A 46,539-nucleotide genomic window follows, 5' to 3' on the forward strand; every position below is an offset into this window, starting at 1 on the left:
TGACCGGGAATTAAAAAGATTGGCTTTGCAAGCGGTGGTTTTTCATGGTTCCGTTTTGTCGCTGTTATGGATTTCTACAAATTTATTGTGGATTCTGATCGGGTTCCCGTTCATCGTGGTTTTCGGACTGGCGGCTTTGTTTGTCCCGTTGACGGGCATTATTCGTGCGTTGCAAAATCGTCCGTTTCAATATCCGATCATTAAGAAGTGGATTTAAATTTTCTTTACCGAATTTGATTTTTAATCGGGAGTGTGGTAATTTAGAAAAGAAGTACAAATGGAAATATATACAGTTGGATCATGAAAAAAGGAGTAGGAATGGTGAGGAGTTTCAAAAAGCTGTCGATTTTGGGTTTGTTGGTTGCGTTGCTCATGGCTGCCGGCTGTGGAAATGATGAGAAAGTGGAAGTGCCGAAAAAATCCGTCACCGTGATTGACGGGGACACGATTAAAATCAAGTTGAAAAATAAAGAGGAGACCGTCCGGTTGCTGTTGGTGGACACGCCGGAAACCAATCATCCTCAGCTGGGAAAACAACCGCTCGGAGAGGAAGCCACAGCATTTACCAAGCAATTGATCGAAAAAGCCAATCAAATTGAATTGGAAAAGGAAGAGAACAAAAGAGACAAGTACGGGCGTTTCCTTGCCTATGTCCATGTGGACGGCAAACTGTTGCAGGAAGAGTTGGTGAAAAACGGTTTTGCCCGGGTGGCCTATGTGGATGATCCAAAAGCCAAGTATCTGGAAGACCTGAACCAGGCCCAAAAAGAGGCGGAACGTAAGAAAGCCGGCATTTGGCAATGGGATTCGTATGTCCAGAAAAACGGATTTAAAGTTGAATCTTTACAAGATGAAACCAATATTTTTGTTGCAAGCAAAAACAGCGATGTTTATCACCCGATCGGATGTGAAGCGGTGAAAGACATCAAACCGGACAATATCATTTATTATTATTCCGAGCAGGATGCAATGAAAGACAAGCGCAAACGCAGTCAGGTGAAAGAATGCTGGGATCGGTATCATGAATTGATGATGGGAAGGTGATAAAAAGTGTTGAAAGATCTGATGGCCCGGTTTGGCAAAGGGGCTGCAAAGGTGGATTTGGTGCTGGATGAGAGCCGGTTCCAATTGGGGGACACAGTGGAAGGAAAATTGCTCATTCATGGTGGCGAGGTTGAACAAAAGATCAACAAGATTGATGTGAAGCTGGAAGTCATCATCCGGCACGGGGATACGGATCATGTTCATACCATCACATCGATTCCTTTTTATGAATCATTTACCATCCGCCCCGGCGAAACCAGGGAATTTCCGTTTGCATATCAATTGCCTTATGACCTTTTGATTTCAGGAAACTACGTCACCTATTATTTTCACACTGATTTGGATATTGCCGGCGGGGTGGATCAAAAGGATCGCGATTACATAGAAATCCTTTGTCCCGCGCCATTGCAAAAAGTGCTCGACGCTTTGGGCCAATTGGGTTTCAGGGAAAAGCATGACTCCCGGGAGTTTAACGGACGGGTGCAGGAATTTGAACTTTTCCCGACCGGTTTCTTGCAGGGGCAAGCGGAAGAATTGGAGTTTGTCGCCGCCGTTCAGCCGGACGGAATCAGGTTGTTGCTGGAACTGGAACTTTACTCTTCTTTTGGAGGCAAACAAGAGATCAAGCGGGAAGTTTTCATTTCCAATGAAGAATTGGAGCCTGAGTCTGAGTTGGTCGGGCGGTTGCAGCAAATTTTGAGCGAAATGGCGGAGGCCCAAGGTGGATATCATGGAAGCTTTTCTCATGAACCGGTTTACCATGAACACAGTCACGGTCACAGCCACAGTCAAGGTTCTTCCGGGTTGGCCGGAGCCATTGGCGGCTTTGCTGCCGGCATGATCGGCGGGATGATCATGAATGAAGTGATTGATGGATTGATGGATGATGACGATGATGACGACGATGATGAAGCATTGGAAGCATTGGAAGATTTCTTTGAAGATGAAGATTAATCCAAAAAGTGGTGAATGACCCGATGGTTATTCATCACTTTTTTTATTTTCGGGCGGTTCACAGTGGAAGAAATCGAAAGAAAGAATATTATAAAATGATAATGGTAGAATTTAAGATTAACAGATTCCAATTGGAGTAGAAGGGTTTATTTTTTGTTATGAAGAATTAATTCTAATGGAGAATGAATTATCTGAATATTGTGGTTGTCAATCTGTTTCAGGGGGAATGTCGATGAGCGTGTATGTTGTGATAGACCCGGGGCACGGCGGGAAAGACCCGGGAGCAAGTGCTCATGGATTGGCGGAAAAAGACGTGGTTCTTCAAATTTCCAAAAAAATGAATGATTATTTTGGGGAGTATAAAGGGGTTACTGTTTCCCTGACCCGTTGGGATGACCGTTATCTGGATTTGAATGAGCGGTCCGATTTTGCCAATGCAAGAAACTGTGATCTCTTTTTATCAATTCATATCAATTCGGCCAGCTCTTCGCAAGCAGAGGGATTCGAAACGTATATTCACCCCAATGCCGCTTCCAAAACCAAGAATTATCAAAATCAACTGCATTCGACCATCACCAATTATTTATCCCAATACCAAATAAAGGACCGGGGAAAAAAGCAAGCAGACTTTGCGGTGCTTCGCAATACAAAGATGGCGGCCATATTGATTGAAAATCTCTTTGTCACCAATGAAAGGGAAAATCAATTATTAAAAGACGGCAAGTTTATTGATGGTTTGGCCCAATCCATTGTGGAAGGGGTTGCCCGTATTTACGGATTGGAAAAGAAAAAAACGGAACCGAAACCAATGTACCGCATTACGGTGAATGGAAAAGTGGTCTATGACACAGCGTATGAGTCTAAAATCACGGAAGCCATTCTCGAGGCGGTAAGAAAAGGAGCCGATGAAATCCAATTGAACAAATTGAATTAAAGAAAGGGAAGGAGGATGTATTCCTCCTTCTTATATTTTATTCACCATATCCAAGCGGTATTCTGAATAAAAATAACTATATTTATTTTGCATATATAAGATCTTTTATAATAAAATATTTTAAAATATTGAAAGAGAAAAGAGATCCATTGGACAAGGCTTCGGATGAAGGATGGAGCAATTGTTCAGACAGGGGGGTAGTGGAGGTGTACCGGATGAAGAAATTGTTGAAAAATATGACTTTTCAAGTTCTGTCAGCCATTTTTATCGGGATCTTGCTGGGAGTCTTTGTTCCGGATGTAGCCAAAATGATGAAACCATTGGGAGAAATGTTTATCAACATGGTAAAAATGGTGATTGCACCGTTAATATTTTTTACCATCGTGCTTGGCATTGCCAAAATGGGAGACATGAAAAAAGTGGGCAGGGTCGGGGGAAAAGCGCTGATCTATTTTGAAATCGTTACCACTTTTGCTTTGGTTATCGGACTGATTGTTGCCAATTTGGTGGAACCCGGTGAAGGAGTGAACCTTCAAGCAACCCAAGCCGAAAGCGACCAAGTGAGTGAATACGCCCAAGAAGGGGAAAAAATGAAGCTGTCCGATTTCATCATTCATATCATTCCGTCCAATGCAGTGGAAGCTTTCGCGAAGGGGGATATTTTGCAAGTTGTTTTCTTTGCGGTTTTGTTCGGGTTTGCCCTGGTTTCGCTGGGAGAGACGGGAAAGCCTGTGATTGATCTGTTTGACCGGATTTCCAATGTATTCTTTAAAATCGTCAACATCGTGATGAAAGCGGCTCCGGCGGGGGCATTCGGGGCGATGGCTTTTACCATCGGAAATTATGGTTTGGCGACGTTGGTTCCGCTTGGTAAATTGATGTTGTCGGTTTATGCAACCATGTTTTTGTTTGTGTTCGTGATCCTGAACCTGATTTGCAAAATGTACGGTTTCAGTCTCCTGAAATATTTAAAATTTATTAAGGAAGAATTGTTGATTGTGCTCGGCACTTCTTCGTCGGAATCGGTCCTGCCGCAAATGATGAAAAAAATGGAGAAGGCAGGGTGTTCCAAATCGGTGGTCGGCTTGGTCATGCCGACCGGCTATTCCTTTAATTTGGACGGAACCAGCATTTATTTGACCATGGCGGTTGTGTTTTTGGCACAGGTCAGCGGAGTGGATTTGACCCTGACCCAAGAGCTGACCATCCTGGCCATTTTGATGTTGACGTCCAAAGGTGCCGCCACCGTAACCGGGGGAGGATTCATTGTTTTGGCTTCCACCCTGAGTGCCATGCAAGTGATTCCCATGGAAGGGTTGGCGCTGTTGTTGGGAGTGGACCGGTTCATGTCTGAAGCACGGGCCATCGTCAATATGATCGGAAACGGGATTGCCACCTTGGTGGTGGCCAAAAGTGAAAAAGAGTATCATCCGGACGGAGAATATAATTTGGAATGACAGAAAAACCACACCTTTAAAAGGTGTGGTTTTTTATTAAAACCCGTCAGAAGAGAGGGAATCAGGGGATGTCGGATCGAATGTGCCGTTTTTGGCCCGGGACAATATCTCGATGCGGACGTTAATTTGTTTTTCGGCAAAGCGCCGGAGTTTTTTCATATCCACTCCCAGCGGGCTGACACCTTCCTGGTATCGGGATACGATTTCCAAACCGTATGGCGCCAGTTCTTCCATTTTTTTGACGAACTGGTCAAACAGGGAAGGTTTTTCGTGAATCAACCGCTGCAAGAGATAGGTTCCATAGCTGATGTGGCGCGATTCGTCCAATTTCAAATAACCGATTCCTTCCATCAATCCCGGCATCAAACCGGATTTGTCCAGCCCTTCATGGAAACTGGTATAACCGGTTTCCGCCAACACGCCTTCCACAAACATGTTGTAAATGGTGGCGGCATCCACAATCGCTTCGGGCGAAGCATCATGCAACAAGCGGTTCAAGGATTCCGGAAGCATTTCGTTGAAAATTTTGCGGTATGCGGGGGAATGGTATCGGGAAAGATCGCCGGTTTCCCCGATAGCATTGAGAAACAGTCGGAAAAATTCGGTATGTTTGGCTTCATCGAATAAAAATGTCGTCAGATACAATTCCTCTTCCAAACGCCCTTCTTTGGCGATGACCATGATCAGAGGCAGCAAATCAATGGTGACCGCTTCTTCTCCGGCCAAAAAACTGGACGACCGTGCCCGGATTTCTTCTTTTTGTTGTTCGGTCATCTGTTCCCAATCTTTTTTGTCTTTTGAAAAATCGATGGATTCCGGGTTCCATGTTCCTGCACGTTTGGCTTTTTGATAAAGCTGATATGGAAATGAATCAAACCGGAGACCTCCCGGACGGGTTGACTGAAATTCTTTGCGCATGTGTTGCATCGCCTCCTCCGCATTTCAAGTGTTGATGGATTGGTCAAAAACTTCACGAACGATCCTTAAGATGGTCTCATCAGGAATCGGATAAATTCCTGCCGGATCCTGTTTCACCAGCGAGACCAATTCCTGCTCGAGTTCAGGGGTGAAATGCCAATCAGCAAATGTATCCGGCAATCCCACGTTTTTTCGGAATTCTCTCAGGAACCCGGTGACTGCATCGATCGCCGGTGGAATTCCGATGATTTTGGAAAATGACTCGATTCGCGGCTGATAGAATGAGGGCAGGCCTTCCATGACAGTGGGCAACAAGACCGCATTGGCCAGCCCGTGCGGAATCCCGAACCGGGCGCCGAGGGCGTGGGACAAATTGTGAACGGGGACGGCCGTCAACGAGAAACAAAAAGCAATAATGGCCATTGAACTGGCAATCAGCATTTGTTCACGGGCTTCGAGATTGTTTCCATCTTCCACCGCCACAGGAAGGTGTTTTAAGATCATTTGCATGGCTTGGATGGCAAAAGCATCCGTATACGGATGAGCGGTCGGTGAAAAAAAGGCTTCCACTGCATGGGTGAGTGCATCCATTCCGGTTGCAGCTGTCATTTCAGGCGGCAGACTGACGGTCAGCTCCGGATCGAGAATCGCAATATCGGCAGCGATATAGGGATGAAACAGATTGGCTTTTTTCTGATATTTCTCATGAAAGATGACAGCCACCGGAGAAACTTCGGATCCCGTGCCGGCCGTGGTCGGGATGGCGATATGCGGAATCGGAATGGGTTTTGCTTCCGGCAGGGTTATTTGTTCAACCGGTTTAAGGGATTCGTGAATATCTTGTTTTCCCAAATGCAAAAGCCATTTGACCCCTTTGACGGTATCCAGGACACTCCCGCCTCCCAAAGCGATGAGTGCATCAGCTTGGCGGTCACGGAAAAATTGGGCCGCACGATTGATTTTTTCTCCCTTGGCGTCTTGCTCGATTTCATCGAATATTCCGACCAATTGCACCGGTTTGACCGTCTGGTCCAGGAGCTTTTTGATTTTTTCCGTGATGCCGGCTTGGGTTAAACCTTTGTCAGTGAAAAGGACCACCCGTTTTCCTCCCAGTCCGTGCACGAATTCAGCCAAACGGGAACAAGTCCCTGAACCGCTGTGGACTTGGGAATGGAGAAAAAATTGGAAGGAAGAAAAAGTCATTTTTTCACCCCTGTATATGTTATATTGATAAAAACAAATGAATATTTACAAGGATCGGTCGGCCTGTGGCTTATAAAAGCAACCTCCCTATTTTATTATACAATGTTTTCTTTTTTGAAAGCGATTAATATTAATAAGATTCTAATTGTCTTACATTAATATTTGTGAGATATTTAGAAATATATTTGTTTAGATTATAATGTTTGTAATGGAGAGGTTAGACTTTTTTTCGCGAAAGGAGTACAGGTATGAAGCATTTTTCGAAAGTTTTAGTAGCCAATCGTGGCGAAATTGCTACCCGGATTTTTCGCGCTTGCACCGAACTGGGGATTCGCACGGTCGCTGTCTACACCGAGCAGGACAGCTTATCCCTCCATCGTTACAAAGCGGATGAAGCTTATCTGATCGGCGAGGGAAAAGGCCCGATTGAAGCGTATTTGGATATTGATGCCATTTTGGAAGTAGCAAAACGCCATGATGTGGATGCTATTCATCCCGGTTACGGCTTTTTGGCGGAAAATACCGAATTTGCCAAACGGTGCGAAGAAGAGGGGATTGTATTTATCGGTCCGTCCCCGGAGCATATCAAAATGTTTGGCGATAAGGTGGAAGCCCGTGACATGGCTGTTAAAGCCGGGATTCCGGTCATTCCTGGTACCCCTGATCCGATTCAGTCACTAAAAGAAGCGCAAGAGTTTACAGAAAAGCACGGATTTCCGGTCATCATCAAAGCAGCTTCCGGTGGAGGCGGCCGCGGGATGCGGATTGTCCGCAAGGCGGAAGAATTGAAAGACGCGGTCGAACGTGCCCGGTCCGAAGCGAAATCCGCTTTTGGAAATGCCGCGGTTTATATCGAGAAATATTTGGAAAATCCGAAACATATCGAAGTGCAAATTTTGGCAGACTCTTACGGGAATGTCATTCATCTTTATGACCGGGATTGTTCCATCCAACGCCGCCATCAAAAAGTGATTGAAGTGGCGCCGAGTGTGTCGTTGGATGAGAATTTGCGCGAACAGATTTGCGAAGCGGCTTTGAACCTGATGAAAAAAGCCGGTTACATCAATGCCGGAACGGTTGAATTTTTGGTCACCGGCGATCAAAAGTTTTACTTTATCGAGGTGAATCCGCGGGTGCAGGTGGAGCACACCATTACGGAATTAATCACCGGTGTGGACATCGTGCAATCCCAAATCCGGATTGCGGAAGGATATGCTTTAACCGATCCGGAAGTGGGCGTGCCGGCGCAGTCGGAAATCACCACCCGCGGGTATGCGATTCAATGCCGTGTGACCACCGAGGATCCGGAGCGCGATTTCCTGCCGGAAACGGGAAAATTGCTTGCGTACCGGTCCGGAGGCGGATTTGGCATTCGTTTGGATTCCGGTAACGCGTATCCCGGGGCTGTCATAACACCGCACTATGATTCCTTGCTGGTGAAAGTTTCTTCTTGGGCGATGACTTATGAACAAGCAGCCCAAAAAATGTTGCGCACGTTGAGGGAATTCCGGGTTCGCGGAGTGAAAACCAATATTCCGTTTATGGAAAATGTGGTGCAACATCCGGTGTTTTTAAGTGGGAAATATGATACTTCGTTCATTGACACAACACCGGAATTGTTTGAGTTTCCAAAGCGGAGAGACCGTGGAACCAAATTATTGAATTATATCGGTCAGACGGTTGTCAACGGGTATCCGGGATTGCCCAAAGACAAAAAGCCCAATTTTCCCGAACCACGTGTGCCCGTTGTTCCTTATGACCGGGAATATCCGTGCGGAACGAAACAAATTTTGGACGAGCAGGGAGCCGAAGGACTGATTGACTGGATTAAAAACAGCGAGCGCCTTTTAGTGACGGATACGACCTTTCGCGATGCCCATCAGTCTTTGTTTGCAACCAGAATGCGCACCTATGATTTGTTAAAAATCGCTGAAGCGACGGGAAAACTGGCTCCGGGATTATTCTCGCTGGAGATGTGGGGAGGAGCCACTTTTGATACGGCAATGCGCTTTTTAAATGAAGATCCTTGGGAAAGGTTGCACTTACTTCGTGAACGGATTCCCAATATTTTATTTCAAATGCTGTTCAGAGGCGCCAATGCGGTGGGTTACACCAACTATCCCGATAATGTGATCCGGAAGTTTGTGCAACTGGCTGCAAAGAGCGGCATTGACGTTTTCCGGATTTTTGACAGCTTAAACTGGATTGAAGGCATGAGGGTGGCAATCGATGCCGTGCGTGAAACCGGGAAAGTTGCCGAAGCGACCATATGTTACACCGGGGATATCACGGATCCGTCCCGCAACAAATACTCGCTGAAATATTATGTGGATCTGGCCAAAGAGTTGGAAAAAGCGGGGGCGCAAATCCTGGCGATCAAAGATATGGCCGGATTGTTGAAACCATTTGCGGCATATCAGCTGGTCAAAGCATTAAAAGAAGAGATCGGCATTCCGATTCATTTGCATACGCATGATACCAGCGGGGTGCAGATGTCGACGCTGATCAAGGCTTATGAAGCCGGGGTGGACATTGTGGATACCGCCATCAGTTCCATGTCCGGATTCACTTCACAGCCCAGCCTGAATGGTTTGGTTGCCGCATTGCGCGGTGATAAGAGAGAAACCGGATTGGATTTGCAGGAGATCCAAAAGCTCTCGGATTACTGGGAAGATGTGCGGGCTTATTATGCCGGTTTTGAAAGTGACATCAAATCGCCGACCGCCGAGGTGTATGTTCATGAAATGCCGGGCGGACAATATTCCAACTTGCGCCAGCAGGCGAATGCGGTCGGTCTGGGCGATCGCTGGGAAGAAGTGAAAAAAGCTTATGCCACGGTAAACAAAATGTTTGGAGACATTGTCAAAGTCACTCCTTCTTCCAAAGTGGTCGGGGACATGGCCCTGTTTATGGTGCAAAACAACCTGTCGGAACAGGATGTTTATGAAAAAGGCCACCGTTATGACTTCCCGGAATCGGTCATTCAGTTTTTCCAAGGATATTTGGGACAACCGCCGGGGGGATTCCCGGAAAAGTTGCGGGATATTATCTTAAAAGGCCGCGAATATTTCACTTGCCGGCCGGGCGAATTGTTGGAGCCGGTTGATTTCGGGGAAGTCCAAAAAGAGCTGGAAGAAAAAACCGGCCGGACGGTCAATGAGTACGATGTGATGAGTTACATCATGTATCCGAAAGTGTTCTTGGACAAAGAAAAGAAAACCAAGGAATTCGGGGATCTCTCCGTGTTGGATACACCCACGTTTTTCTACGGGCTCCGTTACGGGGAAGAGATCAAAGTGGAGATCGAAACGGGTAAAACCTTGATCGTCAAATTGATTACAGTCGGGCCGTTGGCTCCGGACGGGACACGGACGGTGTATTATGAATTAAACGGACAACCGCGTGAAGTGAACATTCGCGATTTGTCAGCCAAAGCAACGGTCGATTCGCGCCGCAAAGCGGATCCGGATGTGGAAGGCCATGTGGGAGCCACGATGCCGGGGCATGTGGTGAAAATCCTGGTTGAGAAAGGGGACAAGGTGAAGAAAGGAGAACACCTTGTCGTCACCGAGGCCATGAAGATGGAAACGACGATCCAGGCGCCGTTTGACGGTGTGGTCAAGGAAATTCATGTGAAAAATGGAGATGCCATCGAGACCGGGGACTTATTGATTGAAATGGAGTAGAGATTGACAAACCGGCCGGATGTCATGTATATAAATGTATAAAACTTGCATATCAAAGTGCGATGACAGAGTGAATCAATCCGGAGCGATGCACAGAGAGCGGGTTTCGCGGCTGGAAAAACCCGTCATTTAACCGGATTGTCCCGCCTCTGGAGCGATCCGTGAAAAGCGGATTCGGTGGCATGGCCGTTATCCAGTAAAGGGGATGCGTCTTACGGTGGATGTGGGACGCATCAATGAAGGTGGTACCGCGAAAAAGCCTTTCGTCCTTCAGGGATGAAAGGCTTTTTTTGTTTAGAGGGAGGAAGAAGCATGGGAAAAAAGCGTGTTGTGGTGAAAGTCGGCTCCAGCAGCCTGACGGAAGCAGGCGGCGTCCTGTCAGAGAAAAAAATCAATCCATTGGTCGGGCAAATCGCCGCCCTGATCCGGCAAGGAATGGAAGTGATCCTTGTGTCGTCCGGTGCGGTTGCCGCCGGGATCGGACGGTTGGGATGGACCCCGGCTTCGATTACCATTCCGGAAAAGCAGGCGGCTGCCGCTGTGGGCCAAAGCGCACTCATGGATACGTACCAGAAATACTTTCAACAACATGGTCTTCCGGTGGCCCAATTGTTGCTCACACGCTTGGATTTGGAAGACCGGAAACGGTTTATTCACATTCGCAATACCATCGAAACGTTGTTGAAAAAGGGGATTGTACCCATTGTTAATGAAAATGACACGGTGGCCGTTGATGAAATTCGCGTGGGGGATAACGATACTTTGAGCAGTCTGGTGGCCATTGTGGCCCAAGCAGACCTTTTGGTGATGCTGACAGACATTGACGGTTTGTATACCAAAGATCCCCGAAAAGATCCCGAGGCCGAAAAAATTGAGGAAGTGCATGTCATCACCAAGGAATTGGAAGAGATTGCCGGGGGTTCCGGAAGCATCGTGGGAACCGGCGGAATGCGGACCAAAATGACCGCGGCCAAAATCGCGGTCCAATCCGGAATGAAGGTGGTGATTGCGTCCGGCAAAGAACCGGATGTATTAAGAAAAATTGTGCAAGGGGAAAAAGTGGGAACCTGTTTCCATCCGCACAGCCGCTTGCCGAGCAAAAAATCATGGTTGGCGTTCAGTACCCGTGTCAAGGGGAAAATCACGGTGGATTCCGGTGCGAAAGAGGCGCTGGTCCGGTTTAACAAAAGCCTTCTGTTGGGCGGAGTGATCCGTGTCAGCGGAACTTTTTTGGAAGGAGCCGTCGTGGAAATTTGCGATCCGTCCGGCCGCTCTATCGGCAAAGGGATCTCCAGCTTTTCCAGTGCCGACCTCAATCTCTTGCTGGAACGGAAAGCTTGGAATCAGGGGAATGAACGGATTCATGAAGTGGTTCACCGGGATATGATGGTGATTTTGAAGGAGGAGGAGCTAGTCTTATGATGACGGTTGATTTGCAAGACATGGTGAAAAAGAAAACATGCAAAGCCAAACAGGCTTCACGGAAGTTGACGATGGTTTCCGCCCGGGAAAAAAACGAAGCATTGATGCGCATGGGCGAGAAATTGTGGCAGATGCGGGAACGGATTTTTGAAGCCAATCAAAAAGATTTGGATGCCGCCATCCAAAACGGATTGTCCAAAGCGAAACAGGACCGGCTGCTGTTGAATGAGAAACGCCTTGCCGACATGATTGAGGGGCTGAACGTATTGGTCCAAAGCAGCGATCCGGTCGGCGAAGTGATGGAAACCCATTGCCGCCCGAACGGATTGAAAGTGGATAAAGTGCGCGTTCCGTTCGGGGTGATTGCCATCATTTACGAATCACGTCCCAATGTCACCGTGGATGCCGCCGGTCTGGCATTGAAAGCCGGCAATGCCATTGTCCTTCGCGGGGGGAAAGAAGCAATCTTCTCCAATCAGGCACTGGTTCGGGTCATGTGTGAAGGGCTGGCGGAAACACAGATTCCGGTTGATTCCATTCAATTGATTGAGCGGACCGAGCGGGACACGATTGATTATTTGATCCGGGACAAAGAATCGGTCGACTTGGTGATTCCGCGCGGGGGAGCCGGATTGATTCAACGGGTCGTGCAAAATGCCCATGTGCCGGTCATTGAAACCGGTGTGGGAAATTGCCACATCTATGTGCATGCTTCCGCGGATTTAAAGATGGCCCGGTCGGTGGTGGTCAATGCCAAAACCCAACGGCCTTCGGTTTGCAATGCCATGGAAACCCTATTGGTCGATCAGGGCATTGCGGAGGAATTTTTGCCTTTTTTGGCCCGGGAGTTGGCGGCCCGGGGGGTGCAGGTGAAAGGATGTGAACAAACCTGCCGCATTTTGCAAAATGAATCTTCGCTGAAAATCGAACCGGCCGCAGAAGAAGATTACGACACCGAGTTTTTGGATTTGATCCTGGCTGTGAAAGTGGTTCGGGGAACCGGGGAAGCGCTCCGGCACATTGAACGGTTTGGGACGGGCCATTCCGAAGCCATCATTGCCGAAGATCAAAAAGCGGCGGATGCCTTTTTGACACAAGTGGATGCGGCGGCCGTGTATCATAATGCTTCCACCCGTTTTACCGACGGGGCTGAGTTTGGATTCGGCGCCGAAATGGGGATTTCCACCCAGAAGTTGCATGCACGGGGCCCCATGGGATTGAAAGAGCTTACCAGTTACAAGTATGTGATCCGGGGAACCGGCCAGGTCCGGGAATAAATAAAGAAAGGGAATGGCAAGCGTTGCCGCTTTGCCATTCCCTTCTTGATTACATACTAGGTAGCATCCAGTGATGGAGAAAACTCAGCTTTTCCCCATACTGTTGTGTCGCCCAAAACAAAAGTCCGGTCAGAATCGAGATGATCGGAATGATTTTAAACGAGAATTTGAGGATGGGCGTTAATTTTAAGTCGTTGAGCACTTTGTATATGATCAACATGACGCCGATGCCCTGTTTTTTCATGTATTTGCGATAGCCGACGGCATAGAACCAAATAATATGTAAGGCAATCAACGCAATGATCCACCACATCACCGGCGCCCCGACTTGATTGTACAGCCAGCTGCCCACCAACGGCCCCCAACTCAATCCGATCTGGGCCAGATTGGCGGCTCCGTAATAGGCACCGCGAAACCGGTCATTGCTCAACTGGTCAATCATTTGGCTGCTTACCGGGAAAATGAAAATCTCCCCGATGGTGAATAAAATGGTTCCGCTGATAAAGATCAATTCCCGGTCTCCCAGCGAAAGCGAGGCATATCCCGCGGAAAACAGCAGGACCCCCAGCAAAATACTGCTCAACGGGTTTCTCTGTTCCGCCCAGTTGGTGATAAAGGGCTGGAACAAGATGACAATGGCTGCATTGATCATTAACAAGAAGGAATAGATTCGTTCCCCGTTCACGATTTCGTTGGTCAGAAACATCGGCAAGCTTGTTTCCAATTGTGCATAAATGCCGTAAAAGATCATACTGCCTATGATGTAGTATCCCAATGTTTGGTCTTTTCTCATGAGATGCAAGCATTCGGACAACTGAACCTTGCCTTCATCCCTGGAATGTCGGATTTTCTCCTTGTACTTGAGCAAAAACCCGATTTGCATTAGGGAGTAAAGAGCATATAACAAACCGGTAAGGACAAAGGTGTAAGGACCGATCGACTGGAACAAAAAAGTCCCCAGCAAAGGACCGATCACCATGCCGATATTGATGGCCATATAACGGTAACTGAATACTTTCAGTCGTTTTCTTTGTACGGTTAAGTCCGCCATTAACGCTTGGGAAGTGGGTTCAAAAAAAGCGCGCCACAAGCCGTGGAAAAAGCTCAACAGGATAAACGTGACATACCCCTGTGCCAATACGAACCCGAAAAAACAAAAGGTCCAGGCAACCAAAGAAATGACGATAATAAACCCGCGACCAAACAAGTCAGACAGATAACCGCCAACAAATCCCCCTAATGCCGCACCCAATCCCATCACTCCGAGGATGATCCCGACCTGCATCGGGGTAAACTGGATGTGATGGGTTAAATAAAACACCAAAAATGGCAGGCTCATAAAAGAGGCAGTTCTGGTAAAACCGGTTCCAAAAAGAAGAAACAGAACCATTGGATGCATTCGTTCTTGTTGATGCCGTTCTCTTCTCGACATCAAAACGGGTTGATGGTTTGTAATGAGACACCACCTCTTTGACGGGGATCAATCGTTCAACAAAATGATGCTCATGCTACACTAGTAAAAACAAAAACAGGAAGAAAACATCCCATCTCCATCTTAACGGTTATTTTGAAAATTACAATATATAAATTTTGAAGTTCCTTTTAAATAGCTCGCCGATTTTTCTATTAACACCCTGTTTTGAAATAATTTAGGTGATTAGACTATAAAATATATAATATTATTATATAAAAACAATTTATTAATAAAATAGAATATTTTCAAACATAATTTCGCGGGAATTTGGCGGTTTCGGATTTGGTTGAGTTTGTATTCATTTTTTATTAGAATTTATTCATACAGTTTTTGAATTGTTGAGTTGATCAAAGAAGAGACAGGTGGTTGAGGAGAGTATGAGCAGAGAACCAGTCGGAGCGAAGGAAGATGTGTTGCAGAGAGAGTTGACGCCCGGGCAGTTGACGATGATCGGCCTGGGAAGCGCCATCGGCACCGGACTGTTTATCGGTTCCAGTTTGGCCATTCATTATGCCGGACCTGGTGTCATTGTGAGTTATGCTCTTATTTCTGTAATCGTGTTTATGATGGTGTTTTGTCTTGCAAAATTGTCCATGGAACATCCGACGACGGGATCATTCGGGATTCATGCCGAGAAATATCTCCATCCGTGGTTGGGTTATCTGGTCCGGTATACGTATTGGGCGGCCAATGCCATTGCCATCGGAGGCGAAGCGACGGCTGTCGGGATTTACATGCAGTATTGGTTTCCCGAAGTGCCCCGGTGGATCTTTGTGGTTGCTTTTTCACTGATGATTATTTTGATCAATGCCTTGTCCGTCAAAAATTTCGGCATGTTTGAATTCGGGTTTTCCACGGTCAAGGTGACCGCATTGTCGGTCTTTATTGTTTTGGGGTTGCTACTCATTTTTGCTGAACCGGCTGAAAGCATGAACCGGCTGGCCGGTGACGGACAATTTGCTCCTCAGGGATGGTTTGGGATTTGGATGGGAATGGTGATGGCCTCCTTCAGTTTCATGGGAACAGAAATTGTTGCCGTCACGGCTGGAGAAGCCAAAGAACCCCGTCGGGCCTTGTCCAAAACCATGAAATGGATGGCACTTCGATTGATTCTTTTTTATTTGCTGTCCATGGCCGTGATGCTGGCTTTGATTCCCTGGCAACAAATTGGCGGGGAACAGTTGGAACAAAGCCCGTTTGTTAAGATGTTGCAGCTTTTGAACATTCCCTATGCCGCCGGCTTGATGAATTTTATTGTGTTGACGGCCGCTTTGTCGACCATGAATGCCAATTTGTATGCTTGTACGCGGATGATGTTTTCGTTGGCCAAAAGTGAGTTTGCGCCCGAAAAGTTGGGGAAGGTCACCCGAAAAGGAGTGCCGGTCCCGGCATTGATCATTTCGTCCTTTGGACTGATGATTGCCATCTTGCTCAATGTGACGGACGCGAAAGCCTATCAAACGTTGTTTGGCATCGCGATTTTCGGCGGGATCTTCACTTGGATGATCATCTTTTTAACCTATTTCCGCTATCAATGGTTAAAAACGGCACGTTTTTCACCGGTTGCCACCATTGGGTTTGTCGTGCTGCTTTTGGTATTCATCACCATGTTTTTGCATCCGGCGTGGAAATACGCGATTTATATCGGGGTGTTTTGGGTGATGATTTTAAGCGTCTTTTACGGGCTTCAGAGATGGCGGAAAGCGAAAAAACAGGAATAAGCGGAATCAGACTTTCATAATTTATAGCGGGTGATGCCGAATTTTGGCATGACCTGCTCTTTTTGTTTGAAGCGGAAAGATAGGATCCGGAAGAACCGGTGGAGAATGGAATAAAAAGGGAAACGAACAAAGATGGAGGTGAACCGATTGCCTGAGCCCCGAGTAATTCAGAAATCATCTGAAAATTGCTATCATTTGGAGGATTTCCCCCGCCTTCCCGATGAAACCGATGATATCGGGAGATTTCGGCGGGCCATTCATGCAATGCCTTCCGGATCCCGGCTCATGGTTCCGCCCGGCCGTTATTTTTTGGAGGAGATTTGCATTCGCAAACCGATTTCCATCTGTTTTGACAAAAAGGCGGTCGTGGAACCTGTGCACGTCAATGCCCCTTATATTTTGAAATGGGAGGGCGGGACGGGTTACCATGATTATTGCCTCGCCCATGACCTGAAAAGAGGGGACCGGAGTTTTTGGATTTTGCAAACCCCGTGGGATATCAAAGCCGGAGACATGATTGCATTGACAGATGATTCCACGAGATGGTCGGACGGTCAAAAAAATGTGAATGTGGAAATCCATGAAATCAAAAGCATTCATCCGTCAGAACAAGAATTGCTCCAGGACGGCCTGAATGAAAAAAGTTGGGCCGGTCCGGTTTGGAATCACCAAAGCACGTTGGGCAGGAATGCTTCTTTTGCCTGGGATCCCGGGGAATCTGCTTTAAAAATGGAATTAAAACCGGTGACGGAACCGGGATATGTTTCCTTCGAACAGAAGGTTTTCGGGATCCAGGAAGGCGAACGGTATAATTTGCAGTTGATTTGCCGGGTGAAGACAAGCCGGTCGGTCACGGGAAGCTGTTATGTTGCTTGGTATGACAGACGGGATCAATTTCTTTCCCGCTCAAAAGTGAAGGAATTTGACCCGTTACATTGGCAGAGAATCGTGAACGGGAATCTGAAGGCGCCTTCCGGTGCGGCAGCGGCGCGGGTGATTGTTTCCGTCCATGCGTTAAAGCCGGGGGATTGCGGTACGCTTTGGGTAAAAGGGGTATCCTTTAAAAGCGCAGTGACCCGGATGGTCTTGAAAGACCGGGTCCGCCTCCCCAAGCGTGCTTCCGGCCAAAAAAATGTTTACAAGATCAACCCGCTCCGGTCCGTCTGCGTGGAAAATTTTTGTTATCGCTTAAAAGAAGGTTCCAGTAAAGGGTTTGGTATTTTGGCCTTCAATATGCATGGGTTTTTCGTCCGGGGATTGAAAGGGGAAAGAGGGGCGGAATCGGCCATTCAAGTGCAGCGCAGCATGGATGTGACCGTGGAGGATTTTGATTTGAGGGATCCGCAGGTGGTGGGATCCGGTCAAGGTTACGGGATCCAATTCTACGGCGGAAACCGGAAGATTGTGGTCCGGAACGGATATACCCGGCGGATGCGCCACAGTGTGGATTTAGAAGGGACTTTTGATGCATGGGTGGAGAATGTGGTGGACGAAAAAGGAAAAGGGGCTTCATTCATGATCTCGCATAACGGCTGGTGTTCGGATATCACGTTTATCCACTGTCGGTCCGTCGACTCCGGTTCGTCGGGATTTGTTGCGGAAGCCCAAGGGGTGAAAGATCCTTTCTCTTTGAAGCATCACAATATCCGGATTCTCCATTGCGAATGGCAACGCACACGCCGTCTCGCCGATCCCGTTTGCTATGGATTCGGCATTTGGCTGAAAGCGCCGGCGACCGGGAAAATCATGCATTTTAAGGCGATGTGCGGAAATGGCGAAAACCCCACGGCTCTTCAGGACAACGGGGCGATTCGGTTACTCCCTGTCGGCAATGACCTTTTGGTCAAGCACGTGACAGGCGAAGGATTGAGGCGGGGGGTGTTGATCGCCTTCCCGTCGGCCGTTCCGGAGCAGGAATACCCGGGGAAAATGGTGTTTCGCGACATCTGTTTGCGAAATTGCCGTACCGGCTTTTTGATCAATGACGGTGAGGGAAAAAGGGTGTTTCTTTATGATTTGAAGTTGGATCAAATCGATTCCTGGTTGTTTGAAGGAAACGGGCGGGGCAGTTACGAACAATTTGTGTTGGACGGATTGAAGGTGGTGCGTTCCGGCAAAGCCGGATTGATGCAGTCCAGGCCGCAGCCGGTCCAAGGTTCGGTGCTGCAGGGAAAGATTGCCCGCATTGTGTCGGATCAAAGGGGGGCGTTTTGTTCGCTGAAAAAAAATTGGGCGCTGTCTTTAACCGACTGTTTGTTAAAAGGAGACGGGGAGACCATTTGGTTTTCAGGAAAAATCAAAAACTCCTGCGCCCGGGGGATTCCGGACGGGATTGTGGAGGGGCAGCGGTTAAAATTGGTTTCGTCCTCTCCGGATACGTTTACGGTGTTTTCGGACAACATTGCGGGGGGCAAGGGGCGCGGCATCACCCTGTCTCCCGACAAGCCGTCCGTTCTGTTGGTCTGGCAGGAGAAAAAGTGGATTCCTGTTCAATAAAATTGAGAAAAAATATGTTAATATTTTATGGTGTCTGTTTGGGGTATGGATCAAAGAATCAGAATTAGAAAGTGTGAGTGAAAATCAAAACAAAGCAAAAAACCGTAGATTTGGACAAATTGGAAGAGACGAGCAAGAATCCCATGGTGAAGGAGTACGGCGTGACTTGGACGTTATACAAATGTGAGACATGTAAATATTTAGAAGCGCATGGTAAAAGTTTTCGTTGCAGTCACCGCAAAGGACGCCACTATCCCAGTTGGGATGCTTGCGGCTTATATCGTCCGCGCTCTTAAAACTCTCGCAAAAAGCGAGAGTTTTTCCTTATAAGTAATCCATGACAATTTGTGCGCCATGGATGGCGGAGCCGGGTTTTCCGACAAGGGTTGCATTGGTCTGCATTTCTTGGAGGGGATCCGGGTGTTCGATCAAATAGGTGAGTTGTTTGGGTAAATGTTGCGGTTGGTCTTCCCGGATAGCCACTTGCTTGTTCAGCAAAAAACGGCTGTTTTTTTCTTCCTGGCCGGGGATCGGTTTGCAGATGACCATGGGGAGTCCGGTGGCCAAGGCTTCTGAACTCGTCATTCCGCCTGGTTTGGTGACGATGAAATCCGATGCGCACATAAAATCAACCATGTTATGCACAAACGGGAAGAGATGGACATGGGAGAGGTTTTTCAGTTCCCGGGATAATTCCTTATATAACGGTTGATTGTTTCCGGTGATGATGAGCAATTGATAATCTTGTCTCAAAGCCATGTTTTTTAATGCGTCCAGACAAGAGTAAAACGGCCCGATTCCGCTTCCGCCGCCCATCAGCAAGATCGTAAAGCGGTCGGGAGAAACGCCGATCTGTTTTCGCGCTTCCTTTTTCTCTTTTTGTTCCGTGAAAAAAGCCGGGTTGATGGGAATGCCTGTGCTGTAGAGATCGGCCTGGCTTCCTTTTTTTCGGATCTTCAGCCCGATTTCTTCATGTGCGGTAATATAAAAATCAACTGCGGGATGAATCCAGAAGCTGTGAACATCAAAGTCGGTCACCACGCCACCCAACCGAAAGCGGCTGCAGGAAGTATGGCTTTTCAAGTAGGCGCAGGCGCTCAAGCAAAAGGCATGCGTACAGATGATCACCTGTGGTTTTAATCCCTCGATGAGAGTCCGGAGTTTATGAGCCACAAATTTTCCCATCGGGTCCCGAAACAGTTTGCTGAACCGGGAATCCCATTGATAGCAAGCGCCCCAGAGGTTCGGGGCATAGCGCAACGTCTGCAAATAGCTTTTTTTGATCAATGATTTCAACTGCTTGCTGATCATTGGCAGGATGGAAACGATTTGAACTTCACTGCTTGGATATTCAAGTTCAATCCCTTTCTTTAATGAGCTGGCGGCGCTGTAGTGACCATAACCGGCAACGGTTTCGGTTAAAATGAGGATTTTGTCCATGGCTCAGTCACTCTCCAAATCCGTTTTAATCCTTCTTTCAACATTAATACCCGCTGAGCAAGCAAAGTCCTTTCCGTCTGAAAAAAATTATCCGGACCGGCAGGCGGCATCCGGGTCCGAATCCGCGTATATAAAACGGTCGGATCCCGGAAGGGGCGGGGCGACGCCCGTTGCAGAGATCTTTCCGACGGGGTGGTCCGGACCCGAAATATGTTATTACCTTTATCTGTATTGATTAAACCCGTGCATCATTGGGTATTGGGCAAAAGCGGCCGGGGATGTGACGATGAACGCAATCATGTGTTCTATTTTCTCTTTAACATAGAAAATTATTCAAATAGAAAGAAAGCCGGGGCATAAAAAAAGAACCCTGCATGGTTCATGGATGCAGGGTTCTTTGCGGGCTTTTAATCCAACAAAAAGTTTTTGACTTTTTTCAAAAATCCTTCTTCCTGTTCACTCACGTTGAGTGTTTTCCATTCGGAAGGGGTGGCATATTTGACCTGCATTTGGAGCATCTTTTTGTTGGAGCCGTCTTTATTCATGATGTAAAAAGAGCTGGAGTCTTTCTCTTTTTCATTTTCTTCGTTGATGGTGAACAAAATTTGTTTCCCGTCTTCCGACCAAACGGCCCCGGAAGCGGCTTTGTCAAGATCCGCCGTGATGTTTCGGGCCTGTTTGGTGGCCAGATTCATGACATAAATGTCGGTTTGTCCGTTTTGGCTTTTTTCAAACAAAACCGATTTTCCATCGGGTGAAAAATGCGGGGAATACTCAGAGGATTCCTGATCATTTTGGCCGGTTAAAGGCGAAATCTGGCTGCCGTCGGCGTTCATGATGAAAAGGCCGGTATTCCCGTCTTTATCCGTGGAATGGAAAACGATTTTTTTCCCATCCGGAGACCAGTCCGGGCTGGAATGAAAGACTCCGTCTTCGGCTTCGGTAAGCTGTGTCACTTTTTTGGCTTCCAACTCGATGGTGTATAAGTTTCCGTCGCTCCTTGCAAAGACAATTTTTTCCCCGTCGGGAGAAAAGCGTGGGGAAGAATCGAAATGGGGAAATTTGCTGCGGGTGAGACGGACTGCGTTTTTCCCGCTGCTGTCGGCAACATAGACGCTGTCATGCTTAATATAAGTAATCATGTCACCGGAAGGAGAGACATCGACGGAATTTCCCGAAGTGATCCGTTTGGTTTGCAAAGTTTCAGGGTTGAATTGATAAATGCTCTGCGTATGTAAACCGCCACTGAACAAAATGGTGCCGGGTTGTGTTTCTTGATTGGCATAAACCGGCAGAGCAAGAGAGGTGGAAAGAATGAGTGCCCCCATCACCCCTGTTACTTTTTTGGAAATTTTTTTCATGGATTCTCTCCTTTCTGGTACCGCATTTAAAAATTATTATAAAGGATTTTTTTATGTTTGCGGATGTTTGTTGCAAAATTTACAAATATTTTTTCTCATATTTTCATTTTGTTTTCATAGAGAAAAATTTTGTTTGATTTCTGTCTATGCATTCGCTAGACTGTGTAAAGAAATTGGAAAGAAAAAGGAGGATATGCATCGGAAACCGGATGCAGGATGAACATGAAAACGTTCGTGATTTCAGGTCTCAAACCGGAATTTTTTCGGGATATTGAACTGATTGCTCAATTGTTTTTTGAAAAAGTCCGTGTCATCGACAGGGACGAAGAACAAAACGGTGATTATTTTCTGGCTTTTTCCATCCATGAAGGAAAGCCGGTGGAAGTAAACATCCGGCTCGAAGATTTAAAGAGCCGCCAATGCCATGAATCTTTTCACCAACGCGAAGTGGAAGCGGAAGTGGAAGGAAAGGAATATGTGAAACGGGTCCGGCAAGCGGTGAAATATGTGTTTTTGGAAGTCATGGAAAAAGCGACCGGAATTGATCAGCCTTGGGGGATCCTGACGGGCATCCGTCCGGTCAAATTGTTCCATTCATTTTTGCAACAAGGCTTTTCCGAAGAAGAAGCGGCGCAAAAATTGCAAAAAGATTATTTGCTGCATCCGGAAAAGACGGAGATTCTGGCGGAAATTGCCCGGCGCCAAAAAAGCGTTTTGCCCGATTTATATGATCTGGACCGGGAAGTCAGCATATATATCGGCATCCCGTTTTGTCCGACCAAATGCGCGTATTGCACATTTCCCGCTTATGCCATTCAAGGGAGAAACGGAACCGTCGAAGATTTTTTGGCAGGTCTTCATGAAGAAATCAAAGCGGTTGGCAAGTGGTTGGAAGAAAAACAGTTGAAGGTAACCACCATTTACTTTGGCGGGGGGACGCCGACGTCCATATCCGTCCCGCAAATGGATGGTCTCTTCCGGCTGTTGAAAAAGCACATCCCGCATTATGAAAACGTGCGTGAGTTGAATGTGGAAGCCGGGCGGCCGGACACGTTGGATGAAGCGATGCTGGATCTTTTGAAATCTTGGAACGTGGACCGGATCAGCATTAACCCGCAAAGTTTCAAAGAGGAAACCTTGAAATGGATCGGCCGGCACCATACAGTGAAAGAAACCTTGGACAAATACCGGCTCGCACGGGAGAAAGGATTTACAAACATCAATATGGATTTGATCATCGGGCTCCCGGGAGAAGATATACAAACGTTCCGGGAAACCCTGAAGACCATGGGGGAATTGAAACCGGAATCGGTGACCGTTCACACCCTTTCCTTCAAAAGAGGTTCGGTGATGACGCAAAACAAAGACAAATATCAAGTGGCCGGGCGCGAAGAAACGAGAACCATGGTGAAGTTGGCGCGGGAGTGGGCCAAAGCCTCCGGATATGTTCCGTACTATTTGTACAGGCAAAAAAATATCCTGGGAAACCAGGAAAATGTCGGGTATGCATTGCCCGGGCAGGAAAATATGTACAACATTATCATTATGGAAGAACGGCAAACGATCATCGGATTGGGATGCGGGGCCGTCAGCAAAATCGTTTCTCCGCATACGGGACGGATCACGCGTTTTTCCAATCCCAAAGAACCCAAGGCCTATATTGATTCCTTTGCCCGCTATCTGGATCAAAAGATCCGTCACTTGGATGAAATCTACGGTCAAACCGGTTCCCTTTAATGGCGGAGGCGAAGAGGGTGTCCCGCCCTCTTTGGCCTTCTGAATCATTCGCAGATCAAACAGGAAAGCCAACGATAAACCCCTTGGCAGTCGGTACCCCGTTTAAATTCCAATTCATAGGTTTTCCCTTTGGTCCTGATTTCCAAGACATGTGCGCGGTTCCAGAACCCTTTGACATACAGCCCGATGCTGTCGATGCGTGAATACGGGATGGAAAGAATCCCTTTTTCCCTTCCGAAGAGGGTCCGGTCGATCAAGACGATCCGCCGGGTGGTCAGGACAACCATATCGAGCAGCAACCCGTAAGTATATATGGTTTCTTCACCCTCATACAGCCATTTTTGTATTTGTTCCCAATGCTTTGCGGAATTTTCAACACGGTTTTTTTCCATCTTTCCAGCATCCTCCCCTTCATTCATCATAGCCGGAATTTTTCCATTTCAACCGGTACGACGCCTGATAAAAAAAGATCCACCTTTTTAAGATGGATCGGACTCTTCGGGTTTTCCGCGATTCATTCCTCTTTCCGGTTTAAACCGGCCACTTTGACACCCAGGACGGCCAACAGGATCCCGATGACGGGAACTGTATAATTGAAAATCGCGTAGGGAGCATATTGAAAGGTGTTCACGCCCAAGGTGGAGGTGATGAAAACACCGCAAGTGTTCCATGGCACCAGTGCGGATGTGACCGTGCCCCCGTCTTCCAGCGCACGGGACAGGTTTTTGGAATGAAGGTTTCTTTTTTTGTAAGCGCTTGCAAACATGCGGCTCGGAAGCAGAATGGAAATATATTGTTCCGCGGCGGTGACATTGGTGACAAAGCTTGAAAGAATGGTGGTTGGAATCAGGCTTTTTGCCGATTTGGCCAATTTCAGGATTTGATTGACAAGGGCTTTTTGCATGCCGGTGGATTCCATGATTCCCCCGAATGTCATGGCCACAATGGTCAGGGAGACGGTATACATCATGCTCTCGATTCCGCCGCGGTTAAACAATTCATCGACCCATGCCTGTCCCGATTCAATGGTGTAGCCGTCATACATGGCCCGGATCGCATCGCCGGCCGGATCTCCCTGGACAAAGACCTGGCAGATGAATCCCGACAAAACCCCCACCGCCAAAGCAGGCAACGCCGGAACTTTTTTGGCCACCAGAAAAATGACCAGCATGGGAACCAATAAGAGCCAGGGCGAAATGACAAAATGTTTTTCCAAAGTGGAAATCATGGTCTGGATATTTCCATCCTGGATGTTGTGGGCGCTGAACTGCATTCCTGCAAAAAAATAGAAGGACAGCGCGATGACAAGTCCCGGAATGGTGGTGTAAAACATATGCCGGATATGTTCGAACAAATCGGTTTCCGTCACCCCCGAAGCCAAATTGGTTGTATCGGAAAGTGGGGACATTTTATCGCCGAAATAGGCTCCGGATATGATGGCTCCCGCCACGAAAGGGGCCGGAATGCCCATGCTGATCCCGATTCCCATGCCGGCGACGCCGATGGTCCCCATCGTGGACCAGGAACTGCCGATCGCAAGGGACACGACACAACAGATCAAACAGATGCTGACCAGAAAGAGGGAAGGGGTCATGATCTTCAGTCCGTAATAAATCAAAGAGGCGATAATTCCTCCGCCGATCCAAGTGGCGATGATCAGTCCGACCAGAATGATAATTAACATGGCGGGTAAAGCCAGGCGGATGCCTTGATACATCCCTTCCTCCATATTCTTCCATGAATGGCCGTGAAAGTGTGCGACCAGTCCGGCCGTGATGGTGCCGACGATCAGCGGGATGTGGGGGGTTCCTTCAAACCGGATGATCGTAACGGCCATGGTGACGATCATCACCAGAAGCGGGAACAATGCCCAAAGAAACGGAATATCCTGTTGCTTGGAATGCTTCATAAACTTCCTCCTTTGTTTCGCCTTGGATAAATGTTGATTTTTGGGGAATATCTATTAGTTTATAATAAATTAATTCAGAAATAAAATTTAGTTACGATCATTTAGCCAAGTCTTTTTTTTGTGGAAACGAAAAATATTGCATCAAAATCCACGCGTAAAAAAAAGAGGGCGGTTGCCCTCTCGTGTCGGATGGAAGCGCAGTTGCGCTGGTTATAAGAGGTTGCTGGTGGAGTTGCCGCTTCCACCGCAGATGGTTTGTGCATCTCCCAAGTTAATCGGGATTTGCAGGTTCAAGTTGATGAGACCGGCACTTTGAGCTCCGGTGGTGGCTCCGTTATTCACCCGGGCTTGGCATCCGCCGCGGCGGCGTCTGCGACGGTGTGGCACAACCACTACAACTTTCTTTCTTCTCGTGCAGCAGGACATACCGCGTCACCCCCTTTCACAAGGATTGCCGGACAAAGACGGGTCGGGAGAAGTGGATGTCAAATCAGGAAGGGAAGGGGGAGATGAACTCCCCCGGCATCATTCATCAGAGGAGATTGCTGGTCGAGTTACCTCTGCCGCCGCTGAAGGCCTGAGCATCTCCTAAGTTAATGGGTACTTGCACGTTCAGGTTGAGCAAGCCGGCACTTTGTGCACCGGTCCGGGGAGCGTTGTTGACGGATGCGCGTGCGCTGAAGGACCGGCGGCGTCTGCGGCGGGCTACAACGACCACGACTTTCTTTCTTGCATGGCAATGCATAAGCCTTGCACCTCCTTTCAGGGAAAATGATCACATTGGATTCGGATTACTCTTTCTTTTCAGAATCCGCAGCGGATTGCTTGGAGGAGAATTGTTGTTTGATTTGCTGTTCAATTTGCTTTTTTTGTTCTTCCGTCACCGGAACTTTTTTCGCGATGACATTGACCAGATTGGGAGCCAGGGATTGCATCAGGGATGCGCCGGTTGTCGTTCCTCCGTTTCCGTTGCCGATGAGGATCGACATCAACAGGTTGACGAGTGCCGTGATGAAATCAATGAGGATGCCTGTTGCATTCGCTACGGCTACTCTGGCAGATCCGGTGAGGGCTCCGGGCAAAGTCAGGATATAATTGAGAAAATCAATCGCGGTTTGTTGCGCTTCCACTTGTTGGGATTGCGGGACATTTTCCCGGATGGCTTCGTCCAAAATGGCGCGGATTTGTTCCAACTCTTCGGGGGTAAAGGAGTTTTTACTCATCCTGTTTCACCTCCTTTCAATGGGGTTCACAGAACTTACACGGCATTGGATACCGAGTTTTGGTCACTTTCATTCAACGATGTGGAATCACCTACATTGACGGGGATTTGGACGATGATATTAATCAGACCGCTGATCGCGCCATCGATGGTCGCGGCGTTGTTGACGGAGCTGTCTGCGGAGGAAGGGCGTGTCGGACGTCTTCGTTTTTTGCGGGGGGAAACGTTTTTTAGCAGAAGCAGTCTGCGGCAGTGCCTGCACAAAGTCGGTTTTTTCTTCCTTTTCCGGAGTTTCTTTCGCCGTCTATAACAGGTCATTGTTTGCGCCTCCTCTCGTCCGGGAGGGCGCCGATTTGTTTCGGTGCAAGACATCTTGTTGGATGAGTTGCTTTATCTTGTTTTTGGTCCCTGGTTGGAACACTTCTGCCAAATTGATTAAATTCTGCAGTTTTGGGGGGAGTTTTTCATCATCCAGACTTTTGATCAATAAGTTGTATATTTTCATTCTCATGATTTGTTCCATTTGTCCCGAAAGTTGATCGAGGTGTTTCCGGTTGCCATTCAATGACGACACCTCCTTGTTTTCAACTGGCATTCTTTGAAGTTACTATAGTATATTATTTGCTCGCAAAAAGGTGATTATATATTTTATAAATAGTTTAGTATCTTGGTAGAAAATAAAGCCGCCTTCCATTCGGAAAGCGGCTTTTCATCAGCCGGGGGTTTCCGTGAAATATTCCGGAAATTCCCGCATAAATGTTTGTACGACTTCCGGATATTCGTTTTCGGCGATTTCGAAGATTTCCTCCCCTGAATATTCAAAAAAGAACAGGGATTTGTCGGGATGATCCGGGTCATAATACATGGCCATGGTTCGCTGTTGATGGGTGAAAGTGGCGCCCAAAACCGCCAGGAATGTCCTTCCTTCCACTTCCAGCCGTTGGAAGAAAAGCGGTTCCAACTCTTGCAGAATCAAATCGCTGTAGGTTTCCCCCGGATAACGCAAGACCATTTCGTCTTCTTTTTCTTCTTCAATAATATAGATTTCTCTTTTTCGTTCTTTTTTCCACAACAGCAGCAAATGCTTGATTTCTTGATGGATGAAAACATATTGATAAGGCGTTTGAAAGCGGATGTTCAATGATTTTCTCCCCTGTTTTAAAATCGTACTCTTTTTATATTAAAACACGGACGAGCCTTAAAACAATGGACTGGCTTGAAGAAAAGGCCTGCGGAAATGCGGTTGCTAGAATCCGGCAGGCAACAGTATAATACCAACGTAAGGATTTATGAAAGGGACCATGATTGGGAAAAATGGAATGGGAGAAGGAGGGAAATCCATGAACACGTCCGGCAAGGAAACGCCCCGTAACCAGGAAAATGATTTTATTGACGCCGTGAAAGGTGCATTGGGAGCCGCCGGGGTTTTCTTATTGATCTTTATTATTTTAACTGCGATTGACTTATTGCGGTAAAATTTTTAAAAACGGGAGGGTCTGAGGCGGAATCCTCTCGTTTTTTTGTCGGGAACCGGAAGTGCCCGGTTTGCTCCCGGTTGGCAAAAGCAAAACCGTGAGATATACTTCAGAATGTGGCCAAACATTAAAAAAAGATTTTCTGTCTGACTGGTACCCGGTTATGTAAGGGGATACAGAAGGATGGAATACATAAATCATGAACCAGGGTTTGGCGTGTTTTTTGTGGTTATGACCAAGGATTGGGGGATTGCGGAATGAATGTTCATGAGTATCAAGGAAAGCAAATCCTGAAAAAATATGGCGTTCAGGTTCCGAACGGCTTTGTCGCGTTCACAGCCGATGAAGCGGTGGAAGCTGCGAAAAAGCTGGAAGGAGACCTGTGGGTTGTCAAAGCGCAAATTCATGCCGGGGGCCGCGGAAAAGCCGGTGGCGTGAAATTGGCCAAAAGTTTGGAAGAAGTCCGTCAATATGCGGATGAATTGCTCGGGAAGACGCTGGTGACCCATCAAACCGGTCCGGAAGGAAAAGAAGTCAAACGATTGTTAATTGAAGAAGGACTCCCAATTGAAAAAGAATATTATGTTGGAGTGGTGATTGACCGGGCCACCCAACGTGTCGTCATGATGGCTTCCGAAGAAGGAGGAACCGAGATCGAAGAAGTGGCCGCCAAAACTCCGGAGAAAATCTTTAAGGAAGTGATTGATCCGGCGGTTGGAATGATGCCGTTCCAAGCGCGCCGTTTGGCTTATTCGATCAACATCCCGCAAGAGAAAGTCAATAAAGCGGTAAAATTTATGTTGGGCCTTTATCAGGCGTTTGTCGACAATGATTGTTCCCTGGCGGAAATCAACCCGCTCATTACAACGAAAGACGGACGTGTCATGGCATTGGACGCGAAATTGAATTTTGATTCGAATGCATTGTTCCGCCATCCTGATATTTTAGAAATGCGCGACTTGGATGAAGAAGATCCGAAAGAGGTTGAAGCTTCCAAATACGATCTGAACTATATTGCACTCGATGGAAATATCGGCTGCATGGTGAATGGAGCCGGCTTAGCCATGGCCACCATGGACATCATCAAACATTATAACGGAGAACCTGCCAACTTCCTGGATGTCGGGGGCGGCGCAACCGCGGACAAAGTGCGGGAAGCTTTTAAAATTATTTTGTCGGATGAAAATGTCAAAGGAATCTTTGTCAATATTTTCGGCGGAATCATGAAATGTGACGTGATCGCCAGCGGAGTGGTGGAAGCGGCAAAACAAATCAAACTGGACCGGCCGTTGGTGGTTCGTCTGGAAGGCACCAACGTCGAACTCGGCAAGAAAATCCTGCAGGAATCCGGCCTGGAAATTGTAGCAGCCGATTCTTTGGCGGATGGCGCGCAAAAAATCGTGGAACTGGTGAAGTAAGATTTTGATGACAGATCGCCCGAGAAAGGTGGGAGTTTTAGATGAGTATTTTTGTAAATAAGGATACAAAAGTGATCATCCAGGGAATTACAGGGTCAACCGGATTGTTTCATACCAAACAGGCGATTGAGTACGGGACACAAGTGGTCGGCGGTGTCACCCCGGGGAAAGGGGGACAGGAGATCGAAGGAGTTCCCGTTTTCAACACGGTGCAGGAAGCCGTGGAAGCGACCGGGGCCAATGCTTCTGCGATTTATGTGCCTCCGGCCTTTGCAGCCGATGCCATCATGGAAGCGGTGGATGCCGGATTGGAGTTGGTCGTGTGCATCACCGAAGGCATCCCGGTATTGGACATGGTGAAAGTAAGACGGTACATGGAGGGGAAAAAGACACGCCTGATCGGCCCGAACTGTCCGGGTGTCATCACTCCGGGCGAGTGCAAAATCGGAATTATGCCGGGATACATTCATGTTCCCGGACATGTCGGGATCGTATCGCGGAGCGGAACGCTCACCTATGAAGCCGTCCATCAATTGAGCACACGCGGGATCGGCCAATCGACGGCAGTCGGCATCGGGGGCGATCCGATCAACGGGACAAACTTCATTGATTGTTTGAAAGCTTTTGAAGAAGATCCGGACACCAAAGCGGTGATCATGATCGGGGAAATCGGCGGTACGGCAGAAGAAGAAGCGGCCGAATGGATCAAAGCCCATATGACAAAACCGGTGGTCGGCTTTATCGGCGGACAAACCGCACCTCCCGGAAAACGCATGGGACACGCGGGTGCGATTATCTCCGGAGGAAAAGGAACCGCTGCCGAAAAAATTGCCACGTTGGAACGCTGTGGCGTAAAAGTGGCGGAAACACCGGCTGTCATCGGCGAAACCCTTGTGAAAGTCTTGGAGGAAAAAGGGTTGTTGGACGAAGTGACGGCAAAGTGATGAATGAAGGGAACCTTTTAGGTTCCCTTTTTTTATTGGGAAGGGCCGCGGCAGTGATGGTTTTTGGGGAAATCAGGATCCGGCGGAAGGAGAAATGGCGGGGAAATGGTACTTTGTAATATTGGAAAAAAGACCTGAACGCATCACAGGTGTCGACTTTAAGAAGATATTCATTTTCTTGCAAAAGAGGTGTTGGCCGTTGCATGCTTACTCTTGGCTGATCGCATTGGATCACATTCAGTCGGTGGGATGGCACACCATTCATTCATTGATTCAAGCGGGATGGAAACCGCAAGAGCCCGTGCCGGACGATTTATTGAACCGGTTGACGCGGTCCCAGGTGAGGCAAATAGTGATCAGGAAGGTGAAAAGCGAATTAACTTCCGCGTTGGTTGAAAAAGTGATGCGAAACCTGGGAAAAATGCAGATTCAGACCGTGACGTTTTTTGATCCGGCCTATCCTTCTTTGTTGAAAGAGATTGCCCAACCGCCGTGGGTGTTATATATTCGTGGGGATTCATCTTTGTTGGCGCAAAAATCGCTTGCCGTGGTTGGAACAAGAAAACCGACGCCTTACGGACTCCGGGCAACGCGGGAGCTGGTGACGCCGTTGGCGGAACGTGGGTGGACTATCGTCAGCGGGATGGCCAACGGAATCGACGGAGAGGCACACCGGTCCGCACTGCGGGTGGGAGGCAAAACCATTGCCGTTTTGGGGACGGGGGTGGATGTCATTTATCCCAAAAATCATCGCCGGCTTTATGAGCAGTTGGTGGAGCACGGGGCGGTAATTTCCGAAATGCCTCCCGGCACCCGGCCCCATCCCGGGGTCTTTCCCAGACGGAACCGGATTATCAGCGGCCTTTCGTACGGAACGCTGGTGGTGGAAGCTGCGGAAAAATCGGGGTCTTTGATCACTGCCGGGTTCAGCATGGAGCAAGGAAGGGAAGTTTTTGCGGTTCCGGGGATGATGACTTCCGTCCAAAGCCAGGGAACATTAAAACTGATCCAGGACGGGGCAAAATGCGTGCGCCAGCCGTCAGATATCCTGGAAGAGCTGGAGGGACTCCCTTTGACCGGCACCCTTCCGGACGGTTTGCATAATTTGAGTCCGATTGACTTAAATGATATAGAAGAGCAAATCTACGGACAAATTCCGTTGGATGAACCAATCCACATCAATCAGTTGTTGGAGCGGTTTGATCAACAAAGGGCTCCGGGAGAAATCCATCAGGCACTGGTCACCTTGGAGATGAAGCAGGTGATTGCCTCCCTTCCCGGAGCCCGGTATATCCGCAAGTGATGCAACAAAGCATCTTCAAACCAAGTGTCCGGAAGTTGAACACTTTGGTCACAATTTGGTATTGTATCAAATACGAGTGCAAATAAGAGAAGTGGCAAGAATGAGGGGAGGGCCATAGATGGCCGATTCACTAGTGATTGTTGAATCACCGGCTAAAGCCAAAACCATAAAAAAATATTTGGGAAGCAAATACATCGTGAAAGCTTCCATGGGACATGTGCGGGATTTGCCCAAAAGCCAGATGGGCGTCAATGTGGAAAAACAGTTTGAACCCAAATATATCACCGTCCGCGGAAAAGGGGATATCTTAAAAGAATTGCGTGATGCCAAGAAAAAAGTGGAAAAGGTCTATCTGGCGGCGGACCCGGACCGGGAAGGTGAAGCGATTGCCTGGCATCTGGCACACAGTTTGAATGTTCCGCTGGAGCAAAAATGCCGGGTCGTTTTCAATGAAATCACCAAACAAGCCGTCAAAGAAGCATTCAAGCATCCCCGGGAAATCAACATGGACTTGGTGAATGCCCAACAGGCGAGGCGGATTTTGGATCGGCTGGTGGGTTATAACATCAGCCCGCTGTTGTGGAAGAAGGTGAAAAAAGGCTTGAGTGCCGGACGGGTCCAATCGGTGGCGGTCAAGTTGATCATCGACCGGGAAAATGAAATCCGGGAGTTCAAACCAGAAGAGTACTGGACCGTGACGGCCGTTCTGTTAAGCGGCGAAGAGCCTTTTGAAGCCAAATTTTACGGTTACGGAAAAAAGAAAACGAAGTTGGGTTCCAAAGAAGATGTGGATCAACTGCTTGAAGCAATCAAGGGAAAGCGCTTCGTTGTCGAAGAGGTGAAAACCAGCGAACGCAGACGAAATCCGGCCGGCCCGTTTATCACGAGCACGTTGCAGCAGGAAGCCGCCCGGAAGCTCGGTTTTCGCGCCCAGAAGACGATGGCGGTCGCCCAGCAGTTATATGAAGGGGTGGACATTGGCAAACAAGGAACGGTGGGGCTGATCACCTATATGCGGACGGATTCCACCCGGATTTCGAAAACGGCCCAAAGCGAAGCGCGCGAATACATCACCGAAACATTTGGAGCGGAATACTTGCCGAAAACACCGCACTCGCACAAACAGAAATCGGGCGCGCAAGATGCCCACGAAGCGATTCGTCCGACCTCTGTCTTCCGGGTTCCGTCAGAAATCAAAAGTTATTTGTCCCGGGACCAATACCGGTTGTACAAATTGATTTGGGACCGTTTTGTGTCTTCTCAAATGGCGCCGGCCGTTTTTGATGCGGTTTCGGCAAATATTCGGGTCGGGGAAGCGTTGTTTAAGGCAAGCGGATCCAAAGTCAAGTTCCCGGGATTTATGAAAGTGTATGTGGAAGGCGAGGATCAGAAGAAAAAGGAAGAAGACAAGTTTTTGCCGGAGCTCGCCAAGGGGCAGGTGTTAAAGCGGAAGTCCGTTGAGCCCAAACAACATTTCACCCAACCTCCGCCCCGTTATACCGAAGCCAGCCTCGTCAAAGAGCTGGAAGATAAAGGGATTGGGCGCCCGAGTACTTACGCCCCGATTTTGGATACCATCCAGAAACGGGGATATGTCCTTCTGGAAGATAAACGTTTTGTTCCTTCCGAGCTGGGGGAAATTGTGATTGATTTAATGCAGCAGTTTTTCCCGGAAATCTTAAATGTGGAGTTTACGGCCAATCTGGAAGAAGACCTGGACAAGGTGGAGGAAGGAAAAGCCGATTGGATTGAAATTTTGGACCGGTTTTATCATCCGTTTCAAAAACAGTTGTCCGTGGCGGAAAAAGAGATGGAAGAAGTGGAAATCCAAGACGAAGTGTCCGGGGAAGTCTGTGAAAAGTGTGGCAGCCCGATGGTATACAAGTTCGGCCGCTACGGGAAGTTTTTGGCTTGTTCCGCTTTTCCGGATTGCCGCAATACCAAACCGATTGTCAAATCGACCGGGGTCCCGTGCCCCAAATGCAAAGAAGGGGAAATCGTTGAACGGAAGAGCAAAAAATCCCGACTGTTTTACGGATGCAGCCGATACCCGGAATGCGATTTTGTTTCGTGGGACCGGCCGGTTCCCCGTCCATGCCCGAAGTGCGGGAACCTGATGGTGGAGAAAAAAGCAAAGAAAAAGCAGACCATGATTCGTTGTACCGTTTGTGATTATGAAGAAGAAAAAAATTGACGGAGGGGACGTAAAAAGATGACACAAGTGACTGTTGTGGGAGCGGGGTTGGCAGGAAGCGAAGCCGCTTGGCAAATCGCCGAGCGCGGAATCAAAGTGAAATTGTATGAAATGAGGCCCGTGAAAATGACACCCGCCCATCGCGGGGGGCAATTTGCCGAATTGGTGTGCAGCAACTCGTTGAGAAGCGCATCGTTGACCAATGCGGTGGGCGTGTTAAAAGAAGAAATGCGCCGCCTCCATTCCATTGTGATGAAAGCGGCAGACCGGCATGCGGTTCCGGCCGGCGGAGCGCTTGCCGTGGACCGGGAAAGTTTTTCGGAGGAAATCACCCAAACGCTTTCCCGCCATCCCAACATTGAAATTTATCATGAAGAAATCACCGAATTGCCCGAGGGGCCGACCGTGATCGCCACCGGTCCGCTCACATCCAAGACGCTGTCGGAAAAACTGAAGGCTTTGACCGGCGAGGAATATTTGTACTTTTATGATGCAGCGGCTCCCATTGTCGAAAAAGATTCAATCGATATGGAAAAAGTTTTTGTCCAGTCCCGTTATGATAAAGGGGAAGCCGCTTATATCAACTGTCCCATGACGGAAGAAGAGTTTGACCGTTTTTATGAGGCGTTGATTCAAGCGGAGACAGCGCCCTTGAAGGATTTTGAAAAAGAAATTTTCTTTGAGGGATGCATGCCGGTTGAAGTGCTCGCCAAAAGAGGGAAAAAAACATTGTTGTTCGGTCCCATGAAGCCGGTCGGGTTAACCGATCCGCGGACCGGAAAACAGCCGTTTGCCGTCGTGCAACTGCGGCAGGACAACAGTGCCGGCACCCTTTACAATATTGTCGGCTTCCAAACCCATTTGAAATGGGGGCCGCAAAAAGAAGTCATCCGGATGATTCCCGGTTTGGAAAATGCCGAGATCGTCCGGTACGGGGTGATGCACCGGAACACATTTATCAATTCACCCAAACTTCTTCTTCCCACCTATCAATTCAGGAAAAATGACCAACTGTTCTTTGCCGGCCAAATGACCGGAGTGGAAGGTTATGTGGAGTCGGCGGCGTCCGGTCTCATTGCGGGCATCAATGCCGCCCGTCTGGTAAAGGGGGAAGAACTGACGGTTCCGCCCCGGACGACAGCCATTGGAAGCCTGGCTCATTATATCACCCATACCGATCCGAAACATTTTCAGCCGATGAATGCAAACTTCGGATTATTTGAAGCTTTGCCCAAACGGATCCGCAACAAGAAAGAGCGGGCGGAAAAATACGCTGAACGCGCTTTGGAAAGTATTGAGGAATTTCGCAAACAAGTCCCCGTCTCTTCTTGATGCGGCATTTTCAAACGATCATGCATGATTGACGGGAAATTTCGATTGGCCCGGAAAAAGGGGGAACCAAGATTGGGAGATTTTCATGCAACGACCATCTTTGCCATACAGCATGAAGGAAAAGCGGCCATGGCCGGAGACGGTCAGGTGACTTTTGGCAATCAAATGATCATGAAACACGGCGCGAAAAAAGTGCGCCGCTTGTATCACGGAAAAGTGGTGGCCGGTTTTGCCGGATCCGTCGCGGATGCGATGACGCTGTTTGAGAAGTTTGAAAGGAAGCTGGAAGAATACCATGGGAACCTGGCGAGGGCAGCGGTGGAACTGGCCAAGGAATGGCGTTCCGATAAGGTTTTGCGGAAACTGGAAGCCATGATGATCGTGATGAACGTGGAGAAATTGTTTTTGATCTCCGGTACCGGTGAAGTGATCGAGCCGGATGACGGGATGTTGGCGATCGGTTCGGGAGGAAGCTTTGCATTGTCTGCCGGCAGGGCGTTGAAACGGTATGCGCCCCATCTGTCCGCAAAAGAAATGGCTGAAGCCGCATTAACCATTGCCAGCGAAGTTTGCGTGTTTACCAACAATCAAATTCTGGTTGAGGAGGTCTCATGATGGCGCCCGTGTACAACCCTCGAGAAAAATGGACTCCCCGGCAAATTGTTGCAGAATTGGATAAGTACATCATCGGGCAGAATGAAGCAAAACGCGCCGTTGCGATCGCTCTCCGGAACCGTTACCGCCGCACGCTGTTGCCGGATGAACTGAAAGATGAAGTGGTTCCCAAAAACATTTTGATGATTGGCCCGACAGGGGTGGGAAAAACCGAGATTGCCCGCAGGCTGGCGAAGTTGGTCGGTGCGCCTTTCGTCAAACTGGAAGCCACCAAATTCACCGAAGTGGGTTATGTCGGCCGGGATGTGGAATCCATGGTCCGCGATTTGGTGGAGACCGGGGTTCGCATGGTGAAAAAAGAAAAGTTGGAAAGTGTGAAGGATGAGGCGCGTGCCATGGCCAATGACCGGATTGTCGAAATTCTGGCCCCCGGCAAAAAGGCCGCGCCAACTTTTAAAAATCCGATTGAGTTTCTATTCCAACAAAATCAATCCTCCCCCCCGGCCAGTCAGACGCAACAGGATGAAAGCAAGCTGAAAGAAGACCGGCGGATCCTCAAGGAGAAGTTATTGCGCGGAGAACTGGAAGACCGCGTGATCGAAATCGAAGTGGAAGAGCAGGCTCCGGCCATGTTTGACATGTTTGCCGGAACCGGCGCGGAACAAATGGGAATGAACATGCAGGAGATGCTCGGGCATTTGATGCCGAAGAAAACCAAAAAGCGGAGAGTCACGGTGAAAGAGGCCCGCGAAATATTAACCCAGCAGGAAGGGCAAAAATTAATCGACATGGACCAAGTTACCCAGGAAGCTTTGGAACGGGTGGAGCAATCGGGAATCATCTTTTTGGATGAAATTGATAAAGTGGCCGGGAAGGACGGACATGGCCCGGATGTCTCCCGTGAAGGCGTGCAGCGCGACATTTTGCCGATCGTGGAGGGTTCGACGGTGATGACCAAATACGGGCCGGTGAAAACCGATCACATTTTGTTTATCGCCGCAGGGGCGTTTCATGTGTCCAAACCGTCGGATCTGATTCCCGAACTTCAGGGCCGCTTCCCGATCCGTGTCGAACTGAGCGATTTGACGGCCGATGATTTTGTAAGGATTTTAACCGAGCCCAAAAGCGCGCTGATCAAACAGTACACGGCGTTGTTGGAAACAGAGGGCATCCGGGTGACCTTCACCGATGAAGCCATCCGTGAGATTGCCCGCTTGTCGGCGGAAGTGAACAGCGCGACGGAAAATATCGGAGCCCGCCGTCTCCACACCGTTTTGGAGCGGTTGCTGGAGGAATTGTCCTTTGAGGCGCCTGAAATCGGAGCCGGCGAAATCAAGATCACACCGGAATATGTGAGAGAACGATTGCAAGATATAGTGAAAGACCGTGATTTGAGCCAGTATATATTATAAAGAAGGAAATTCGGCGTTTTTTTCGAATTGACGTGTCACGGGAGTTTTTTTCTTGCGATGGCTTTGATGAATATGGTATATTCATCAATGGTGTAAAACACACGTCAAGGAAAGCAGGCAGTGGTGCCATGTGAAAGTGGTTTCTGCTTGCGATGACTTTGGCGGAGGAATAACCAATAAGGAGGATTTTTTAAATGGCAGTTGTATCAATGAAACAATTATTGGAAGCTGGGGTTCATTTCGGTCATCAAACACGTCGTTGGAACCCGAAAATGAAAAAGTACATTTTCACGGAACGCAACGGCATTTATATCATTGATTTGCAAAAAACCGTGAAAATGATGGAGCAGGCTTACAATTTCGTTCGTGACCTGGCTGCAAATGACGGAAACATTTTGTTTGTTGGAACGAAAAAACAAGCACAAGAAGCTGTAAAAGAAGAAGCCACCCGTTCCAACATGTTTTATGTCAACCACCGTTGGTTGGGAGGAACCCTGACGAACTTCCAAACCATCCGCAAACGCATCGAACGCCTTCATGAATTGGAACGCATGGAAGAAGACGGCACCTTTGATGTATTGCCGAAAAAAGAAGTGGTTCTGCTGAAAAAAGAGCAGGCAAAATTGGAAAAATTCCTCGGCGGGATCAAATACATGAAAAAATTGCCGGATGCCATTTTTGTGATTGATCCGCGCAAAGAACGGATTGCGGTTGCTGAAGCCCGCAAGTTGAACATCCCGATCATTGCCATTGTGGATACCAACTGTGATCCGGATGAAATCGACTATGTCATTCCGGGGAACGACGATGCCATCCGTGCGGTTCGTCTTTTCACCGGAAAAATCGCCGATGCCATTCTGGAAGGAAAACAAGGGGAACAACAGCAACAACAGCAACCGAGCGAAACAACAACGGCTTCCTGACCGGAAAATGAAGAGGGTGGCATGACAGGGCTCATGCCGGCCCCCTCTTTTTATACGCTATACCAAAAAAGGAGGAGCATTCATGGCAATCAGCGCACAACAAGTAAAAGAACTGCGTCAAAAAACAGGCGCGGGAATGATGGATTGTAAAAAAGCTTTAACCGAAACCAACGGAGACATGGAAAAAGCGATCGAATATCTCCGTGAAAAAGGAATCGCCAAAGCGGCCAAAAAATCAGACCGCATCGCAGCGGAAGGGGTTGTTGAATCCTACATACATGCCGGAGGCCGGATCGGTGTTCTGGTGGAAGTGAACTGTGAAACCGATTTCGTTGCGAAAAACGAAGACTTTAAAAACTTTGTCCGGGATATCGCCATGCAAATTGCCGCAATGAATCCGCAATATGTACGCAGCGAAGAAATTCCGGAAAGCGTTGTGGAAAAAGAACGGGAAATTTTAAAACAACAAGCGCTTCAAGAAGGCAAACCGGAACACATTGTTGACAAAATGGTGGAAGGACGTTTGCAAAAACATTTCAAAGACATTTGCCTTTTGGATCAACCTTTTGTCAAAGACCCGGATAAAACCATCGATCAACTGGTAAAAGAAATGATCGCCAAGATCGGTGAAAACATCAATATCCGTCGTTTTGTGCGTTACGAAATGGGCGAAGGTCTCGAAAAACGTGAAGATAACTTTGCGGAAGAGGTTATGTCCCAAGTCAAGAAAGGTTGACAAATTACATGGGAACACGAACTTGGTGTTCCCATTTTTTTAGAAGTTCTTTGAACAAACTGGACAAGTTGTATGATTTGAAGGAAAATTCATCTATATTGATTTTGTACGAACGGAGGAAAACGATGAGTACTCCCAAATATAAGCGAGTTATCTTAAAATTAAGTGGTGAAGCCTTGGCCGGAGAGCGGGGTTATGGAATTGATGCTAACGTGATCCAATCGCTGGCCAAACAAATCAAAGAAGTGGTCGAACTCGGTGTGGAAGTGGCTGTGGTTGTGGGAGGCGGCAATATTTGGCGCGGCATTCAGGGATCATCCCGCGGAATTGACCGGGCCACTGCCGATTACATGGGAATGCTCGCCACGGTGATGAACTCGTTGGCATTGCAAGATGCGTTGGAAAGCATCGATGTGCCGACCCGTGTGCAAACCGCCATTGAAATGCGACAAGTCGCCGAGCCGTATATCCGCCGGCGCGCCATTCGCCACTTGGAAAAAGGCCGGGTTGTGATCTTTGCCGGCGGAAACGGCAATCCGTTTTTCTCGACGGATACGACCTCGGCGCTCAGAGCGGCTGAGATCGAAGCAGAAGTCATTTTGATGGCCAAAAACAATGTGGATGGCGTTTACACTGCAGATCCCAAGAAAGAGCCGACCGCCAAAAAATATGATACGCTGACTTATCTGGAAATCTTGAACAAAGGCTTGAAAGTAATGGATTCCACAGCTTCGTCCTTGTGTATGGATAACGACATTCCGCTCATTGTTTTTAATATCTCCGAAGAAGGAAACATTCGGCGTGTGCTTTTGGGAGAGCAAATCGGAACATTGGTAAAAGGGAGTGTGTAAGCATATGGATGAAGTAAAAAAGCAAGCTCAGGAGAAGATGGAAAAGGCACTGCAAGTCTTAAAAAAAGATTTGGTTTCAATTCGTGCCGGACGGGCCAATCCTTCATTGTTGGATAAAGTGGTCGTGGAATATTACGGTTCGGAAATGCCCGTGAACCAAGTCGCCAATATTTCCACTCCGGATCCCCGCACCTTGCTGATCCAACCGTGGGACAAATCGGTATTGCCGGAAATTGAACGCGGGATTTTAAAATCCGAGCTTGGGTTGAACCCCAACAATGACGGTTCCGTGATCCGCATCACCATCCCGGCTTTGACAGAAGAACGGCGCAACGAATTGGTCAAACTGGTCCGTAAAACAGGCGAAGATGCCAAAGTGGCGATTCGCAACATCCGTCGTGATGCCAACGACACATTGAAAAAAATGGAGAAAAACGGGGAGATTCCGGAAGACACCCTGCGCCGTGGCCAAGATGAAGTCCAAAAACTGACGGATCAATATATTAAAAAAGTGGATGATGTGGTTGCGGACAAAGAGAAAGAAATTCTGGAAATCTGAGGAATGATCTCATCGGGTGAAAACCCCTTCTTCACAGAGGGGGTTTTCTGGCTAAATCAGGAAATTGTTGGAGGAAAAAGGTTGATTCGTACCTAAGATATTTTGAGACCTATTTGCGGAGGAATGTTCTATGATCAAATCCATGAAGCGTTTGATGGGATCCAAGGGGAATGAAACTTCATCCGCCGAAGATTTGTTAGAAAAGATCAAAAAAGCGCCCATGCCCAAGCATGTGGCGATTATCACCGACGGAAACGGACGCTGGGCCAAAAAAAGGGGAATGCCGCGCACGGCCGGTCATGCCGCGGGAATGAAACGGATCCGCGAAATTATCCGGGCCGCCGATGATCTGGGGGTTGAAGTATTAACCTTTTACTCCTTCTCAACGGAAAACTGGAAAAGACCCAAAGACGAAGTGGAGTATCTGATGAAGCTGCCCATGGAGTTTTTGAAAACCGATTTGCAAGAGTTGATGAAGCGAAACGTCAAGGTCCGGATTTTGGGCGGGATCAGCAAGACACCGGATTATACGCAAAAAGCGTTGATGGAGTTTGAGGAAAAAACCAAAGACAATACCGGGTTGATATTGAATTTTGCCATTAACTACGGGGCAAGAAGCGAGATCATAGAGGCTGTTCACCGGATTATAGAAGACATTGAAAATGGTCATATTGATAAAGGAGAAGTCAATGAAGAATTGATGAGCGAGTATCTGTTGACCAAAGGATTGCCGGATCCCGATCTGGTTATCCGGACAAGTGGTGAAATCCGGGTGAGCAACTTCTTGTTATGGCAGCTTGCATACAGTGAGTTGTGGTTTACGGATGTGTTGTGGCCTGATTTCTCGTCGGAATGTTTTTACCAGGCGATCGAAGATTTCCAGCATCGTTCAAGACGCTTCGGGGCGGTGTAAATAGACAGGGGAAATAGCGATGAAACAGAGAATTATTACAGGTACATTGGGCGCTGTGATTTTTCTGGGATTGATGAGCCAAGCCTGGTTATATACAATTTGCTTGCTTGTTTTAGGAATTGTGGCCTTTATTGAATATGCAAAAATGAAAAATATTTCGCCTCGCACCCCGCAAATTTTTATCGGGGTTGCTGTGATCTTGATGGTTTTTTTGAGTGTGCTTGCCAATCAACCCAACTTCTCCGGATTCGCTTTTTTGCAAGGAATCACACCGGTCATCCTGGGGCTGATTCTGTATTTTTTGTGGATGGTCTTCAGCCGGAACCAATTTGATCTGTTTCAAATGGCTTATTTGTTTGTGGGTGCCATATACATAGGATATGGATTTTCCTATATGATGGTGACGATTTGGCAAGAGAACGGTTTGGCTTGGTCCTTGTTGATCATTTTGGCCACTTGGGCAAATGATACCGGCGCTTATTTTATCGGCAAGCGATGGGGAAAGCAGAAGCTGATGCCGGAAATCAGCCCGAATAAAACCATTGAAGGATCTCTTGGCGGAATTTTGTGCGGAACTCTTTTGAGCATCATCATCTTTTTCATTTTTCCCGATCTGGGCAATCTGTTGTTTGCCGTGGCCATTGGCGTATTGATCACCATCGTCGGTCAAATCGGGGATCTCATCGAATCGGCATGGAAAAGAAGCACGGGTGTCAAAGACTCGGGTTCACTTTTGCCGGGGCATGGCGGATTTTTGGATCGTTTTGACAGTTTGCTGTTCACGTTTATCATTTTACACTTTGTTCAACTTCTGTGATGACTGAAAGGGGCTATGGAATGTTAGAAAAGGTGGCTATTCTCGGTTCCACTGGGTCCATTGGAACAAGCACACTGGCGGTAATCAGAGAGCACCCTGAACAATTTGAAGTGGTCGCTTTGGCGGCCGGGAACAATGCAAATTTGATGATACAACAAGTGAAGGAATTTCAGCCCCGGTTGGTGTCCATGGCCACCCGGGAAGCGGCTGAAGCCGTGAAGCGGGAAGTGGGGGACGAGGTTCGTGTCATGTGGGGAGACGAAGGCTTGAAGGAGGTTGCAGCAAGTCCGGACTCCACCTATCTTGTCTCCGCTTTGGTCGGAAGCAAAGGCTTGGTCCCGACCCTGGAAGCCATTCGGGCAGGAAAAAAGATTGGATTGGCGAATAAAGAGACCCTGGTCACAGCCGGCCATATTGTGACAGCGGAAGCCAAAAAACATCAAGTGCCGTTGTTGCCGATCGACAGCGAGCATTCTGCACTTTTTCAATGTCTTCATGGTGAGCGGATGGATGATGTGGAAAGGGTGATCATCACAGCGTCCGGGGGGGCGTTTCGTGATTGGAGCCGGGAAGAATTGGTTGATGCAACTGTGGAACAAGCGTTAAATCATCCGAACTGGGCAATGGGAAACAAGATCACCATTGACAGTGCCACGATGATGAACAAAGGATTTGAAGTGATTGAAGCGCACTGGTTATTTGATTTTCCTTATGAGAAAATAGATGTAGTCCTTCATCCGCAGAGTGTCATCCATTCGATGGTTGAATTTAAAGACGGTGCAGTGATGGCTCAATTGGGCACCCCGGACATGAGGGTTCCGATTCAATATGCTTTGTCTTACCCCAAACGGATGCAACTGACGACAAAACGCTTGGATTTTGTTCAATTATCCCGGCTCGATTTCAAAGAAATGGATTTCAAACGGTATCCTTGTTTGAAAATGGCTTATGATGCCGGGAAAACCGGGGGAACGGTGCCTGCTGTGTTAAATGCAGCGAATGAAGTGGCGGTGCAAACCTTTTTACAAGGAAAATGTACTTTTTTGGCCATTGAAGAGATTATCGAGCGGACGCTGGATGCACATCAGGCGGTCAGCAATCCGTCGTTGGAAGAAATTGAAGAAGCAGACAGATGGGCCCGCCAATTTGCACAAGACGGTCTTGTTCCGTTGGCTTAGATTTAAGGCGTGTGATCAACCAGGGTGGTGATGAATAGTCCATGCAAACCATAGTGATATTTGTGTTGGTCCTGAGTTTACTTGTCTTTGTACATGAACTGGGACATTTTATCTTTGCAAAACGTGCAGGGATTCTGGTGCGGGAATTTGCCATCGGTTTCGGGCCGAAACTTTTTGCAACCAAACGAGGGGAAACGCTTTATTCCATCCGGATTTTGCCCTTGGGCGGTTATGTCCGCATGGCTGGTGAAGATGCGGAGATGGTTGAAATCAAAACGGGGACGATGGTTTATGCGACCCAAACTCCGGAGGGGAAACTGAACCATTTGTACCTGTATGATCCGCAAGGGTTGGAAACAGAGTCTCTGATTGTCGGAAGGCTTGTGAAAGCGGATTTGGAAAGACAGCTGTATGTGGTGCTGGAAGATTCCGATGAAAATGAAGCAAAATATTTCCTGGATCCGCAAGCCAATATTCATTACAGTGAAAAAACGGAACTGCAAATTGCGCCGTATGACCGCCAGTTTGGCTCCAAAACTGCCGGACAAAAGGCGATGACCATTTTTGCCGGCCCGCTGTTTAATATTGCGTTGACCATTATTCTGTTTGCCATCTACACATTTGTAACCGGAATCGAAGATCGGTTGCCGGTTGATCAGGCCATTCCGGATTCACCGGCAGCCAAGGCCGGGATCCGGGAAAATGATTTGATTGTGGCCATTAACGGCAAAAAAGTGAATACCATGGATTCGTTGCGGTATGAGTTGTTGGAATCCAAAGGGGAAACGGTGACCATTACGGTGGACAGAAACGGACAAAAACTGGATTTTCCGGTGACACCGCAAAAAAGCGGGGAAGTCTACCAAATCGGGGTTTATTTTAATGTCAATGAGATGAAAAGAGACGCCACCCTTTGGGAAGCAGCCATTGACGGGTTCAGGCAGACGTATGATTGGTCTGTCATGATCATGGACGGATTCGGGAAGTTGGTGACCGGACAGCTGGGTCTGAAAAGTTTGGGCGGGCCTGTCCAGATGGGTTCCATCACCGGTGAGGCGGCTAAGGCCGGATATGAATCACTCATCCGTTGGACCGCTCTTTTGAGCCTGAATCTGGGGATTTTTAATCTGTTGCCGATCCCGGCTTTGGATGGAAGCCGTCTGGTTTTCATCGGGATCGAGGCGGTTCGCGGCCGTCCGATCAGTCCGAACAAGGAAAGTCTGGTTCACTTTATTGGGTTCGCTTTACTGATGATGTTGATGCTCGTGGTGACTTTTAATGACATAAAAAAAGTGTTCTTCACTTGATAAAGCGGAAACCCGGCTCTGATCGATGGGCCGGTTTTCCTTTTTTGTGGCGGATGGATCTTTTTTATTTCAATGGTTTTATGTATGATAAAAAACAATGGCATTTTTTGAAAAGAGAGGGATGAATATGCGGCAAAACAATATGATGGCTCCGACACTTCGGACGGTCGGGGAAGCAGAAATGATCAGTCACCAGCTGTTGCTGCGCGGAGGATTCATCCGGCAATTAGCTGCGGGGATATATACTTTCCTGCCTTTGGGATACCGGGTTTTACATAAGGTGGAACAAATTGTGCGCGAAGAGATGGATCGCATTGGAGGTCAAGAGTTGTTGTTGCCGACACTGCATCCGGCTGAATTATGGCAGGAGTCCGGCCGTTGGGACACTTACGGGCCCGACTTGTTTACGATGCAAGACCGGCATGACCGGCCTTTTGCGATCGGACCCACCCATGAGGAAGTGATCACCGATTTGTTGCGTGGAGAAATCAATTCCTATAAAAAACTCCCGATGATTTTATACCAGATCCAAAACAAATTTCGGGATGAAAAACGCCCGCGTTCCGGCTTGTTGAGAGGGCGGGAGTTTATTATGAAAGATGCCTATTCGTTTCATTCGGATCAGGACTCGCTGAATGATACCTATGAAAAGATGTATCAGGCATACAAAAACATTTTCACCCGCATCGGTTTGGAATTTCGGGCGGTGGAAGCCGACTCCGGTGCCATCGGCGGCAAAGGCACCCATGAGTTTATGGCTTTGGCGGACGCAGGGGAAGATACAGTGGTCATCTGTGAATCCTGTGATTACTCTGCCAATGTGGAAATGGCCGAAGTGGCCGGGGAAGAAAACACTACCGATGTTGCTTCCGTGGAAGAAATGGAAAAAGTGCACACTCCGCAAAAGCGCACCATTGAAGAGGTTGCAACATATTTGGATGTGCCGGTTTCAAAGCTTGCCAAAAGCCTTGTCTTTTTGGTGGACGGGGAACCTGTGCTCGTTTTGGTGCGGGGAGATCATGAAGTGAATGATGTCAAGGTGAAAAATCTGTTGAATGCCACGGTTTGTGAGCTGGCCGATGATCAAACCGTACAGGAAATCGCAGGGGCTCCTGCCGGGTTCGTTGGACCGGTGGGCTTGAAGAAAAAAGTGAAAGTGTTGGCGGATCAGGCTGTGATGAATCAGAGTGAACTGATTGTCGGAGCCAATGAAGCCGATCATCATTTCATTCATGTTCAACCTGTGCGAGATTTTGAAGTGGATGTGACCGGCGATTTGAGAAATATCCAGGAAGGCGACAGATGCCCCCGTTGCGGTGGTGCGATTTCTCTGCGCCGCGGGATAGAAGTGGGGCATGTGTTCAAGTTGGGAACCCGCTACAGCGTGGCAATGAAGGCCGGATTTTTGGATGAAAACGGCAAAGAACAGCCGTTTATTATGGGATGTTACGGCATCGGCATCTCCCGCGCGGTTGCATCCGTTGTGGAGCAGAATCATGATGAACAGGGAATCATTTGGCCCGCTTCCATTGCCCCTTATACGGTTCACCTGATTGCGGTGAATATGAAAAATGAAGTACAGGCCAAAACCGCGGAGAAGTTGTACCAAGAATTATTGGAAGCCGGATATGAAGTATTGTTTGATGACCGTAAAGAACGGGCGGGTGTCAAATTTAAAGACGCGGATTTGTTCGGAATTCCGGTTCGGATTACCGTCGGAGCCAAAGCCGGGGATGGTCTGGTGGAGATGAAACTTCGCCGCTCGGGAGATGCGCAGGATGTAGCCGTTGAAAATGTGATCCGCGATTTACCGGAGTGGATCAAACGGGCGGACAATCCATCGTAATTCCTCCAAGGATTTTACAACCCTTCTTTTCTGCATGAGAAGAAGGGTTTTTTGTTTGTTTATTGTGGGAATAAATGGTTTTATAAAAAAGGGTTGCATTTTTCTTGCGACCGTGATATATTACTCCTTGTCGCCGCGAAAGGCGGTGGACAAAAGGAAAAAGAACGCACCTTGAAAATGAGATATGGAAGAAGCAAGACGAGGTTGAAGAAGCTCGTTTGACGAGAATCTTCACACGTCGCTTGTCAAGTTGCAATCACCGGGAGAAGTAATCTCCAAGAGAGCCAGTAGGGTAAGCTACTAAGGGCACACGGTGGATGCCTTGGCGCCAGGAGCCGATGAAGGACGGGACGAACACCGATATGCCCCGGGGAGCTGTAAGTGAGCGTTGATCCGGGGATGTCCGAATGGGGGAACCCGCCAGCTTGAAGAGCTGGCACCGCCATCTGAATCCATAGGAT

At 48.1% G+C, this 46,539-nt stretch carries 40 protein-coding genes and 1 rRNA gene (1 of these 41 running past the window's edge); 29 read left to right on the forward strand and 12 right to left on the reverse strand.

Annotated features, from left to right (window positions below; all coding sequences use genetic code 11):
- From ATH33_RS07025 to ATH33_RS07045, 5 genes are all read left to right on the forward strand, one after another.
- Positions 1-217, forward strand: partial view of a DUF4870 domain-containing protein gene (locus ATH33_RS07025; protein WP_037997284.1) — the 3' portion only. 89 nt of this gene lie to the left of the window's left edge; the window shows 217 of its 306 coding nt (coding positions 90-306); its start codon lies beyond the left edge, outside the window; its stop codon occupies positions 215-217.
- A 104-nt stretch (positions 218-321) separates the two neighbouring features.
- The gene (locus tag ATH33_RS07030; protein WP_165489738.1) at positions 322-1,044 is read left to right on the forward strand and encodes a thermonuclease family protein; all 723 of its coding nucleotides are present in this window, start codon (positions 322-324) and stop codon (positions 1,042-1,044) included.
- Positions 1,045-1,053: 9 nt separating this feature from the next.
- Positions 1,054-1,998, forward strand: a complete 945-nt coding sequence (locus ATH33_RS07035; protein ID WP_131470923.1) for a sporulation protein — start codon at positions 1,054-1,056, stop codon at positions 1,996-1,998.
- Between the two features lie 232 nt (positions 1,999-2,230).
- Positions 2,231-2,932 carry an N-acetylmuramoyl-L-alanine amidase family protein gene (locus tag ATH33_RS07040; RefSeq protein WP_037997279.1) on the forward strand — a complete coding sequence of 234 codons (702 nt, stop codon included), beginning with the start codon at positions 2,231-2,233 and terminating at the stop codon, positions 2,930-2,932.
- Between the two features lie 215 nt (positions 2,933-3,147).
- Positions 3,148-4,389 carry a dicarboxylate/amino acid:cation symporter gene (locus ATH33_RS07045; RefSeq protein ID WP_037997315.1) on the forward strand — a complete coding sequence of 414 codons (1,242 nt, stop codon included), beginning with the start codon at positions 3,148-3,150 and terminating at the stop codon, positions 4,387-4,389.
- A gap of 36 nt (positions 4,390-4,425) precedes the next feature.
- Here ATH33_RS07045 and ATH33_RS07050 read toward each other — a convergent pair whose 3' ends face one another.
- Positions 4,426-5,316, reverse strand: a complete 891-nt coding sequence (locus ATH33_RS07050) for a R2-like ligand-binding oxidase (protein WP_304412971.1) — start codon at positions 5,314-5,316, stop codon at positions 4,426-4,428.
- Between the two features lie 15 nt (positions 5,317-5,331).
- Complete coding sequence (locus tag ATH33_RS07055; protein WP_037997274.1) at positions 5,332-6,510, reverse strand: iron-containing alcohol dehydrogenase; 1,179 nt, start codon at positions 6,508-6,510, stop codon at positions 5,332-5,334.
- A gap of 248 nt (positions 6,511-6,758) precedes the next feature.
- Between ATH33_RS07055 and pyc the strand changes: the two genes are divergently transcribed.
- From pyc to ATH33_RS07070, 3 genes are all read left to right on the forward strand, one after another.
- The gene (gene pyc / locus ATH33_RS07060; protein WP_062843183.1) at positions 6,759-10,196 is read left to right on the forward strand and encodes a pyruvate carboxylase; all 3,438 of its coding nucleotides are present in this window, start codon (positions 6,759-6,761) and stop codon (positions 10,194-10,196) included.
- 312 nt (positions 10,197-10,508) lie between these two features.
- Complete coding sequence (gene proB, locus ATH33_RS07065) at positions 10,509-11,618, forward strand: glutamate 5-kinase (RefSeq protein ID WP_037997270.1); 1,110 nt, start codon at positions 10,509-10,511, stop codon at positions 11,616-11,618.
- Positions 11,615-12,895, forward strand: a complete 1,281-nt coding sequence (locus tag ATH33_RS07070; protein ID WP_231855189.1) for a glutamate-5-semialdehyde dehydrogenase — start codon at positions 11,615-11,617, stop codon at positions 12,893-12,895. The genes proB and ATH33_RS07070 overlap by 4 nt, the downstream gene beginning before the upstream one ends.
- Before the next feature lie 49 nt (positions 12,896-12,944).
- Here ATH33_RS07070 and ATH33_RS07075 read toward each other — a convergent pair whose 3' ends face one another.
- A complete protein-coding gene (locus ATH33_RS07075) occupies positions 12,945-14,327 on the reverse strand; it encodes an MDR family MFS transporter (RefSeq protein WP_037997268.1) in 1,383 nt (460 codons plus the stop codon).
- Positions 14,328-14,746: 419 nt separating this feature from the next.
- Here ATH33_RS07075 and ATH33_RS07080 point away from each other — a divergent pair, with 419 nt between their 5' ends.
- Positions 14,747-16,090, forward strand: coding sequence for an amino acid permease (locus ATH33_RS07080; RefSeq protein WP_037997265.1), 1,344 nt, complete (start codon positions 14,747-14,749; stop codon positions 16,088-16,090).
- Positions 16,091-16,237: 147 nt separating this feature from the next.
- Positions 16,238-18,586 carry a hypothetical protein gene (locus ATH33_RS07085; RefSeq protein ID WP_037997262.1) on the forward strand — a complete coding sequence of 783 codons (2,349 nt, stop codon included), beginning with the start codon at positions 16,238-16,240 and terminating at the stop codon, positions 18,584-18,586.
- Between the two features lie 324 nt (positions 18,587-18,910).
- Here the strand turns inward: ATH33_RS07085 and ATH33_RS07090 are convergent, their stop codons facing one another.
- Entirely contained in the window at positions 18,911-20,026 is a 1,116-nt protein-coding gene (locus tag ATH33_RS07090) for an MGDG synthase family glycosyltransferase (RefSeq protein WP_049720242.1), read from the reverse strand.
- 407 nt (positions 20,027-20,433) lie between these two features.
- Positions 20,434-21,387: a DPP IV N-terminal domain-containing protein gene (locus ATH33_RS07100; RefSeq protein WP_121874240.1), complete on the reverse strand. Its 954-nt coding sequence runs from the start codon at positions 21,385-21,387 to the stop codon at positions 20,434-20,436.
- Positions 21,388-21,609: 222 nt separating this feature from the next.
- Here ATH33_RS07100 and ATH33_RS07110 point away from each other — a divergent pair, with 222 nt between their 5' ends.
- A complete protein-coding gene (locus ATH33_RS07110) occupies positions 21,610-23,124 on the forward strand; it encodes a coproporphyrinogen III oxidase (RefSeq protein ID WP_037997309.1) in 1,515 nt (504 codons plus the stop codon).
- Between the two features lie 44 nt (positions 23,125-23,168).
- Here the strand turns inward: ATH33_RS07110 and ATH33_RS07115 are convergent, their stop codons facing one another.
- From ATH33_RS07115 to ATH33_RS07150, 7 genes are all read right to left on the reverse strand, one after another.
- Positions 23,169-23,516: a PH domain-containing protein gene (locus ATH33_RS07115; RefSeq protein WP_170151242.1), complete on the reverse strand. Its 348-nt coding sequence runs from the start codon at positions 23,514-23,516 to the stop codon at positions 23,169-23,171.
- A 122-nt stretch (positions 23,517-23,638) separates the two neighbouring features.
- Positions 23,639-25,033, reverse strand: a complete 1,395-nt coding sequence (gene nhaC / locus ATH33_RS07120; RefSeq protein WP_121874241.1) for a Na+/H+ antiporter NhaC — start codon at positions 25,031-25,033, stop codon at positions 23,639-23,641.
- Positions 25,034-25,243: 210 nt separating this feature from the next.
- On the reverse strand, positions 25,244-25,459 hold the full coding sequence (locus ATH33_RS07125) for a hypothetical protein (RefSeq protein WP_037997249.1): 216 nt from the start codon (positions 25,457-25,459) through the stop codon (positions 25,244-25,246).
- A gap of 365 nt (positions 25,460-25,824) precedes the next feature.
- Positions 25,825-26,256: a hypothetical protein gene (locus tag ATH33_RS07135; protein ID WP_037997244.1), complete on the reverse strand. Its 432-nt coding sequence runs from the start codon at positions 26,254-26,256 to the stop codon at positions 25,825-25,827.
- 35 nt (positions 26,257-26,291) lie between these two features.
- Positions 26,292-26,573, reverse strand: coding sequence for a hypothetical protein (locus ATH33_RS07140; protein WP_037997241.1), 282 nt, complete (start codon positions 26,571-26,573; stop codon positions 26,292-26,294).
- Positions 26,560-26,820, reverse strand: a complete 261-nt coding sequence (locus tag ATH33_RS13590) for a hypothetical protein (RefSeq protein WP_037997239.1) — start codon at positions 26,818-26,820, stop codon at positions 26,560-26,562. The genes ATH33_RS07140 and ATH33_RS13590 overlap by 14 nt, the downstream gene beginning before the upstream one ends.
- A gap of 147 nt (positions 26,821-26,967) precedes the next feature.
- Positions 26,968-27,396 (reverse strand): hypothetical protein, encoded by a 429-nt coding sequence (locus tag ATH33_RS07150; protein WP_037997237.1) that lies wholly within the window; start codon positions 27,394-27,396, stop codon positions 26,968-26,970.
- 199 nt (positions 27,397-27,595) lie between these two features.
- Here ATH33_RS07150 and ATH33_RS13830 point away from each other — a divergent pair, with 199 nt between their 5' ends.
- The 18 genes from ATH33_RS13830 to ATH33_RS07240 all read left to right on the forward strand — a co-directional run.
- The gene (locus ATH33_RS13830; RefSeq protein WP_255347202.1) at positions 27,596-27,730 is read left to right on the forward strand and encodes a hypothetical protein; all 135 of its coding nucleotides are present in this window, start codon (positions 27,596-27,598) and stop codon (positions 27,728-27,730) included.
- 257 nt (positions 27,731-27,987) lie between these two features.
- Positions 27,988-29,148 (forward strand): ADP-forming succinate--CoA ligase subunit beta, encoded by a 1,161-nt coding sequence (sucC, locus tag ATH33_RS07160; RefSeq protein ID WP_062843186.1) that lies wholly within the window; start codon positions 27,988-27,990, stop codon positions 29,146-29,148.
- A 41-nt stretch (positions 29,149-29,189) separates the two neighbouring features.
- Positions 29,190-30,092, forward strand: coding sequence for a succinate--CoA ligase subunit alpha (sucD, locus tag ATH33_RS07165; protein WP_037997229.1), 903 nt, complete (start codon positions 29,190-29,192; stop codon positions 30,090-30,092).
- Between the two features lie 199 nt (positions 30,093-30,291).
- On the forward strand, positions 30,292-31,395 hold the full coding sequence (gene dprA / locus ATH33_RS07170) for a DNA-processing protein DprA (protein WP_049720238.1): 1,104 nt from the start codon (positions 30,292-30,294) through the stop codon (positions 31,393-31,395).
- A gap of 118 nt (positions 31,396-31,513) precedes the next feature.
- On the forward strand, positions 31,514-33,589 hold the full coding sequence (topA, locus tag ATH33_RS07175; protein ID WP_037997223.1) for a type I DNA topoisomerase: 2,076 nt from the start codon (positions 31,514-31,516) through the stop codon (positions 33,587-33,589).
- Between the two features lie 18 nt (positions 33,590-33,607).
- Positions 33,608-34,921 carry an FADH(2)-oxidizing methylenetetrahydrofolate--tRNA-(uracil(54)-C(5))-methyltransferase TrmFO gene (trmFO, locus tag ATH33_RS07180; RefSeq protein WP_037997220.1) on the forward strand — a complete coding sequence of 438 codons (1,314 nt, stop codon included), beginning with the start codon at positions 33,608-33,610 and terminating at the stop codon, positions 34,919-34,921.
- A 72-nt stretch (positions 34,922-34,993) separates the two neighbouring features.
- Positions 34,994-35,536 (forward strand): ATP-dependent protease subunit HslV, encoded by a 543-nt coding sequence (hslV, locus tag ATH33_RS07185; RefSeq protein ID WP_037997217.1) that lies wholly within the window; start codon positions 34,994-34,996, stop codon positions 35,534-35,536.
- Entirely contained in the window at positions 35,536-36,948 is a 1,413-nt protein-coding gene (hslU, locus tag ATH33_RS07190) for an ATP-dependent protease ATPase subunit HslU (RefSeq protein WP_049720235.1), read from the forward strand. Before hslV ends, hslU begins: the two co-directional genes overlap by 1 nt.
- A 194-nt stretch (positions 36,949-37,142) precedes the next feature.
- A complete protein-coding gene (gene rpsB / locus ATH33_RS07195; protein ID WP_037997210.1) occupies positions 37,143-37,871 on the forward strand; it encodes a 30S ribosomal protein S2 in 729 nt (242 codons plus the stop codon).
- Positions 37,872-37,953: 82 nt separating this feature from the next.
- Positions 37,954-38,607, forward strand: a complete 654-nt coding sequence (gene tsf / locus ATH33_RS07200) for a translation elongation factor Ts (RefSeq protein ID WP_049720233.1) — start codon at positions 37,954-37,956, stop codon at positions 38,605-38,607.
- Between the two features lie 125 nt (positions 38,608-38,732).
- Positions 38,733-39,458: a UMP kinase gene (pyrH, locus tag ATH33_RS07205; RefSeq protein WP_037997206.1), complete on the forward strand. Its 726-nt coding sequence runs from the start codon at positions 38,733-38,735 to the stop codon at positions 39,456-39,458.
- A 4-nt stretch (positions 39,459-39,462) separates the two neighbouring features.
- Complete coding sequence (gene frr, locus ATH33_RS07210; RefSeq protein WP_037997203.1) at positions 39,463-40,017, forward strand: ribosome recycling factor; 555 nt, start codon at positions 39,463-39,465, stop codon at positions 40,015-40,017.
- Between the two features lie 130 nt (positions 40,018-40,147).
- Complete coding sequence (gene uppS / locus ATH33_RS07215) at positions 40,148-40,930, forward strand: undecaprenyl pyrophosphate synthase (protein WP_037997201.1); 783 nt, start codon at positions 40,148-40,150, stop codon at positions 40,928-40,930.
- Positions 40,931-40,949: 19 nt separating this feature from the next.
- Positions 40,950-41,747 (forward strand): phosphatidate cytidylyltransferase, encoded by a 798-nt coding sequence (locus ATH33_RS07220; RefSeq protein ID WP_037997197.1) that lies wholly within the window; start codon positions 40,950-40,952, stop codon positions 41,745-41,747.
- Between the two features lie 20 nt (positions 41,748-41,767).
- Complete coding sequence (locus ATH33_RS07225) at positions 41,768-42,925, forward strand: 1-deoxy-D-xylulose-5-phosphate reductoisomerase (RefSeq protein ID WP_037997195.1); 1,158 nt, start codon at positions 41,768-41,770, stop codon at positions 42,923-42,925.
- A gap of 41 nt (positions 42,926-42,966) precedes the next feature.
- Positions 42,967-44,232 carry an RIP metalloprotease RseP gene (gene rseP / locus ATH33_RS07230; RefSeq protein WP_049720232.1) on the forward strand — a complete coding sequence of 422 codons (1,266 nt, stop codon included), beginning with the start codon at positions 42,967-42,969 and terminating at the stop codon, positions 44,230-44,232.
- 127 nt (positions 44,233-44,359) lie between these two features.
- Positions 44,360-46,078 carry a proline--tRNA ligase gene (locus ATH33_RS07235; protein WP_062843188.1) on the forward strand — a complete coding sequence of 573 codons (1,719 nt, stop codon included), beginning with the start codon at positions 44,360-44,362 and terminating at the stop codon, positions 46,076-46,078.
- Positions 46,079-46,368: 290 nt separating this feature from the next.
- Positions 46,369-46,539, forward strand: a 23S ribosomal RNA gene (locus ATH33_RS07240); the annotation flags it as partial.

This window comes from Thermoactinomyces vulgaris (genome assembly GCF_003688725.1).
GTDB classification, from domain to species: Bacteria; Bacillota; Bacilli; order Thermoactinomycetales; family Thermoactinomycetaceae; genus Thermoactinomyces; species Thermoactinomyces vulgaris.

Coding starts and splice junctions, on each gene's coding strand:
- nhaC (WP_121874241.1), bottom strand. CDS start 25,033: ATGAAGCATTCCAAGCAACAGGATATTCCGTTTCTTTGGGCATTGTTC.
- frr (WP_037997203.1), top strand. CDS start 39,463: ATGGATGAAGTAAAAAAGCAAGCTCAGGAGAAGATGGAAAAGGCACTG.
- pyc (WP_062843183.1), top strand. CDS start 6,759: ATGAAGCATTTTTCGAAAGTTTTAGTAGCCAATCGTGGCGAAATTGCT.
- ATH33_RS07055 (WP_037997274.1), bottom strand. CDS start 6,510: ATGACTTTTTCTTCCTTCCAATTTTTTCTCCATTCCCAAGTCCACAGC.
- rpsB (WP_037997210.1), top strand. CDS start 37,143: ATGGCAGTTGTATCAATGAAACAATTATTGGAAGCTGGGGTTCATTTC.
- ATH33_RS07110 (WP_037997309.1), top strand. CDS start 21,610: ATGAAAACGTTCGTGATTTCAGGTCTCAAACCGGAATTTTTTCGGGAT.
- ATH33_RS07235 (WP_062843188.1), top strand. CDS start 44,360: ATGCGGCAAAACAATATGATGGCTCCGACACTTCGGACGGTCGGGGAA.
- sucD (WP_037997229.1), top strand. CDS start 29,190: ATGAGTATTTTTGTAAATAAGGATACAAAAGTGATCATCCAGGGAATT.
- ATH33_RS07125 (WP_037997249.1), bottom strand. CDS start 25,459: ATGTCCTGCTGCACGAGAAGAAAGAAAGTTGTAGTGGTTGTGCCACAC.
- sucC (WP_062843186.1), top strand. CDS start 27,988: ATGAATGTTCATGAGTATCAAGGAAAGCAAATCCTGAAAAAATATGGC.
- ATH33_RS07135 (WP_037997244.1), bottom strand. CDS start 26,256: ATGAGTAAAAACTCCTTTACCCCCGAAGAGTTGGAACAAATCCGCGCC.
- rseP (WP_049720232.1), top strand. CDS start 42,967: ATGCAAACCATAGTGATATTTGTGTTGGTCCTGAGTTTACTTGTCTTT.
- ATH33_RS07080 (WP_037997265.1), top strand. CDS start 14,747: ATGAGCAGAGAACCAGTCGGAGCGAAGGAAGATGTGTTGCAGAGAGAG.
- ATH33_RS07090 (WP_049720242.1), bottom strand. CDS start 20,026: ATGGACAAAATCCTCATTTTAACCGAAACCGTTGCCGGTTATGGTCAC.
- ATH33_RS07045 (WP_037997315.1), top strand. CDS start 3,148: ATGAAGAAATTGTTGAAAAATATGACTTTTCAAGTTCTGTCAGCCATT.
- pyrH (WP_037997206.1), top strand. CDS start 38,733: ATGAGTACTCCCAAATATAAGCGAGTTATCTTAAAATTAAGTGGTGAA.
- ATH33_RS07115 (WP_170151242.1), bottom strand. CDS start 23,516: ATGGAAAAAAACCGTGTTGAAAATTCCGCAAAGCATTGGGAACAAATA.
- proB (WP_037997270.1), top strand. CDS start 10,509: ATGGGAAAAAAGCGTGTTGTGGTGAAAGTCGGCTCCAGCAGCCTGACG.
- ATH33_RS07100 (WP_121874240.1), bottom strand. CDS start 21,387: ATGAAAAAAATTTCCAAAAAAGTAACAGGGGTGATGGGGGCACTCATT.
- ATH33_RS07075 (WP_037997268.1), bottom strand. CDS start 14,327: ATGTCGAGAAGAGAACGGCATCAACAAGAACGAATGCATCCAATGGTT.
- ATH33_RS07050 (WP_304412971.1), bottom strand. CDS start 5,316: ATGCAACACATGCGCAAAGAATTTCAGTCAACCCGTCCGGGAGGTCTC.
- ATH33_RS07040 (WP_037997279.1), top strand. CDS start 2,231: ATGAGCGTGTATGTTGTGATAGACCCGGGGCACGGCGGGAAAGACCCG.
- ATH33_RS07220 (WP_037997197.1), top strand. CDS start 40,950: ATGAAACAGAGAATTATTACAGGTACATTGGGCGCTGTGATTTTTCTG.
- trmFO (WP_037997220.1), top strand. CDS start 33,608: ATGACACAAGTGACTGTTGTGGGAGCGGGGTTGGCAGGAAGCGAAGCC.
- ATH33_RS07225 (WP_037997195.1), top strand. CDS start 41,768: ATGTTAGAAAAGGTGGCTATTCTCGGTTCCACTGGGTCCATTGGAACA.
- hslU (WP_049720235.1), top strand. CDS start 35,536: ATGGCGCCCGTGTACAACCCTCGAGAAAAATGGACTCCCCGGCAAATT.
- uppS (WP_037997201.1), top strand. CDS start 40,148: ATGATCAAATCCATGAAGCGTTTGATGGGATCCAAGGGGAATGAAACT.
- ATH33_RS07070 (WP_231855189.1), top strand. CDS start 11,615: ATGATGACGGTTGATTTGCAAGACATGGTGAAAAAGAAAACATGCAAA.
- tsf (WP_049720233.1), top strand. CDS start 37,954: ATGGCAATCAGCGCACAACAAGTAAAAGAACTGCGTCAAAAAACAGGC.
- ATH33_RS13830 (WP_255347202.1), top strand. CDS start 27,596: ATGAACACGTCCGGCAAGGAAACGCCCCGTAACCAGGAAAATGATTTT.
- ATH33_RS07140 (WP_037997241.1), bottom strand. CDS start 26,573: ATGACCTGTTATAGACGGCGAAAGAAACTCCGGAAAAGGAAGAAAAAA.
- topA (WP_037997223.1), top strand. CDS start 31,514: ATGGCCGATTCACTAGTGATTGTTGAATCACCGGCTAAAGCCAAAACC.